The 51896-nt window shown below is 68.9% G+C and carries 39 protein-coding genes and 1 tRNA gene (1 of these 40 cut by a window edge); 21 read left to right on the plus strand and 19 right to left on the minus strand.

The features are described from left to right. Positions 1-97, plus strand: the end of a protein-coding gene (locus LR948_RS09965) for an RluA family pseudouridine synthase (protein ID WP_232753863.1). Its footprint begins 560 nt before the window's first position; 97 of the gene's 657 nt are visible here — the last part of the coding sequence; its start codon lies off the left edge, out of view; it ends in the stop codon at positions 95-97. Positions 98-490: 393 nt separating this feature from the next. Here the strand turns inward: LR948_RS09965 and truB are convergent, their stop codons facing one another. From truB to LR948_RS10005, 8 genes are all read right to left on the minus strand, one after another. After that, a complete protein-coding gene (gene truB, locus LR948_RS09970; protein WP_232753864.1) occupies positions 491-1396 on the minus strand; it encodes a tRNA pseudouridine(55) synthase TruB in 906 nt (301 codons plus the stop codon). Between the two features lie 93 nt (positions 1397-1489). Further along, complete coding sequence (locus tag LR948_RS09975) at positions 1490-1681, minus strand: Trm112 family protein (protein WP_232753865.1); 192 nt, start codon at positions 1679-1681, stop codon at positions 1490-1492. After that, entirely contained in the window at positions 1678-2322 is a 645-nt protein-coding gene (locus LR948_RS09980; protein WP_232753866.1) for an LON peptidase substrate-binding domain-containing protein, read from the minus strand. Before LR948_RS09980 ends, LR948_RS09975 begins: the two co-directional genes overlap by 4 nt. 27 nt (positions 2323-2349) lie before the next feature. Beyond that, positions 2350-3261, minus strand: a complete 912-nt coding sequence (trxA, locus tag LR948_RS09985) for a thioredoxin (protein ID WP_232753867.1) — start codon at positions 3259-3261, stop codon at positions 2350-2352. 93 nt (positions 3262-3354) lie between these two features. Beyond that, positions 3355-4143: an exodeoxyribonuclease III gene (locus tag LR948_RS09990; RefSeq protein ID WP_232753868.1), complete on the minus strand. Its 789-nt coding sequence runs from the start codon at positions 4141-4143 to the stop codon at positions 3355-3357. 239 nt (positions 4144-4382) lie between these two features. Then, positions 4383-5408: a succinylglutamate desuccinylase/aspartoacylase family protein gene (locus tag LR948_RS09995; RefSeq protein WP_232753869.1), complete on the minus strand. Its 1026-nt coding sequence runs from the start codon at positions 5406-5408 to the stop codon at positions 4383-4385. Positions 5409-5477: 69 nt separating this feature from the next. Then, complete coding sequence (locus LR948_RS10000) at positions 5478-6752, minus strand: multidrug effflux MFS transporter (RefSeq protein WP_232753870.1); 1275 nt, start codon at positions 6750-6752, stop codon at positions 5478-5480. Between the two features lie 161 nt (positions 6753-6913). After that, on the minus strand, positions 6914-7567 hold the full coding sequence (locus LR948_RS10005; RefSeq protein WP_232753871.1) for a peroxiredoxin: 654 nt from the start codon (positions 7565-7567) through the stop codon (positions 6914-6916). Between the two features lie 144 nt (positions 7568-7711). On the opposite strand from LR948_RS10005, the gene LR948_RS10010 reads away from it, so the two are divergent. Further along, positions 7712-9157, plus strand: a complete 1446-nt coding sequence (locus LR948_RS10010; protein ID WP_232753872.1) for an aldehyde dehydrogenase family protein — start codon at positions 7712-7714, stop codon at positions 9155-9157. Positions 9158-9269: 112 nt separating this feature from the next. Here LR948_RS10010 and LR948_RS10015 read toward each other — a convergent pair whose 3' ends face one another. Beyond that, positions 9270-9944, minus strand: coding sequence for a GntR family transcriptional regulator (locus tag LR948_RS10015; protein WP_232753873.1), 675 nt, complete (start codon positions 9942-9944; stop codon positions 9270-9272). 256 nt (positions 9945-10200) lie between these two features. Further along, positions 10201-10905 carry a M48 family metallopeptidase gene (locus LR948_RS10020; RefSeq protein ID WP_232753874.1) on the minus strand — a complete coding sequence of 235 codons (705 nt, stop codon included), beginning with the start codon at positions 10903-10905 and terminating at the stop codon, positions 10201-10203. 116 nt (positions 10906-11021) lie between these two features. Here LR948_RS10020 and LR948_RS10025 point away from each other — a divergent pair, with 116 nt between their 5' ends. The 5 genes from LR948_RS10025 to LR948_RS10045 all read left to right on the plus strand — a co-directional run bounded on the left by LR948_RS10025 (position 11022) and on the right by LR948_RS10045 (position 18864). Beyond that, the gene (locus tag LR948_RS10025; RefSeq protein ID WP_232753875.1) at positions 11022-11345 is read left to right on the plus strand and encodes a TIGR02300 family protein; all 324 of its coding nucleotides are present in this window, start codon (positions 11022-11024) and stop codon (positions 11343-11345) included. A 101-nt stretch (positions 11346-11446) separates the two neighbouring features. After that, positions 11447-11522 (plus strand) — tRNA-Ala (locus LR948_RS10030). A gap of 1217 nt (positions 11523-12739) precedes the next feature. Beyond that, a complete protein-coding gene (locus LR948_RS10035; RefSeq protein WP_232753876.1) occupies positions 12740-15187 on the plus strand; it encodes a mechanosensitive ion channel domain-containing protein in 2448 nt (815 codons plus the stop codon). Positions 15188-15381: 194 nt separating this feature from the next. Next, positions 15382-18273 (plus strand): error-prone DNA polymerase, encoded by a 2892-nt coding sequence (locus tag LR948_RS10040; RefSeq protein ID WP_232753877.1) that lies wholly within the window; start codon positions 15382-15384, stop codon positions 18271-18273. Positions 18274-18489: 216 nt separating this feature from the next. After that, positions 18490-18864 carry an antibiotic biosynthesis monooxygenase gene (locus tag LR948_RS10045; protein WP_232753878.1) on the plus strand — a complete coding sequence of 125 codons (375 nt, stop codon included), beginning with the start codon at positions 18490-18492 and terminating at the stop codon, positions 18862-18864. A gap of 38 nt (positions 18865-18902) precedes the next feature. Here the strand turns inward: LR948_RS10045 and LR948_RS10050 are convergent, their stop codons facing one another. Next, positions 18903-19706 carry an undecaprenyl-diphosphate phosphatase gene (locus tag LR948_RS10050; protein ID WP_232753879.1) on the minus strand — a complete coding sequence of 268 codons (804 nt, stop codon included), beginning with the start codon at positions 19704-19706 and terminating at the stop codon, positions 18903-18905. 225 nt (positions 19707-19931) lie between these two features. On the opposite strand from LR948_RS10050, the gene LR948_RS10055 reads away from it, so the two are divergent. From LR948_RS10055 to queG, 6 genes are all read left to right on the plus strand, one after another. Continuing rightward, on the plus strand, positions 19932-21368 hold the full coding sequence (locus tag LR948_RS10055; protein ID WP_232753880.1) for an NAD(P)-dependent oxidoreductase: 1437 nt from the start codon (positions 19932-19934) through the stop codon (positions 21366-21368). Then, on the plus strand, positions 21365-21823 hold the full coding sequence (locus LR948_RS10060) for a GFA family protein (protein ID WP_232753881.1): 459 nt from the start codon (positions 21365-21367) through the stop codon (positions 21821-21823). The genes LR948_RS10055 and LR948_RS10060 overlap by 4 nt, the downstream gene beginning before the upstream one ends. Next, on the plus strand, positions 21820-26358 hold the full coding sequence (gene gltB / locus LR948_RS10065; RefSeq protein ID WP_232753882.1) for a glutamate synthase large subunit: 4539 nt from the start codon (positions 21820-21822) through the stop codon (positions 26356-26358). Before LR948_RS10060 ends, gltB begins: the two co-directional genes overlap by 4 nt. Before the next feature lie 171 nt (positions 26359-26529). After that, positions 26530-27255 carry a monofunctional biosynthetic peptidoglycan transglycosylase gene (mtgA, locus tag LR948_RS10070; RefSeq protein ID WP_232753883.1) on the plus strand — a complete coding sequence of 242 codons (726 nt, stop codon included), beginning with the start codon at positions 26530-26532 and terminating at the stop codon, positions 27253-27255. A gap of 100 nt (positions 27256-27355) precedes the next feature. Next, positions 27356-28021: a glutathione S-transferase family protein gene (locus LR948_RS10075; RefSeq protein WP_232753884.1), complete on the plus strand. Its 666-nt coding sequence runs from the start codon at positions 27356-27358 to the stop codon at positions 28019-28021. A gap of 504 nt (positions 28022-28525) precedes the next feature. Then, positions 28526-29566 carry a tRNA epoxyqueuosine(34) reductase QueG gene (gene queG, locus LR948_RS10080; protein WP_232753885.1) on the plus strand — a complete coding sequence of 347 codons (1041 nt, stop codon included), beginning with the start codon at positions 28526-28528 and terminating at the stop codon, positions 29564-29566. A gap of 197 nt (positions 29567-29763) precedes the next feature. Here the strand turns inward: queG and LR948_RS10085 are convergent, their stop codons facing one another. Continuing rightward, a complete protein-coding gene (locus LR948_RS10085) occupies positions 29764-30252 on the minus strand; it encodes a hypothetical protein (RefSeq protein WP_232753886.1) in 489 nt (162 codons plus the stop codon). Between the two features lie 309 nt (positions 30253-30561). Between LR948_RS10085 and msrB the strand changes: the two genes are divergently transcribed. From msrB to radC, 3 genes are all read left to right on the plus strand, one after another. Beyond that, complete coding sequence (gene msrB, locus LR948_RS10090) at positions 30562-31011, plus strand: peptide-methionine (R)-S-oxide reductase MsrB (RefSeq protein ID WP_232753887.1); 450 nt, start codon at positions 30562-30564, stop codon at positions 31009-31011. After that, positions 31008-31520, plus strand: coding sequence for a peptide-methionine (S)-S-oxide reductase MsrA (gene msrA, locus LR948_RS10095; protein WP_232753888.1), 513 nt, complete (start codon positions 31008-31010; stop codon positions 31518-31520). Before msrB ends, msrA begins: the two co-directional genes overlap by 4 nt. A gap of 191 nt (positions 31521-31711) precedes the next feature. Continuing rightward, a complete protein-coding gene (gene radC / locus LR948_RS10100; RefSeq protein ID WP_232753889.1) occupies positions 31712-32461 on the plus strand; it encodes a DNA repair protein RadC in 750 nt (249 codons plus the stop codon). On the opposite strand, the gene LR948_RS10105 is transcribed toward radC, so the two are convergent. The 3 genes from LR948_RS10105 to secA form a co-directional block, all read right to left on the minus strand. Beyond that, positions 32458-33990 carry a phosphate ABC transporter substrate-binding/OmpA family protein gene (locus LR948_RS10105; protein WP_232753890.1) on the minus strand — a complete coding sequence of 511 codons (1533 nt, stop codon included), beginning with the start codon at positions 33988-33990 and terminating at the stop codon, positions 32458-32460. The genes radC and LR948_RS10105 overlap by 4 nt on opposite strands. A gap of 133 nt (positions 33991-34123) precedes the next feature. Beyond that, on the minus strand, positions 34124-35398 hold the full coding sequence (locus tag LR948_RS10110) for a translocase (protein ID WP_232753891.1): 1275 nt from the start codon (positions 35396-35398) through the stop codon (positions 34124-34126). 1081 nt (positions 35399-36479) lie between these two features. Beyond that, positions 36480-39215, minus strand: coding sequence for a preprotein translocase subunit SecA (gene secA / locus LR948_RS10115; protein ID WP_232753892.1), 2736 nt, complete (start codon positions 39213-39215; stop codon positions 36480-36482). A gap of 171 nt (positions 39216-39386) precedes the next feature. Between secA and LR948_RS10120 the strand changes: the two genes are divergently transcribed. The 4 genes from LR948_RS10120 to LR948_RS10135 all read left to right on the plus strand — a co-directional run bounded on the left by LR948_RS10120 (position 39387) and on the right by LR948_RS10135 (position 43205). Beyond that, positions 39387-40289 (plus strand): peptidylprolyl isomerase, encoded by a 903-nt coding sequence (locus tag LR948_RS10120; RefSeq protein WP_232753893.1) that lies wholly within the window; start codon positions 39387-39389, stop codon positions 40287-40289. 1 nt (position 40290) lies between these two features. Further along, a complete protein-coding gene (gene argJ / locus LR948_RS10125) occupies positions 40291-41526 on the plus strand; it encodes a bifunctional glutamate N-acetyltransferase/amino-acid acetyltransferase ArgJ (protein ID WP_232753894.1) in 1236 nt (411 codons plus the stop codon). A 70-nt stretch (positions 41527-41596) separates the two neighbouring features. After that, the gene (mutT, locus tag LR948_RS10130) at positions 41597-41995 is read left to right on the plus strand and encodes an 8-oxo-dGTP diphosphatase MutT (RefSeq protein ID WP_232753895.1); all 399 of its coding nucleotides are present in this window, start codon (positions 41597-41599) and stop codon (positions 41993-41995) included. 391 nt (positions 41996-42386) lie between these two features. Next, positions 42387-43205, plus strand: coding sequence for a hypothetical protein (locus LR948_RS10135; RefSeq protein WP_232753906.1), 819 nt, complete (start codon positions 42387-42389; stop codon positions 43203-43205). A 75-nt stretch (positions 43206-43280) separates the two neighbouring features. Here the strand turns inward: LR948_RS10135 and infB are convergent, their stop codons facing one another. Genes infB through rimP form a run of 4 tightly spaced genes read right to left on the minus strand, consistent with a single transcriptional unit; the run spans position 43281 to position 48674 of the window. After that, positions 43281-45794, minus strand: coding sequence for a translation initiation factor IF-2 (infB, locus tag LR948_RS10140; RefSeq protein WP_232753896.1), 2514 nt, complete (start codon positions 45792-45794; stop codon positions 43281-43283). Then, positions 45791-46438 (minus strand): RNA-binding protein, encoded by a 648-nt coding sequence (locus LR948_RS10145; protein WP_232753897.1) that lies wholly within the window; start codon positions 46436-46438, stop codon positions 45791-45793. Before LR948_RS10145 ends, infB begins: the two co-directional genes overlap by 4 nt. A 7-nt stretch (positions 46439-46445) precedes the next feature. Further along, positions 46446-48098, minus strand: coding sequence for a transcription termination factor NusA (gene nusA / locus LR948_RS10150; RefSeq protein WP_232753898.1), 1653 nt, complete (start codon positions 48096-48098; stop codon positions 46446-46448). 6 nt (positions 48099-48104) lie between these two features. Then, positions 48105-48674, minus strand: coding sequence for a ribosome maturation factor RimP (gene rimP, locus LR948_RS10155; protein ID WP_232753899.1), 570 nt, complete (start codon positions 48672-48674; stop codon positions 48105-48107). A 1104-nt stretch (positions 48675-49778) separates the two neighbouring features. Here rimP and LR948_RS10160 point away from each other — a divergent pair. Then, complete coding sequence (locus LR948_RS10160; protein ID WP_232753900.1) at positions 49779-51158, plus strand: NAD-dependent succinate-semialdehyde dehydrogenase; 1380 nt, start codon at positions 49779-49781, stop codon at positions 51156-51158. The last annotated feature ends 738 nt before the right edge of the window (positions 51159-51896 follow it).

Raw genomic sequence — 51896 nt, forward strand, 5'->3', positions numbered from 1 at the left:
CGAGCACCCCCGGATGATGCTGCACGCAGAGGAGCTGCGCCTGCGCCACCCCGACGGCGGGCGCGGCATGCAGTTCCGCGCCAAGCCGCCGTTCTAGGGCGCTTTTGAGGTGCTGCGCTGGCTGTGAGGCCGGGGGGCCAGCCCCCCGGACCCCCCGAGGTAATTTTGCCAAGCTGAAGGGCGGGGCGGGGGGGCTGGTTGTGGGTCTTGGCGCGCCGGTTTGGAGCGTGGGTTTCGTGGCGCCTGCGGGACCGGGGGCCCGCCCCCGGACCCCCGAGGTATTTTTGCCAAGCTGAAGAGCGGGGCGGGGCGCTGGTTGAGGGGCGCGGCGCGCTGTTCTGGCGGGTGGGTCTCGTGGGGCCTGCGGGACCGGGAGCCAGCCCCCCGGACCCCGAAGAGTGTTCGCCAAGGTGAGGAGCGGAAGCGGGCGCGCGGTTTCACACGCGGGCCGCTTCGCCCCTACCGCACGCATCCGCGCGCGTCTTCGCCCCTAGCGCGCGAAGACGCGCGCGGGGTGCAACTGACCCGCCTTGAACCGGCCGACGGCCACGGCGCGGCCTTCGCAGGAGGCCCAGCATTCCTCGCCGTAGTCGATGTCCTGGGCGAGCACCATGCCGGGGTTGCCGTTGCGGATCTTCTGGGCTTCCTCGGGGCTGCAACGGGTCTCGGGCAGCTCGGTCAGGCCGTGCTCCAGCGGCAGCAGATGGGCGTCGAGCGCGGGATCCTTGGCCAGCCGTTCGACCTCTTCGAGGCTCAGGCCCTGGGCGGCCTCGAAGGGGCCCGACCAGGTGCGGCGCAGTTCGCGGACATGGCCGAGGCAGCCCAGCCGCTCGCCGAGGTCGCGCGCCACGCTGCGCACGTAGCCGCCCTTGCCGCAGACCATCTCGAGGGTGACGTGATCGGCGTCGGGACGGTCGATCAGGGTCAGCTCCTCGACCCAGAGCGGGCGGGCGGCGATCTCCATCTCCTCGCCGTCGCGGGCGCGCTTGTAGGCGCGTTCGCCGTCGATCTTCACCGCCGAGAACTGCGGCGGAACCTGCATGATCTCGCCCACGAAACCGTTGAGCGCCTCCTTGATCTCGGCGTCCTCGGGGCGCGCCTCGGAGGTGGCGATCACCTCGCCCTCGGCATCGTCGGTGTTGGTGGCCGCACCCAGGCGCACGGTGAAGCGATAGGCCTTCAGCGCGTCGGTGACATAGGGCACGGTCTTGGTCGCCTCGCCCAGGGCCACGGCCAGGACGCCCGTCGCCTCGGGATCGAGCGTGCCCGCATGGCCCGCCTTCTTCGCGGTGAGCGCCCAGCGCACCTTGTTGACCACCGCGGTCGAGGTGACCCCCGCGGGTTTGTCGATCACCAGCCAGCCGGAAATGTCACGACCCTTGCGCGCGCGTCCCATGAGACCTCCTTCGGAACAGAGGCGCGGGGCGTAGCCCAGGGCCGCGGGGCTGTCAATTCCGCTTGGGGAAAGGGGGGGGGGCGGGAGCGGCGCTCAGGCCGGGTCGTCGAGCACCCGCGCCTCGGCGCGCAGCATGACCGGAATGCCGTCGCGGATCGGATAGGCGAGATTGGCGGTCTCGCTGACCAGCTCCTGGCGCTCGGCGTCGTAGCGCAGGGTGCCCTGGCTTTCGGGGCAGATCAGCCCGTCGAGCATGCGGCGGTCGAACCCGGGGCCCTCGGTCATTGCATCAGGTCTCCGTGATCGTCGCCCGAGCGCAGCGCGTATTCCAGAAGCGTCACCAGCGTCTCGCGCCGGGTCGAGAGGCAGGGCGCCTCGAGCAGGGCCTGCTTCTCCTCGGGGTCGAAGTCGAGCAGCATGGCCAGGGAGTTGATCAGCAGCTCGTCGTCGGCCTCTTTCAGGCTCTCCCAGTCGGCGGAGAGCTCGCGGGCCGAGAAGAACCGGTCGAGGATCGACAGGAAGCGGCGGCGGTCGAAGCTGCCGTCCTCCTCGGTGGCGCCGCGGTCGGCCTCGAAGCCGGCCCAGTCGACCCGGGCGCGGCGGTAGGGGGTGAAACCGTCCACTTCCTCGATCAGCCGGTAGCGCGAGATGCCGGTGAGGGTGACCATGTAGCGCCCGTCTTCGGTCTCGGAGAACTGCGTCACCCGGCCGGCGCAGCCGATCCGGTGCAGGGCCTTGTCGTTGCCCGGCACCGGGTTCGGCTGGACCATGCCGATGAGCCGCGCGTCGGTCTTCAGCATGTCGTCGAACATCTGCAGGTAGCGCGGCTCGAAGAGGTGCAACGGCAGATGCGCCCGCGGCAGCAGGAGCGCGCCGGGCAACGGGAAGAGCGCGATTGTCTCGGGTAGATCCGCGAGCCTTGACATGAGGGTTCAGCTAGCGTCCCGGGCGCCTCAGGCAAATATCATCGAGGTGAGTTTCCGGCGGCCGTTCAGAACGATCGGATCGCTGGGCTTGAGCGCGTCGAAGATGGTGAAGAGCTGCTGCTTCGCGGCGCCCTCGTTCCATTCGCGGTCGCGGCGGAACAGCTCGAGAAGCTGGTCCACCGCCTCTTCGGTGCGCCCGCCCGCGTGCAGCGCCTGGGCGAGGTCGAAGCGCGCCTGGTGATCGGCGGGATCCGCGGCGACCTTGGCCTCGAGCTCGGCGATCGGCCCGGCCTGTTCGGCCTGGCGCGCCAGTTCGATCTGGGCGCGGGCGGCCTCGAGCTCGGCGGCCTCGGAAATCTCGGCCGGGGCGCCGTTCAGGATCGCCTCGGCCTGGTCGGGATCCCCCGCCGCCAGCGCGATGCGCGCCAGCCCGCCGTAGGCCGCGGCGTTGTTCGGGTCCTCGCCGATCACCGCCTGGAAGATCTGCTGGGCGTCCTCGAGCTGGCCGGCCTCGATCATCTCGTCGGCCGCGGCGAGCGCGTCATCTAGCCCGCCCGAAGTGTCGCCGCCGCCCATCTTGGCGAGCTGTTCGACGAACTGCTTCACCTGGCTTTCGGGCACCGCGCCCTGGAAGCCGTCGACCGGCTGGCCCTTGTGGAAGGCATAGACCGTCGGAATCGACTGGATGCGCAGCTGGCCGGCGATCTGCTGAGCCTCGTCGACATTGACCTTGGCCATCTTGACCGCGCCGCGCTGCGCGCGCACCGCCGCCTCGATCTGCGGGCCGAGGGTCTTGCAGGGGCCGCACCAGGGCGCCCAGAAGTCGACGATGACCGGCACCTCCTGGCTGGCCTCGATGACCTCTTTCATGAAGTCCTGTTCGGCGACGTCCTTGATGATGTCGGCGTCGTTCTGGGCGGTCGTTCCGAGCTCGATCATGGGGCGTTGCTCCCTCTTCGTCGGCGGTGAATCCAATGGCAGCTAGATGGCGCTCGCGGCGCCGTGATGCAAGGGCGGGTCTGCGCGCGTCTCTCAGAGGTCGAAGCTGGCGAAGACCGGCGCGTGGTCCGAGGGCTGCTCCCAGCCGCGCACCGGGCGCAGGATGCGGCTGCCATGGGCGGCCCCGGCGATGTCCGGCGTGGCCCAGATGTGGTCGAGCCTCCGGCCCTTGTCGGCGGCGTCCCAGTCGGGCGAGCGGTAGGACCACCAGGAGTAGAGCTGCCCCTCGGGGATGTCGGCGCGGGTGACGTCGACCCAGCCGCCGGCCTCCTGGGCGGCGCCCAGGTGCTCGACCTCGACGGGAGTGTGCGAGACCACCTTGACCATCTTCTTGTGGGACCAGACGTCGTCTTCGCGGGGGGCGATGTTCAGATCGCCCACCAGGATCGCGCGCTCGGGGCGCTCCGCGTGGAACCAGTCGCGCATCTCGGTGAGGTAGTCGAGCTTCTGGCCGAACTTCTCGTTCACCGCGCGGTCGGGTTTGTCGCCGCCCGCGGGGACGTAGAAATTGTGGATGGTTGTGCCGTCCTCGAGCCGCCCGGCGACGTGGCGAGCGTGGCCGAGGGCGGCGAAATCCTTGTCCCCGGCATCCTCGATCGGCAGTTTCGACAGGATCGCGACGCCGTTGTAGCCCTTCTGCCCGCGGGCGACCATGTGCCGGTAGCCGAGCTCGCGGAAGCGCTCCATGGGGATCTTCTCGACCGGGCTCTTGCACTCTTGCAGGCAGAGGATGTCGGGGGCCTCCTCGGTCAGGAGCCGCGCGACGAGGCCCTCGCGCAAGCGCACGGAGTTGATGTTCCAGGTGGCGAGCGTGAAGGGCATAGGGTCTCTCTCCTGTCGGGCGGGCCCGGTCTGGCGCATCGCCGGGGCCATGGCAAGGGGCGGGGGGCGGTGTGGTCTGCCTGCGGCCAGCGGTTGGGCCGCGGTCGGGGGCGGTGTTGGATTGTCCGGCGGGGGGTGTTCGCCGCGCAGCGTGTGGCGTGTTGTCGGTCGGATCAGGCGCTGCGGCTGGCGGCGTGCCGTCGGCCGGGGCGCGGCGGCCCTTTGCGCCCCACGCGGTGTCAGATGATCTCGTCCTCGTCGTAGAGCGCCGGCACGTCGAGGTGGTCGGCCATGGCGTCGGGCTCCACCGGGCGGGCCGGGGTGGCGACGTGGAAGCAGGCGTCGCCCTCGTTCACCACCGGCAGGTTGGTGCGCCCGATCACCACGCCGCTGGCGGGCGCCGGGATCTCGGCGTCGACATGGCCGAAGGGGTCCGAGATGATGCCGATGGTCTCGCCGTCCTCGACCCAGTCGCCCGCCGCCTTCAGCGTCCTGAGAAGCCCGCCCGAGGGCGCCCGCGCCCAGGTCGAGGCCTTGCAGAAGACCGAGGCGCCGCGCGCCTTCGGCACCCCGCGGGCCGAGATCATGCCCAGGTGGTTCAGCACCCGCAGGATGCCCGCGACGCCCGCCCGCGCGGCGGTCTCGTCAAAGCGCAGCCCTTCGCCCGCCTCATAGAGGAGGACGTCGACCCCGGCCTCGTCGGCGGCCTCGCGGAGCGAGCCCTCGCGCACCCGGGAGGTCATGGTGACCGGCGCGGCGAAAGCCTGGCCCAGCTCGGCCAGCCGGGGGTCGTTGGGGGTCAGGCGGATCTGCGGCAGGTTGGTGCGCCCGACGGCGGCGGAATGCAGGTCGATGCCGACGTCGCAGCGGGTGACGATCTCCGTCAGGAAGATGTCTGCGAGCCGCGCGGCCAGCGAGCCCTCGGCATGGCCCGGGAAGGAGCGGTTCAGGTCGCGGCGGTCGGGCAGGTAGCGCGACTGGTTCAGGAAGCCGAAGGTATTGACCACCGGCACCGCGATCAGCGTGCCCGCGAGCCGCGACAGCGGCTGGGCGCGCAACAGGCGGCGGACGATCTCCACGCCGATCACCTCGTCGCCGTGGATCGCGGCGGAGACGAAGACCGTGGGGCCGGGGCGGCGGCCGTGGATCACCTCGGCCGAGAGCGTCACCGGCGTGTGGTCGGAGAGGACCGAGACCGGCAGGTTCACCGTGGCGCGGCTGCCGGGGGCGACGCGGGTCTCGCCGATGACGAAGTCCTGGGTCATGCTGCTCTCGCTTGCTTGGGCGGCTCGCGCCCCGCGATACGCTGCGGGACGGGCCTGGGCAACCGCCGCTCAGGCGCGGCGGCGCTGGTAGAGGCCCCAGCCTTCGGCATAGGCGGCCAGCGTCAGCGCGATCACGCCCAGGACCGCGAAGCCCGCGAACATCGGCAGCACCGTGCCGTCATAGAGAAGCCCCAGGCAGGCGCCGATGATGCCGCCGCCCAGCGTCTGGATCGTGCCCAGCACCGCCGAGGCGGTGCCCGCGACCTGGCCCAGCTCTTCCATGGCGAGCGCGTTGAAGTTCGCCGGGATGAAGCCGAAGAAGCAGAACTGCGGGATCAAGAGCACCAGGAACAGCGCGAAAGGCGTGGCGCCGCCCCAGCTCCAGGCCAGGACGAAGTGCAGCGCGCCCAGCGCGGCGAAGCCGGTCAGCGCGCCGTGGCTCAGCCGGCGGGTGCCGAAGATCCGCACCAGCCGCGAGTTGGCGAAGCTCGAGACCGCCATGAAACAGGCGACCAGCGCGAAGTAGACCGTGAACTCCGGCCCGATCTCGTAGACCTCGGTGTAGATCTGCTCGGCCTGGCTGACGAAGGAGAAAAGCACCCCGAAGAAGGCGCCGGTGGCCAGCGTGTAGCCGAAGGCGCGGCGGTTGGTGAAGATCAGGCGGAAGGCCTCGAAGACGCGGCGGCCGGTCAGCTCGCGGCGGTCCTCCTCGCGCAGGGTCTCGGGCAGGCGGAACCAGGTCCAGACCAGCGCCGCGAAGCCGAAGAGGAACATCGCCAGCGCCAGCACCCGCCAGCTGCCGAAAAGCAGGATGCCCGAGCCGAGGTTGGGCGCCAGGACCGGCATGACCATGAAGACCATCATCACCAGCGACATGACCGAGGCCATGGCCTCGCCCTTGAAGCGGTCGCGCACCACCGAAAGCGCCACCACCCGCGTCGAGGCCGCCCCGAGCCCCTGCACGAAGCGCAGCGCCAGAAGCGCGCCGAAGGTGGGCGCGAAGGCGGCCAGAACCGCGGCGACGCAGTAGATCCCGAGGCCCGTGAACAAGACGGGGCGTCGCCCGAAGCGGTCCGAGAGCGGGCCGTAGATCATCTGCGCCCCGCCGAAGCCCACCACATAGGCGCCGATCACCAGCTGGCGGGCGTTCTCGCTCTCGACGTTCAGCGCCGCGCCGATCTCGGAGAGGCCGGGGATGTAGATGTCGATCGCGGCGGCGTTCAGCGCCATGAGGAAGGCGACCATGGCCACGAACTCCCAGTAGGGAATCCGCTCCGCCGCCGAGGTCGGGCGGCGGTTGTGCGGGGTGGTCGCGGCCGAGGGCGAAACAGCGGGATGGGGCATCAGGGACAAACCAAAGGTCGGATCAGAAAAGCAAAGGGCCCGGCGTGGCATCCACACCGGGCCCGTCTGCCTTATCTATGCCGAACCTCAGCGGTTCAATGCCGCGAAGAGCGCGCCTGCGCAGACCGGCCCCGGTCTGAGCGCACATCCGGCGCGCAGGATCACTCGGGCAGCTTGGCCATCCGCAGGTAGGGCAGCACGGTCTGATACTGGCCGAAGCGCTCGCGGGCGTCCTCGTCGCTGACGGTCGCGGGGATCACCACGTCCTCGCCCACCGACCAGTTGGCCGGGGTCGCGACGGTATGGGTCGCGGCGGTCTGCAACCCGTCGAGGGCGCGCAGCACCTCGGCGAAGTTGCGGCCGACGTTCATCGGGTAGGTCATCGACAGCTTCAGCTGCTTGTCCGGCCCGATGATGAAGACCGCGCGCACGGTGGCGGTGTCGTTGGGGGTGCGGCCGTCGGGCAGATAGGCCTCGGCGGGCAGCATGCCGAAGGCCTTGGAGACCTCGAGCCCGCTGTCGGCGATGATCGGGAAGGCGGGGTCGGCGCCGCCGGCCTTCTCGATGTCCTTCTTCCAGGACTTGTGCTCCTCGACGCCGTCGACGGAGACGCCGATCACCTTGACGCCGCGCTTGTCCCATTCGTCCTTGAGCTGGGCCACGGCGCCGAACTCGGTGGTGCAGACGGGGGTGAAGTCCTTGGGGTGCGAGAAGAGGATCGCCCAGCTGTCGCCGACCCACTCGTGCAGGCTGAAGGAGCCGAGGTCGGTCTCGACGGTGAGATCGGGGATCGTTTCGTTGATGCGCAGGGACATGAGGACCTCCTATCGGGGTGTGACGCCTTCTACCTAATGGGAAGCGCGGGCCATTGCATCCCCTCGGGCGCGGTATCATTCTCATGCGGAAGATGATCAAATTTCGCGCCGCCCCCGGGGGCGGCCCGAGCCGGGGGAAAGACCATGATCGACAAGCGCGAGTTCTACATCGACGGGGCCTGGATGGCGCCGAAAGAGGGGCGCGACCACGCGGTGGTCGACCCCGCCACCGAAGAGCCCTTTGCCACCATCTCGCTGGGCGGCCAGGCCGACACCGATGCCGCCGTGGCCGCCGCGCGGGCGGCGCTGCCGGGCTGGATGGCGACCCCGCCGGCCGAGCGCATCGCCGCGGTCGAGCGGCTCGCCGCCGCCTACCAGGAGCGCACCGAGGACCTCGCCCAGGCGATGAGCCGCGAGATGGGCGCCCCGATCGACCTGGCGCGCAAGAGCCAGGCCATGGCCGGGGCCTTCCACCTGAAGAACTTCATCCGCGCCGCCAAGGACTTCGCCTGGGAGGCGCCGCTCGGCGATCACGCGCCGAACGACCGGATCATCCACGAGGCGGTGGGCGTCTGCGCGCTGATCACGCCCTGGAACTGGCCGATGAACCAGATCACCCTGAAGGTCGGCGCGGCGGCGGTCGCGGGCAACACCATGGTGCTGAAGCCCTCCGAGGAAAGCCCGCTCTCGGCGATGATCTTCGCCGAATGCATCGAGGCGGCGGGCTTCCCCGAGGGTGTCTTCAACCTGGTCAACGGCGACGGCGCGGGCGTGGGCTCGCAGCTCTCGGCGCATCCCGATGTCGACATGGTCAGCTTCACAGGCTCGACCCGCGCCGGGCGGCTCATTTCCATCGCCGCGGCGGACACGCTGAAGCGCGTGCACCTCGAGCTCGGCGGCAAGGGCGCGAACCTGATCTTCTCCGATGCCGACGACAAGGCGGTGAAGCGCGGCGTGTTGCACATGATGCAGAACACCGGCCAGAGCTGTAACGCGCCCTCGCGGATGATGGTCGAGGCGGGCATCTACGACCGTGTCGTCGAAGAGGCCGCCGAGGTCGCGGGCAAGGTCACGGTCGGGCCCTCCTCCGAGGAGGGGCGGCACATCGGCCCGGTGGTGAACCGCACCCAGTGGGACAAGATCCAGGGCCTGATCCAGACCGGCATCGACGAGGGCGCGCGGCTGGTCGCCGGGGGCCCCGGCCTGCCCGAGGGCGTGAACAAGGGCTACTACGTGCGCCCGACGGTCTTCGCCGATGTCACCCCTGAAATGACCATCGCCCAGGAGGAGATCTTCGGTCCGGTCCTGTCGATCATGCGCTTCGAGGACGAGGCCGAGGCGCTGCGGATCGCCAATGACACGCCCTACGGGCTGACCAACTACGTGCAGACCCAGGACGGCGCGCGGCGCAACCGGCTGGCGCGCGGGCTGCGCTCGGGCATGGTCGAGATGAACGGCGAAAGCCGCGGGCCCGGTTCGCCCTTCGGCGGCATGAAGATGTCCGGCAACGGCCGCGAGGGCGGGCCCTGGGGCATCCATGACTTCGTGGAGGTGAAGGCCGTGGCCGGCTGGGATCCCGAGGCGGCCTGAGCCGTTGCAGCAGTCGAAATGAAGAACCCCCGGCAACACCGCCGGGGGTTTTTTGTTTTGCGAGAGGCGCGCAGGCCCCGCTCGGCGGGTTCACGTCTGGACAGCCGCCCGCTCAGGCGACCAGCATCTTCAGCCCCTGCGTCACGTCCGAGCGCACCGCGAGCCGCAGCGAGGGCTCGTCGCCCGCCTTCAGCGCCGCGATGATCAACCGGTGGTATTGCGGCGCCTCGGTGCGCCTGAGCCGCGCGTAAAGCGCCCGCATCGTCGGCCCGAGCTGCAGCCAGACGGTCTCGGCCATGGCCAGCATGGCCGGCGCCTGGGCGCGCAGGTAGAGCGTGCGGTGAAACTCGAGGTTGGTGCGGATGTAGCCCACCGCGTCGCGGTTCGAGACCACGTCCGAGATCGCGCTGTTGATGGTCTGGAGCCGGTCGATCAGCGCGATATGCGCGCGGGGCAGGGCGCGGGAGGCGAGCTCGACCTCGATCAGCGCGCGCAGGGCGGCCAGCTCCTCGATCCGCTCCGAGGTCAGCTCGGGCGTGCCGATCCGCCCCGAGGCCGACATCGAGAGCGCGCCTTCCGCGACCAGCCGGTTCACCGCCTCGCGGGCGGGCGTCATGGAGACGCCGAACTCGCGCCCGATGCCGCGCAGGGTCAGGGGCTCGCCCGGGGCCATCTGGCCGAACATGATGCGCGAGCGCAGCCCGCGGTAGACGCGGTCATGCGCCGAAGGCGCGGCCTCGGCGACGCGGGGGGCGGTCACGGGCCCGGGGCGGGGTGTCGATAACATGGGCCAGATGTGTGATCACAAATGCCGCCGCGGTCAATCGGGAAAGCGTCTGGCGGGGTGGTGAAGGGCAGGTGCAAAGAGGAGGAGCGGGGAGCGTATTGTGCCGCTCCCCTTGGGAGCGCGTGGCCTGTGCGCTACGGACGGCCCTCCGCGTTAAGCTACCGAAGCTACCGAAGCTACCGGGCCCCGGCGTGTCTCAGCCGCCCCGTCAGTGCAACGCACTCCGCGCCGCCTCGCCAGGACGGCCACCCGACCTTCACTCCGCGTCCCCCGCCTCGAAGCGGTAGCGGTGCAGACCCGTCCCGTGCCGGCGCAGCCAATCGCGCGGGGCCGACCAATCGCCGTAGAGCCGCGTGACCAGCGCCCAGAAGCGCCGCGAATGGTTCATCTCCTGCAGATGCGCCACCTCGTGGGCGGCCACGTAGTCCAGCACCTCGGGCGGCGCGAGGATCAGCCGCCAGGAATAGGACAGCGCCCCCTCCGAGGAGCAGGACCCCCAGCGCGAGCGCGTGTCCCTCAGCGTGATCCGGCTGTAGTCCCGCCCGAGGCTGCGCGCGTGCCGGTCCGAGGCCTCGGCCAGCCGCTCGCGCGCCAGGGTCTTCAGGAAGCCCAGCGCGCGCGGAGCGATTCGCGCCTCGGGTCCGGGCACCAGCAGCGCGCCCTCGTGCAAAGTGACCCGCCGCCCGGTGCCGGGAGTGATGAGACGCGGGCGTCCCTCGATCGGCAGTTCGGCCCCGGGGCCGATCGCCACGGGCGCCTCCTGCTGGGCCAGGTGGCCGCGCAGCCAGCCCTCCTTTTCGCGCAGGAAGGCCAGCCCCTCGCGCTCGGGCACGCGCGCGGGCAGGGTCAGCGTCACCCGCCCGTCGATGCCCGACATCCTGAGCGAGATCCGCCGCGCGCGCTTGGAGCGGCGCAGCGTGACCGCGATGGGCGGGTTGCCGGCAAGTTCGATCACACCCATATGGGCCTCTGACAGATGCAGCGGGGCGCGCGTGTCAAAGCCTTTGACACCGCCCGGGCCTTATGGCAGGTGCCCCGAATTGTCCGCAAGAACGACGAGATTGAAAGGGACTTCGCATGGCGAAGGAAGAATGGGGCGTCAAACGGGTCTGCCCGACGACCGGCAAGCGGTTCTACGACCTGAACCAGGATCCGGTGATCAGCCCTTACACGGGTGAGGTCGTCGAGGTCGAGACCGGCAAGCGCAGCATGATCGCCGCGGATTCCGCCGATGGTGCGAGCCGCAAGTCCAAGTCGAAGAAATCCGAAGAGACCGAGTCGACCGAGGACGATGATGTCGATGTCGACCTGGGCGACGACGACGTTCTGGACGACGACGAGGACGACGACAACGTCTCGCTGGACGAGATCGCGGACGTCTCCGAGAACGACGACGACTGATCCGGGCGGGCCTTGGCGAAAAGGGAAATTTTCCCCTTGAACCCCCAGGGCCCACTCGATATCTGACGCGACACACGGCCTCGAGGGGCCGCGTCAGGAACGGGGCCTTAGCTCAGCTGGGAGAGCGCCTGCATGGCATGCAGGAGGTCAGGGGTTCGATCCCCCTAGGCTCCACCAACCTCCTCTTGCGGGAGGGATGGGAACCGCCCTTGGGGGCGGTTTTTTGTTTTTGGGGTTGGTGGTTTGGAGCGCGAATGGCGCGGGGTCGTAGTGCGGCGCACCGCTCCGCTCAGTTCCGGGATCAACGCGTAATCTTTCGCCGTCTCCCACCTCTCCACGACCTCCCACCGTCAGCCACCCAAAGCCCCTCCTTTGCGCCCGAACAGCACCGAAGGTGCCACGCAGAGGCCCAAGCGGCCTCTTGTGTCCGAAGGGCACCTAAGCGGCCACGCTGAGTCCAAAGCCCCTCCTTGCGTCCGAACAGTTCCGAAGGTGGCCCGCAGGGGCCCAAGCGACGTCTTGCGTCCGAAGGGCACCGAAGATGCCACGCTGGGTCCAAAGCCGCTTCTTGCGCCCGAATAGCACCGAAGGTGCCGGGCGCGCGCCGGACCGGCCCCTTGGGCCGGCGCTCCTTGGAGTGGTGCGCTTAGCTTGTCGTTTGTCCTGACCTTGCTGGGATAAAGCGCATAGCTCAGAGGGCAGCAGCGCCGGCCCCCGGTCCGGCGCGCGCCCTCTGGTGCGCAGGGTTGAGAGGGCAGAGGGGCGGTGCGTTTCGGCGACGGGGTGGGGGCTGCCGTCCCGGGGGTGTGGGGCGCCGGGAGAGTGGAGCGATTGGCCCGCATTGCTGAGCGCAGTGTGGTCATCGGTTCCGAACCAGCCGCCTCTGCTTTTGAGCCCACCGTTCCCGCTCGGAATCACCCGATCCCGCTTCCAACCACCCGAGCCGCTCCGATGCACCGGCCTTCACGCCACGCGAGCCCGCGTCGACGCGCTGGCCTTCACGCCACCCCAGCCCGCTCCGATGCGCCGGCCGTCACGGCACGCCACGCCGCTCCAATCCGCCGGCCTTCACGCCACCCCAGCCCGCTCCGATCTGCCGACCTTCGCTCCACGCCACCCCAGGCGCTCCGAGCCAAGGGACCGGCTCCAAACGACGCACCCCACACCGAAATCCCACTGCTCTCAACCCAATCCCCGACGCCACCACAGGCGTTCCAAGCCAAGGGACCACACCCAAATCCCACCGCCCGCAACCCACTCCCCCGTGAACACCCCGGGAACACAACCGACTACTTGGTTGTTATGGGCCAAACCTTGCGCGATACCATCCCCTCGGCGGCCCCGGCCTTCGGGGCCGTTTTGCCGTCGTAAGGACCAGTAACGAGGGACCGTCGATGACCCGAAGCATCTTTGCCACGCTCGCCCGCCGGGTGCTGCCGCTGCAGCTCCTGGCGCTGAGCTTCCTGGCCTTTGTCGTGGCCGTCACCCCCGCCGAGGCGCCTGCGCAGGACGGCGCCGCCTCCGGCCAGACCGCCGAGGGCGCCGAAACCGAAGGAGCCGAAGGAGCCGCCGCCGAGGCGCCCTTTGCCATCGAGGCGCTCCTGCAGGTGCTGACCGACGAGGAGGCCCGCCAGACCCTGATCGCCGAGCTCGAGCGCATCGTCTCGGGCGAGGCCAGCCTCGAGACCGGGACGGAAACCGCCGCCGCGGAGACCACCGAGGAAGCGGCCCCCAGCGCCTCGATCGGCGCCCGGGTGGCCGAGTTCACCCAGGACGCCGCCCAGGGCATCGCCGGCAACGTGCTGGGGCTCTACGAGCGCGTCACCAGCGGCGAGACGGTGCTCGACGGGCTCTCGGGAGACGAGATCGCGGTGCTGCTGGAAGCCTTCCAGGCGCTGATCCTGGTCATCGTCGTCACGGTTGCGGTCTACCTGCTGCTCCGGCGGATGCTGGTGCCGCTCTACTCGCGGATGGGCCAGCGCGCCGAAGAGGCCAATGCGCTCCGCACGGTCTTCATCTTCATCGAGTCGCTGCTTCTGGACATCCTGACGGTCATCGCGGCCTGGGGCATCGGCTATGTCATCGCCGTCACGCTCCTGGGCGACGCGGGCCAGGTCGGCTTCCGCCAGGCGCTCTATCTCAACGCCTTCCTGCTGGTCGAACTGGTCAAGGTCGCGGTCCGGGCGATCATCTCGCCGGCCAGCGGCGGTCTGCGGCTCGTCAATGTCGCCAACCGCGCGGCGGTCTCGCTCAACCGGCATGTGAACCTCGTGGTCAGCGTGCTGGGCTACGGGCAGCTCCTGATCGTGCCGATCGTGAACCGCAACGCCTCGCTGGCGGCGGGCACGGCGGTCTCGGCGATCCTGTCGATCGTGGTGCTGGCCTATCTCGTGGTGGTGGTGATCCGCAGCCGCGACGGCGTGGCCAACTGGATCGCGCGCCGGATCATGGCGCAGGACGCCGCCCCCGAGGAAGACGAGGACCCGCGCGCGCCGAAGCAGCGGCTGGGCGGCACGCTCGGCACGCTGACGCGCACCTGGCACTGGTTCGTGCTGGCCTACCTGGCCTTCATGGTCGCGGTGGTGCTGTCGCAGCCCAACGAGGTGGTCTTCGACTACATCCTGGGCTCGGCCAAGGTCTTCGCCGCGGTGCTCGTGGGCTCGGTCATCGTCGGTGCCATCGGCGGCTGGCTGCGCGAGGGCATCCACCTGCCCTCGGACCTGAGCAGCCGCCTGCCGCTTCTCGAGGACCGGCTGAACCGCATCGTGCCGAAGCTGCTGATCGGGCTGCGCGTCGTCGTCGCCCTCGCGGTGGTGCTCTACGCGGTGGACGCCATCGGGCTTCTGAACATCGGCGGCTGGCTGTCGAGCGACCTGGGCATCGAGGCTTCGGGGCGTCTTGTCTCGGTGGTGCTGATCCTGGCCGTGGCGGGGCTGATCTGGCTCGCCATGAACTCCTGGGTCGACTACCGGCTCAGCCCGGACACCGGCAAGGTGCCGACCTCGCGCGAGACGACGCTGCTGACGCTGATGCGCAACGCGGCCACCATCGTGCTGATCGTGCTGACGCTGATGTTCGCCCTGGCCGAGATCGGCATCAACATCGGGCCGCTCTTGGCCTCGGCCGGTGTCCTTGGCCTGGCCATCGGTTTCGGTGCGCAGAAGATGGTGCAGGACATCATCACCGGCGTCTTCATCCAGTTCGAGAACGCGATGAACGTCGGCGACGTGGTGACCGTGGGCGGGACCACCGGCGTGGTCGAGAAGCTGACCGTGCGCTCGGTCAGCCTGCGCGACCTGCAGGGGACCTATCACATCATCCCCTTCTCCTCGGTCGACATGGTGTCGAACTTCATGCGCGATTTCTCCTACTTCGTCTGCGACATGGGCATCGCCTACCGCGAGGACATCGAAGAGGCGAAACAGGCGATGTTCGACGGCTTCGCCGAGCTGCGCGAGGATCCCGACCAGAACGCGCTGATCCTCGGCGACCTGGAGTGGTTCGGCCTGAACTCCTTCGGCGACAGCGCCGTGGTGCTGCGGGCGCGGATCAAGACCGTGCCGGGCAGCCAGTGGGGCGTCGGCCGGGCCTACAACGGCATCCTCAAGCGGATCTTCGACGAGCGCGGGATCGAGATTCCCTTCCCGCACCAGACGATCTTCTTCGGCGAGGCCAAGGACGGGCGCACCCAGGCGCTGCGCCTGCGCAAGGCCGGCGACGAGGAGATCGAGGGCAGCGTTCAGGAAGAGCCGACCCCGGCCGAGAGCGCGGAGAGCGGCAAGCGTCCGACCCAGGACGCGCCGCCGGACGAGGAAGGCCCGGAGGGCGAACCGGGCCGCTGAGCCGGTCACAGGCTCTTGCCCGTGGAGAGATCAGGCGCCGCCCCTCGGGGCGGCGTCTGGCGTTTGAGGGGGTGGGCAATCGGTGCGGTGCCCCTCGCGCGACGTGCCGGCAGGGGGCCGCACCCGCGGGGCTGTGACTTCCATATAGAACAAAATAGGAACATAATGCCCTGTCGAAAGTGAGTCGCCCCCCGATGTCCGTCGAACTGAGCATCACCTCGAACTTCACCTTCCTGACCGGCGCCTCCCACCCGGAGGAATACATGGAGCGCGCCGCCCTCGAAGGGCTGGAGGCCATCGCCCTGGCCGATGAGAACTCGGTCGCGGGCATCGTGCGCGCCTTCCAGCGCCGCCGCGAGATCGCCCGCATCCAGGCCGAACGCGCCGAGGCCGAGGCGCGCGACGGCCCGATCGGCCCGCCCGCGCCGCCGGGCGCGCCCGCCGCGCCCTCGCTGTCGCTGACAAACCTGCCGCGGCTCATTCCCGCCGCCCGGCTGGTCTTCTCGGACGGGGTGGAGCTGACCGCGCTGGCCGCCAGCCGCGCGGGCTGGGCGCGGCTCTGCCGGCTGATCTCGAAGGGGCGGCTCCGGGCGGTGAAGGGCGCCTGCGAGCTGCGCCTGACCGACCTGATGGAGGGCGCCGAGGGGCTCGAGCTCTTGCTCTCGGGGCCCGAGCCCGCCGAGGAGCCGCGCTGGCGCCCGCTGGCCCGCCGGCTCGCCGCGCGCTTTCCCGACCGGCTGCACCTGGTCCTGGCGCCGCGCTACGACGGGCGCGACGCGGCGCGTTTCGACCGGCTGGCGGGGCTCGCGGCGGAGCTGGCGCTGCCGACCCTGGCCAGCGCCCGGCCGATCATGCACCACGGCCGCCGCCGCAAGCTCGCCGATGTGCTGACCGCGGTGCGCCAGGGCGTGCGGGTCGACGACCTGGGCCGCATGGCGCTGGCCAACGGCGAGCAGCGCCTGCGCTCGGAGCCCGAGATGCGCCGGCTGCTGGGCGCCCATGGGCCCGCGCTCGACCGCGCGGCGGAGCTGGCCCGGCGCTGCGACTTCGACCTCGGCACGCTGCGCTACGAATATCCCTCGGAGATCGCCGAGGGCGAGACCGCCGACGCGCGGCTGGCGCGGCTGGCGCGCGCGGGCCTGGCCTGGCGCTACCCCGGCGGCGCGCCCCAGCGGGTGCGTGACCTTCTCGAGCACGAGCTGGCGCTGATCCGGCAGTTGGCCTATGCGCCCTATTTCCTGACCGTGCGCGACATCGTGGCCTTCGCCCGCTCGCGCGACATCCTCTGCCAGGGGCGCGGCTCGGCGGCCAATTCGGTGGTCTGCTACTGCCTCGGCGTGACCTCGGTCAGCCCCGAGATCGGCACCATGGTCTTCGAGCGCTTCGTCTCCGAGGCCCGCGACGAGCCGCCCGACATCGACGTCGACTTCGAGCACGAGCGCCGCGAGGAGGTGATCCAGCACATCTACGAGCGCTACGGCCGCCACCGCGCGGGCCTTTGCGCCACGGTGATCCACTACCGCGGCAAGCGCGCCATCCGCGAGGTCGGCGCCGCCATGGGGCTCAGCCAGGACACCATCGGGGCGCTCTCCTCGCAGCTCTGGGGGTTCTTCTCGACCAGCGGCATGGAGGAGGCGCGGATGCGCGAGATCGGGCTCGACCCGGCGGATCCGCGGCTGCGGCTGACGCTCGAGCTGATCCAGGAGATCATCGGCTTCCCCCGCCACCTCAGCCAGCACGTCGGCGGTTTCGTGATCACCGAGGGACGGCTCGACGAGCTGGTCCCGGTGGAGAACGCCAGCATGGAGGACCGCACGGTTATCTGCTGGGACAAGGACGACATCGACGCGCTGGGCATCCTCAAGGTCGACGTGCTGTCGCTGGGCATGCTGACCTGCATCCGCAAGGCCTTCGACCTGGTGGCGCGGCACCACGGCGCCCGGCACAGCCTGGCGACCCTGCCGCCCGAGGACCCCAAGGTCTATGATATGCTCTGCCGGGCCGATTCCGTCGGGGTCTTCCAGGTCGAGAGCCGGGCGCAGATGAACTTCCTGCCGCGGATGAAGCCGCGCTGCTTCTACGACCTGGTGATCGAAGTGGCGATCATCCGCCCCGGGCCGATCCAGGGCGACATGGTGCATCCCTACATCCGCCGCCGCAACGGCGAGGAGCAGGTGAGCTTTCCCTCGGACGCCCTGGGCGAGGTGCTGGGCAAGACCCTGGGGGTGCCGCTCTTCCAGGAGCAGGCCATGCAGATCGCCATCATCGGCGCGGGCTTCACGCCTTCGGAGGCCGACCGCCTGCGCCGGGCGCTCGCCACCTTCAAGAAGCTCGGCCACGTGGGCGACTTCCGCGAGCGCTTCCTGCGCGGCATGGCGCGGAACGGCTACGCGCGGGAGTTCGCGGAGCGCTGCTTCAGCCAGATCGAGGGCTTCGGCTCCTACGGCTTTCCCGAAAGCCATGCGGCGAGCTTCGCGCTCCTGGTCTATGCCTCGGCCTGGCTGAAGTGCCACCACCCCGGGATCTTCGCCTGCGCGCTGCTGAACGCCCAGCCCATGGGTTTCTACGCCCCCGCCCAGATCGTCCGCGACGCCCGCGAACACGGCGTCGAGGTGCGCCCGGTGGCGATCAACGAGAGCTACTGGGACAACGTCATGGAGCCCGACGGCCAGGGCGGGCTGGCGCTGCGGCTGGGGTTCCGCCAGATCAAGGGCCTGGCCGAGGAGGACGCGGTCTGGCTGACCGCCGCGCGCGGCAACGGCTACCGCTCGGTGCGCGACGTCTGGCGCCGGGCCGGGCTGGGCGCGCGGGTGCTGACCCGGCTCGCCGAGGCGGATGTCTTCGCCGGGCTGGCGCTCAGCCGCCGCGACGCGCTCTGGGAGGCGCGGGCGCTGTCCGAGACCGGCGAGCTGCCGCTTTTTGCCGGCGACATGGAGGGCGAGGCGATCCGCGAGCCCGCCGCGGTCCTGCCCGCGATGACCGAGGGCGAGGAGGTGGTCGAGGATTACGTCGCCATGCGCCTCACCCTGCGCCGCCACCCGGTGGCGCTCCTGCGCCATATCCTGACGCCGGGGCGGGCGGCGTGAGTTTGGCGCGGGGGGATCGCCCGGGCCCGGCATCGAGCCGGCCCCGGCCGACCGAGAGGCGCTGCCTCTCGGGCTCTCCGGAGTATTTCCGGCCCGGTCATGCAGGAAGCGGGGTGGGGTGCGGGGTGGTGTTTGTGGCGCGTCATGCCCGATGGGGGAGGGGCGTTTTGCCCGGGGCGCGGTTGCGGTAGGAGGGCGCGCGAGGAGGAGGACGCCATGATCGCCATCATTTTCGAAGTCATCCCGGCCGAGGGGCGCCGGGCGGAGTATCTCGACATCGCGGCCGAGATGCGGCCCATGGTCGAGGAGGTGGAGGGCTTCCTCTCGGTCGAGCGCTTCCAGAGCCTGACCAACCCCGAGAAGCTTCTGTCGATCTCCTTTTTCGAGGACGAGGCGGCGGTGGCGCGCTGGCGCCGGCTGGCGGCGCATCGCGGCGCCCAGGGCAAGGGGCGCGCGGGGGTCTTCTCGGACTACCGGCTGCGGGTGGCGCATGTGCTGCGCGACTACGGGATGTTCGACCGGGACGAGGCGCCGGAGGACAGCCGGGAGGTCTTCGCGGCGGAGGGCCCGGAGGGCTCGGCGGCGCGGTGAGGCTCGGGCCGGGCCTTGGCCGCGCCCGGCGGGCCGCGTCAGCTGTAGGCGTAGACCAGGAGGCCCGCGCCGAGGATCACCCGGTAGATCACGTAGGGGGTAAAGCTCAGCGTGTTCAGAAGCCGCATCATCAGCGCCAGGGCCGCCAGCGCGGCGAGGAAGGCCAGGAGCGCCGCGAGCCCCGCGTCGCCCCAGGGGAAGGCGCCGGGGGCGACCAGGGCCTCGATCCCCAGAAGCCCGCCCGAGGCCAGGATCGTCGGGATCGACATCAGCATCGCCAGCCGCGCCGCGTCGTGGCGGGCGTAGCCGAGCTGCCGGGCGCCGGTGATGGTGATGCCCGCCCGCGAGGTGCCGGGGATCAGCGCCAGCACCTGCCAGAGGCCCAGGATCACCGCGTGGCGCAGGGTCCAGGCCTCGGCGGCGCGGGTCTCGGGGCCGGTGCGGTCGGCCCAGTAGAGCACCAGCCCGAAGCCCAGCATCGCCCAGCCGATCACCGCGACCGAGCGCAGCGCCGCGTCGAGCCCGGTGGCATGCAGCACCAGGCCCACCAGCATCACCGGCAGGGTGGCGACCAGCAGGCAGAGCGCCAGGAAGGCACCGCGGGTGTCGATCCGCCCGCGCAGGAGCCGGAGCGTGCCCGCGAGCGCCACCCGCACATCGGCCCAGAAATAGAGGATCACCGCCCCGAGCGTGCCGACATGCACCGCGACGTCGAGCGCGAGCCCCTGATCCTCGGCCCCGGTGAGGCCGGGCAGGAGGATCAGATGGCCCGAGGAGGAGATCGGCAGGAACTCGGTGATGCCCTGAATCAGGGCCAGAATGACAAGGTGAAACAGCGACATGGGGCGGAAATCCAAGAAGAAATAGGTCGTGAGATCCTGCTACCGCGCGGGGATCGTCCAAGGAAGCCGGAAAATATGTCGCAAAACGGACCTAATTTTGTGCCGCAAGGCCAGGCGCTTTTGCGGATGCGACGAAACTTTTGCGATATAGGTCAGCATGTGTTACTTTTCTTTTCCCGAGGCTGGCTATATGAGACCGCCAAGAGGGAATCCGAGGATATTGTCATGGCGAAGCAGCCGATGCTGAAATTCGTGTCCGTGGGGCGGGACATGCCCCAGAAGCGCACCGCCGAGGAGCGCGCCCGCGACTTTCAGGAGATCTACGCGGAATTTGCCGAGCGGAAGGCCGAGGAACAGGCCGGGCGCTGTTCGCAGTGCGGCGTGCCCTACTGCCAGTCGCATTGCCCGCTGCACAACAACATCCCCGACTGGCTCCGGCTGACCGCCGAGGGCCGCCTGCAGGAGGCCTACGAGATCTCCCAGGCCACCAATACCTTCCCCGAGATCTGCGGCCGCATCTGCCCGCAGGACCGGCTCTGCGAAGGCAATTGCGTGATCGAACAGTCGGGCCACGGCACCGTGACCATCGGCGCGGTGGAAAAGCACATCACCGACACCGCCTGGGAAGAGGGCTGGGTGCAGCCGATCGCGCCCGCCTCTGAGCGGCCCGAGAGCGTCGGCATCATCGGCGCGGGCCCGGGCGGCCTCGCGGCGGCGGACGTGCTGCGCCGCGCCGGCGTGCAGGTCACCGTCTACGACCGCCACGACCGCGCGGGCGGGCTGATGACCTATGGCATCCCGGGCTTCAAGCTCGAGAAGGAAGTGGTCATGCGCCGCAACGTGCAGCTCGAAGAGGGCGGCGTGACCTTCCAGCTCAACTGCGCGGTGGGCGAGGACATCACCTTCGCCGAGATCCGCGAGAAACATGACGCGGTGATCATCGCGACCGGCGTCTACAAGAGCCGCGAGCTGCAGGGGCCGGGCGCCGGCGCGCCGGGCATCGTGCGCGCCATCGACTTCCTGACCGCCTCGAACCGGGCGGTGAACTTCGGCGACGACGTGCCGGAGTTCGAGAGCGGCGAGCTCAATGCCAAGGGCAAGCGCGTGGTGGTCATCGGCGGCGGCGACACCGCCATGGACTGCGTGCGCACCTCGATCCGGCAGGGCGCGACCAGCGTGAAGTGCCTCTACCGCCGCGACCGGCAGAACATGCCCGGCTCGCAGCGCGAGGTCGCCAACGCCGAGGAAGAGGGCGTCCAGTTCGAATGGCTGACCGCGCCCAAGGGCTTCAAGGGCGAGCCGGTCAGTGCCGTGGTGGTGCAGAAGATGCGCCTCGGCGCGCCCGATGCCACCGGCCGCCAGAGCCCCGAGATCATCGAGGGCTCGGACTACGACGAGCCCGCCGACCTGGTGATCAAGGCGCTGGGCTTCGAGGCCGAGGCGCTGCCGACCCTCTGGGACACGCCCGAGCTGGAGGTGACCCGCTGGGGCACCGTGAAGGCCGAGTTCACCACCGGCGCGACCGCGCTGCCCGGCGTCTATGCCGTGGGCGACATCGTGCGCGGCGCGAGCCTGGTGGTCTGGGCGATCCGCGACGGCCGCGACTGCGCCGAGGCGGTGCTGCGCCAGTTCGACGGCGCCGCGGCGGTGGCGGCCGAGTGAGCATCGAGGCCCAGGCCGGCACGACGTCCACCGCGCTGGTCGGGCGGTGCCTCTGCGGCGCGGTGACGATCCGCGTGGCAGAGCATGACCCGGAGCTGCGGGTCTGCCACTGCGCCATGTGCCGCCGCTGGACCGGCAGCCTCTACGCGATGTTCGCCGCCGGCCCCGAGGGGCTCGAGATCGACGGGCCGGTGACGCGCTACCGCAGCTCGGCCTTCTCGGAGCGGGCCTTCTGCGGGAGCTGCGGCAGCCATCTCTGGCTGCGCGACGACGGCGACGAGGCTTATGAACTGATGCCGGGGCTTTTCGAGGCGGCGCGCGCCTTCCCCCTGGTGTCCGAGATTTACACGGACCGCGCCATCGCCGCCCTGCGGCTGCCCGGCGAGCACACCCGCCACACGCGGTCCGAATACGAAGCATGTAACCCCTTCGTGTCAGAGGAGGATCTGCCATGACCAAATACGACGCAAACTGGGCCGCCGAAATGGAGGCCAAGCGCAAGTGGCTGGCCGAGAACGGTCTCTATTCCGAGGCCGAGGAACATTCCTCCTGCGGGGTGGGGCTGGTTGTCTCGCTCGACGGGACGCCCTCGCGGAAGGTGGTGGAATCCGGCATCTCGGCGCTCAAGGCGATCTGGCACCGGGGTGCCGTGGACGCCGACGGCAAGACCGGCGACGGCGCGGGCATCCACGTGCAGATCCCCGTCTCCTTCTTCTACGACCAGATCGAGCGCACCGGCCACACGCCGCGCAAGGACCAGCTCATGGCCGTCGGCCAGGTCTTCCTGCCGCGCACCGATTTCGGCGCCCAGGAAACCTGCCGGACCATCGTGGAGACCGAGGTCCTGCGCATGGGCTACTACATCTACGGCTGGCGCCACGTGCCGGTGAACGTCGACTGCCTGGGCGAGAAGGCCAATGCCACCCGCCCGGAGATCGAGCAGATCCTGATCTCCAACGCCCGCGGCGTGGACGAGGAGACCTTCGAGCGCGAGCTCTACGTCATCCGCCGCCGCATCGAGAAGGCCGCGGCGGCCGCCGGGGTGAACCAGCTCTACATCGCCTCGCTGTCCTGCCGGTCGATCATCTACAAGGGCATGATGCTCGCCCAGGACGTGGCCGAGTTCTATCCCGACCTCCAGGACGACCGCTTCGAAAGCGCCTTCGCGATCTACCACCAGCGTTATTCGACCAACACCTTCCCGCAGTGGTGGCTGGCCCAGCCCTTCCGCATGCTCGCCCATAACGGCGAGATCAACACGCTGAAGGGCAACACCAACTGGATGAAGAGCCACGAGATCCGCATGGCCTCGGCGACCTTCGGAGAGATGGCGGGCGACATCAAACCGATCATCGCCAACGGCGCCTCGGATTCGGCCGCGCTCGACGCGGTCTTCGAGGTGCTGGTGCGCGCGGGCCGCAACGCGCCCATGGCCAAGACCATGCTGGTGCCGGAGAGCTGGTCCAAGCAGGCCGAGGAGCTGCCCCAGGCCTGGCGCGACATGTATTCCTACTGCAACTCGGTCATGGAGCCCTGGGACGGCCCGGCGGCGCTCGCCATGACCGACGGCCGCTGGGTCTGCGGCGGGCTCGACCGCAACGGCCTGCGCCCGATGCGCTACGTGGTGACTGGCGACGACCTGCTGATCGCGGGCTCCGAGGCGGGCATGGTGCCCACCGACGAGGCCACCGTGAAGGAGAAGGGCGCGCTTGGCCCCGGCCAGATGATCGCCGTGGACATGGCCGAGAAGAAGCTCTTCCACGACGTCGAGATCAAGAACAAGCTCGCCGCCGCCCAGCCCTTCGGCGATTGGGTCGGCAAGATCACCGAGCTCGACGAGCCGCTGAGCGGCGTGCAGGAGACGCCGCTGTTTGACGCAGGCGAGCTGCGCCGCCGCCAGATCGCCGCGGGCTACACCATCGAGGAGATCGAACAGATCCTCGTGCCCATGGCCGAGGACGGCAAGGAAAGCGTGGCTTCGATGGGCGACGACACGCCCTCGGCGGTGCTGTCCAAGCGCTACCGCCCGCTGTCGCATTACTTCCGGCAGAACTTCAGCCAGGTGACCAACCCGCCGATCGACAGCCTGCGCGAGTTCCGCGTGATGTCGCTGAAGACGCGCTTCGGCAACCTCAAGAACGTGCTCGACGAAAGCTCGTCGCAGACCGAGATCCTGGTGCTCGACACGCCCTTCGTCGGCAATGCCCAGTTCGAGGAGCTGAAGACGCATTTCAACGCCGAGATGGTCGAGATCGACTGCACCTTCCCGACCGGCGGTGGGCGCGACACCCTGAAGGAGAACCTCGAGCGCATCCGCGCCGAGGCCGAGGACGCGGTGCGCTCGGGCGCGGGGCATATCACCCTGACCGATCACCGCGCCGACGAGGACAAGGTCGCCATGCCGATGATCCTCGCGACCAGCGCCGTGCACAGCCATCTGACCCGCAAGGGCCTGCGCACCTTCTGCTCGCTGAACGTGCGCTCGGCGGAATGCATCGACCCGCATTACTTCGCGGTGCTGATCGGCGCCGGCGCGACGGTGGTGAACCCCTATCTCGCCGAGGACACGATCGCCGACCGCATCCGCCGCGAGCTGCTCGACGGCACGCTGACCGAGGCGATGCGCCGCTACCGCGACGCCATCGACCTGGGCGTGCTGAAGATCATGTCGAAGATGGGCATCTCGGTGGTCTCTTCCTACCGGGGCGGGCTCAACTTCGAGGCGGTGGGCCTCAGCCGCGCCATGTGCGCCGAGTATTTCCCCGGCATGATCAGCCGGATCTCGGGCATCGGCGTCTCGGGCATCCAGAAGAAGGTCGAGGAAATCCACGCGCTGGGCTTCCGCGGCGGCCGCGACGTCATGCCGATCGGCGGTTTCTACAAGGCCCGCAAATCCGGCGAGACCCACGCCTGGGGCGCGCAGACCATGCACCTCATGCAGGCGGCCTGCGACCGGGCCTCCTACGAGCTTTGGTCGCAGTTCTCCAAGGCGATGCGGGCCAACCCGCCGATCCACCTGCGCGACCTTCTGGACATCAAGCCGCTCGGCAAGCCGGTGCCCATCGAGGAGGTGGAAAGCATCACCTCGATCCGCAAGCGCTTCGTGACGCCGGGCATGTCGCTGGGGGCGCTGTCGCCCGAGGCGCACCGGACGCTCTCGATCGCGATGAACCGCATCGGCGCGAAGTCCGACAGCGGTGAGGGCGGCGAGGATCCCAAGGATTTCACCCCCGACACCAATGGCGACAACCGCTCGGCCAAGATCAAGCAGGTGGCCTCTGGCCGCTTCGGGGTCACGGCGGAATACCTGCTGAACTGCGAGGAGCTCGAGATCAAGGTGGCCCAGGGCGCCAAGCCCGGCGAGGGCGGCCAGCTTCCGGGCATGAAGGTCACCCAGCTGATCGCCAAGCTGCGCCATTCGACGCCCGGCGTGACGCTGATCTCGCCGCCGCCGCACCACGACATCTACTCGATCGAGGACCTGGCGCAGCTGATCTACGACCTCAAGCAGATCAACCCGCGCGCCAAGGTGACGGTGAAGCTGGTGGCCTCCTCCGGGGTCGGCACGATCGCCGCGGGCGTGGCCAAGGCCAAGGCCGACGTGATCCTGATCTCGGGTCACAACGGCGGCACCGGCGCCTCGCCGGCGACCTCGATCAAATACGCGGGCCTGCCCTGGGAGATGGGCCTGACCGAGGCGCACCAGGTGCTGTCGATGAACAACCTGCGCAGCCGCGTCACCCTGCGGACCGACGGCGGTCTGCGCACGGGCCGCGACATCGTCATGGCGGCAATGATGGGCGCCGAGGAATACGGCATCGGCACCGCCGCGCTGATTGCCATGGGCTGCATCATGGTCCGCCAGTGCCAGTCGAACACCTGCCCGGTGGGCGTCTGCACCCAGGACGATGACCTGCGCGAGAAGTTCACCGGCAATGCCGACAAGGTGGTGAACCTCATCACCTTCTACGCCCAGGAGGTGCGCGAGCTTCTGGCCCAGATCGGCGCGCGGTCGCTCGACGAGGTGATCGGCCGGGCCGACCTTCTGAGCCAGGTGAGCCGCGGGTCGGACCACCTCGACGACCTGGACCTGAACCCGCTTCTGATCCGGGTCGACGGCGCCGACGACGTGATCTTCGACCGCAACGGCCCGCGCAACGAGGTCGACGACACGCTCGACGCCGAGATCGTGAAGGACGCCGCGCGCTTCCTGAACGACGGCGAGAAGATGCAGCTCTCCTACGCGGTGCAGAACACGCATCGGACCGTGGGCACGCGCACCTCGAGCCACATCGTCGAGCGCTTCGGCATGCGCAATTCGCTGCAGCCGAACCACCTGACGGTGAAGCTGACCGGTTCGGCCGGGCAGTCGCTGGGGGCCTTCGCGGCGCCGGGGCTGAAGATCGAGGTCTCGGGCGATGCCAACGACTATGTCGGCAAGGGGCTCTCGGGCGGCACCGTGGTGGTGCGTCCGCCCATGGCCTCGCCCCTGGTGGCCGCCGACAACACGATCATCGGCAACACCGTGCTTTACGGCGCGACGGCGGGCTACCTCTTCGCCGCGGGCCGGGCGGGCGAGCGCTTCGCCGTGCGGAACTCCGGCGCGCATGTGGTGGTCGAGGGCTGCGGCTCGAACGGCTGCGAATACATGACCGGCGGGGTCGCGGTGATCCTGGGCTCGATCGGCGCCAACTTCGGCGCGGGCATGACCGGCGGCATGGCTTATCTCTACGATCCCGAGGGCCGCGCGCCCGAGCTGATCAACATGGAGAGCCTGGTCGCCTGCCCGGTAAACACCGCCCATTGGGAGGCCGAGCTGAAAGGGCTGATCCAGCGACACCAGGAAGAGACCGGCAGCCGCAAGGCCGCCGAGATCCTGCAGCACTGGGACGAGGAGAAGGCCCGCTTCCTGCAGGTCTGCCCGAAGGAAATGCTGGACAAGATCGAGCATCCGCTGGGCATCGAGGACCACGCCGTCCCGGCGGAGTGATCCGCGGGCGCGCCCTTGCGGGCGTGCGGTGAATTCAGCAAAGGGCCGCCTCGCTTTGGGGCGGCCCTTTTCGCTGGCGGGCCGGTTTCTGCCCGGCGACCCGAGGTCCTGGCCCGCGGTCCCGCGCCTTTTGCTTTGCCGCCCCCCGGCCCGCCCGGCTATGAGAGAGCCATGGCCAAGAAATCGAGCAAACCCAAAACCAAGACCAAGCCCGCCCGCCTGCGCCCCGGCCGGCTATTGCTGCGCTGGGGCCTGCGCGGGGTGCTCGCCCTGGCGGTGATCCTGGCGCTCGCCGTGGGGCTCTATCGAATCGTGCCGCCGCCGACGACGCCCTACATCATCGCCGAGGCCCGACGGCTCGACGGCGTGGCCCGCGACTGGGTCCCGGCCGAGCGCATCGCCCCGGTCATGCTGCGCGCCGCGGTCGCCGCCGAGGACGCGAATTTCTGCCGCCACTGGGGCTTCGACATGACCGCGATCCGGGACGCCATCGAGGAGGGCGGCAACCGCGGCGCCTCGACCATTTCCCAGCAGGTAGTGAAGAACGTCTACCTCTGGCACGGACGGAGTTGGTCGCGGAAGGCGCTCGAGGCGGTGATCACCCCGGCGATCGAGGCGGTCTGGCCCAAGCGCCGCATCCTCGAGGTCTATCTGAACATCGCCGAGTTCGACGAGGGCGTCTTCGGCGTCGAGGCCGCCGCCCGGCATTACTTCAGCGTCAGCGCCGCCGATCTGAGCCCGACCCAGGCCGCGCGGCTCGCCGCGATCCTGCCCGACCCCAAGGGCCGCTCCGCCGCCGACCCCTCGGGCGCGGTGCGCCGGCGCGCGGCCTCGATCCTCGACGGGGCCGCCACCATCGAGCGCGACGGCCGCGCGGCCTGTTTCGGGGCGGCGTAACCCCGCCCCGCGGTGCCTTGCGGGGCCTTGGATGGTTGAACAGCTTGGCCCGCAGGCGCTAGAGACAAGACGGATTTCAGGAAGCGTTTCGGACCCCTTCATGGCAAAGCTCTACCACGTGCCGCTGTCGCCCTTCTGCCGCAAGGTGCGGCTCAGCCTCGCCGAGAAACGGATCGAGGTCGAGCTGATCGAAGAGCGCTACTGGGAGAAGGATCCCGATTTCCTGCGCCGGAACCCGGCGGCCAAGGTGCCGATCCTGAAGATCGACGGCAAGACCATGGCCGAGAGCGCGGCGATCTGCGAGTGGATCGAGGAGAAGCACCCCGAGCCCGCGCTACTGCCCCGCGGTGCGGACGCGCGCTACGAGGTGCGCCGGCTGGTCGGCTGGTTCGACGACAAGTTCCACAACGAGGTCACCTCCAAGCTGCTCTACGAGCGGGTGAACAAGAAGGTGATGAAGGCGGGCTTCCCGGACAGCTCCAACGTCAAGGCCGGGGCCAAGGCGATCAAGTATCATCTCGACTACATGGCCTGGCTGCTCGACCACCGCCGCTGGCTGGCGGGCGACGTGATGACACTGGCCGATTTTGCCGCCGCCGCGCATCTCTCGGCGCTGGATTACATCTCGGACGTCGACTGGAACCGGCAGGCGGCGGTGAAGGACTGGTACGCGAAGATCAAGTCGCGGCCCGCCTTCCGCTCGATCCTCGCCGACCAGCTGCCCGGCTTCCCGCAGCCGCCGCATTATGCCGACCTCGATTTCTGATCCTGGTCCCTGCGCGGTTTTGGCGTGGGGTTTTGGTGGTTGGGTCTGTCCTCCTGGCTATGGTTTTGGTTGCGCCCCACGCCTTCGGCGCGGGTCGCCCGAGCGGGGGCTCCGCCCCCGCACCCCCGGAGTATTTTTGGCCCGATCATGCCCGGGGGTGGGCGTGGATCTGGGGCGGCGTGACTTTGGGACTGCGCCGGATCGCCGTATCGATTTGGCCGAGCGCTTCTCCGCTGCTCTGGGCGCGCGCTTGTCCGCTGATTTGACAGCGCGCTTCTTCACCGCTCTGGTCGCGCGCCCATCAGATCACGCCACGGGGTGGGCATCGGATCGAACGGAACGCTCCTCCGATCACGCCAAGGGATACGCGTTGGATCGACCCGAGCGCACCTCCGATCACGCCAAGGGGTGCGTGTTGGATCGCCCCGAACGCTCCCCCGATCGCACCATTGGGTGCGCAGTGGATCGCCCCGAGCGCCTCCTCGATCACGCCAGAGGGACCGCATGGATCTGACGACCCGCCTCAAGGAAGAGGCCCGCGCGCAGGGCTTCACCCTTTGCCGGATCTGCGGACCCGACGACATTCCAGAGGTGCCCGAACGCCTGCGCGCCTTTCTCGCAGCAGGGCGGCATGGACAGATGTCCTGGCTCGAGGATCGTGCCTCCTGGCGCGGGGACCCGCGCGTCCTCTGGCCCGAGGCACAATCCATCATCATGTTGGGCGAGAGCTACACGCCCGGGCATGACCCGCTGGAGGTGCTGGGCCAACCCGACCGCGCGGCGATCTCGGTTTATGCTCAGAATCGAGACTACCATGACGTTGTTAAGAAACGGTTGAAGCGCCTGGGCCGCTGGCTGATCGAGGCCGCCGAGGGCGCGCCCGAGATCAAGGTCTTCGTCGACACCGCCCCGGTCGCGGAAAAGCCCTTAGGCCAGGCGGCGGGCCTGGGCTGGCAGGGCAAGCACACCAACCTGGTCAGCCGGGAGATGGGCTCTTGGTTCTTCATCGGCGCGATCTTCACCACGCTCGATCTGGACCGCGACGCTCCCGAGAGCGATCACTGCGGCAGTTGCCGCGCCTGCCTCGACGTCTGCCCGACGGATGCCTTCCCGGCACCCTACCAGCTCGATGCGCGGCGCTGCATTTCCTACCTCACGATCGAGCACAAGGGCCCGGTCGACGAGGCGCTGCGCCCCGGGCTCGGCAACCGGATCTACGGCTGCGACGATTGCCTCGCGGTTTGCCCCTGGAACAAATTCGCGGCCGAGGCCCAAGAGGCCAAATACCAGGCCCGCGACGACCTTCTGGCGCCGCCCTTGGCCGAGCTGGCCATGCTCGACGACGCCGGGTTCCGTGCGCGGTTTTCCGGCTCTCCGATAAAGCGGATCGGCCGCGACCGCTTCGTGCGGAACGTGGCTTATGCCATCGGGAACTCCGGCGATGCGGCGCTGCGCGAGGTGGCGCGCGCCTTGACGGAGGATGCCGACCCCACGGTGCGCGACGCGGCGCGCTGGGCCTTGGCGCGGCTGCCGGAAGAGGGGTGAACGTCGAGGGCAGTGCGCGCGTGTGGCTTGGAAGCAAAATTCGCGCCTCGCGTTGAGCCGCCTGGGAATGCGAGGCAGAGAGCGCACGCAAACCATTAAATTCACTGTGTCTTTGCGACTGGCTTGATGCCCGCCGTGGCCAAATGGGCCTTGGATGTCCGGCCCCCGCGCGGGGAAGACGCGGGGGCCGGTGCGCGTCAGGCGCGATCGTCGATCAGCAGCTCCACGGTGCCCGCGCTGCCCGCGAAGACGCCGATCACGTCCTCGGGAGCGTAGCCTTCGGCCTCCAGAGCGTCGCTGAGCGCGGCATTGCCGGCCACGGCATCCTGGATCTCGGTCAGCTCGCCCTCGGCATCAGCCAGCGCGAGGTCGAGGCGTTCCGCCTCGCCCGGGGCCGCGCCCGGAAAGTCGGAGATCGCCATGGTTTCGATCGCCGCGTCGGCGGGCAGGTCGGAGACCTCGGCCATGGGCGGCAGCCCGTCCTCATAGGCCGTCACCAGCGCGTCCAGCGTCTCGGGTGCGCCGCCAGCCGCGCGCGGGGCCTCCATGCCGAGCGGGCTCGTTTGGCTGCTGGCCTCGGGCGCCGACAGGCTGCTGTCGGGTGCGGTCTGGGCCTGCACCCCGGCGGCAAGCGCTGTGGAGGCAAGAAGGGCGGTGACGCCCAGGGTCTTGCTGCGGATGGTCATAGCAATACTCCTTTGCTCTGCTCGGCCCCGTTGCCGAGGATCGGCGCCGGGGCTGGGCAAGACATGGGCGCTTGGCCGAGGCCTGTCGCCACCTCGCTGCGCGACACCGCATTTTGAGCGCTGGCCCGCCCGCGGCGCGGGCTTGGGTGGTGCGACTCCTTGCCGGTTCCCGGGCTTGCCGCGTCGATGGCGCCCGGTCGCCGAGAGGGTTGGCATCTCACGGCGGGCTGGCGCCGAAGATCCCCCCCGTTGCGTTCGCGCTGCAGGGCCCCATCTTGAACCCAAAGGACCACTGACCAGGAGGGGCCCATGGCCGACTACCGCAAAGACCCCGACATCGTCGCGGCGCTCGACCCCGAGAGCTACCGTGTCACCCAGGAGAACGGCACCGAGCGGCCGGGCACGGGGCGCTATCTGCAGAACAAGGAGCCGGGCATCTACGTCGACATCGTTTCCGGTGAACCGCTCTTTGCCTCCTCTTCCAAGTATGAGTCGGGCTGCGGTTGGCCCAGCTTCGTGAAACCGATCGAGCCCGCGAATATTGCGGAACTGCGTGATACCACCCACGGCATGATCCGGACCGAGGTGCGCTCCAAGCACGGCGACAGCCATCTGGGCCATGTATTTCCGGACGGTCCGGCCGACCGAGGCGGGCTGCGCTACTGCATCAATTCGGCGGCCTTGCGGTTCGTGCATCGCGACGACATGGAGGCTGAGGGCTACGGCCAATATCTTGACCAGGTGGAGGAAAGAGCATGAGCGAACATCAACGCGCGGTCCTGGCCGGAGGCTGCTTCTGGGGCATGCAGGACCTCATCCGCAAGCTCGACGGCGTCGAGGGCACCCGGGTCGGCTATACCGGCGGCGACGTCCCGAATGCGACCTACCGCAATCACGGCACCCATGCCGAGGGCATCGAGATCATCTTCGACCCTGCGCGCATCTCCTACCGGCGGCTCCTGGAGGTCTTCTTCCAGATCCACGATCCGACCACGCTCAATCGTCAGGGCAATGACATCGGTCTCTCCTATCGGTCGGCGATCTACTATGTCGACGAGGCGCAGAAACAGACGGCGCTCGACACGATCGCGGATGTCGAGGCGTCCGGCCTCTGGCCGGGCAAGGTGGTCACCGAGGTCGAACCTGTCGGCGACTTCTGGGAAGCCGAGCCGGAGCACCAGGACTACCTGGAGCGGATCCCGAACGGCTACACCTGCCACTTCCCGCGTCCCGACTGGGTTCTGCCGCGGCGCGACGCGGCGGAGTGACCCGAGCTTTCCCCGCGGCCTGGTCAGGGCCGCGGGGGCGCGTTTTGGGGAAACGAGCGCTTGGGGGACCCTGAATGCCGGGTCTGCCGCTAGAATTCCCCGAAAGGTGTGAAGAAAGGGTTAAGAGGCTGCAAAAATATTCTGCAGCGCCGTTAATCCCGCTTTAACCCGCCGCGCGGCAGCCTGCGGGTATGTTCATACGCGGATTTTCAGAAGCGCAGGGCCAGCTGTTCGACACCCCGTCGCGGGATGCGGGCGGCCCGGTTTTGCCCTCTTACCTGCGCGACCACCGGCAACGGTTGCGCGACCGCTTCCTCTCGGGCGGGGCCGAGGCGGTGCCGGATTACGAGCTTCTTGAGCTGGTCCTATTCCGGGCGATTCCGCGCCGCGATGTGAAACCTCTTGCGCGCCGCCTGATCGAGACGTTCGGAGACTACGGCCAGGTCCTGGCGGCCCCCGCGACCCGCCTGGCCGAGGTCGAGGGCGTCGGCCCCGCCGTGATCTGCGAGCTCAAGGTCATCGAGGCCGCAGCGCAGCGCCTGGCCCGCGCGCGGGTGATCAACCGGCCGGTGGTCTCGAGCTGGCAGGCGCTTTTGGACTATTGCCGGACCGCGCTCGCCAACCGCGAGGTCGAGGAGTTTCGCCTGCTGTTCCTCGACCGCAAGAACGTATTGATCGCCGACGAAGCCCAGGCGCGCGGCACGGTCGACCATGTGCCGGTCTACCCGCGTGAGGTGATCAAACGCGCGCTGGAGCTGAACGCCTCGGCCCTGATCCTGGTGCACAACCATCCATCCGGCGACGCCGCGCCGTCCGAGGCCGACATCGCGATGACACAGCAGGTTGCCGCGGTGGCCGAGGTCATGGGCGTGGTCCTGCATGACCACCTGGTGATCGGCAAGAAGGGGGCGCTCAGCTTCCGGGCGGAGGGGCTGATCTAATGCAGCCAGACCTCGACCCGCCGATTCGCACCACGGCCCCATTGGGTGTCGTCGCAGGCCATGGGCATGGCCTCGCCGAAGGCTTCGGTGGCGATCTCGATCCGTTCCAGCTCGGCGGCATCCGCCTCGGCCAGCACCGCGTCGCGGACCGCCTCGGCGCGCTTGCGCGCGATGGCAAGGTTGGCGGCAGCCGGGCCGGCGCCATCGGAAAAGCCCGCAAAAAGCAGACGGCGGTTGTCGAAGACCCCGGCCTCGATGTCGGCGGCGAGGTTTTGCACGTTGGCGCGGCTTTGCGCGTCGAGACGCGCAGACCCGGGCTCAAAACGAAAGGATGTGGTCAATCGATTGAGCGGAGCAAGTTCCGCCTGAAGCCGCTTCAAGGCAGAAAGGCCTTCGGGCCCTTCAGCCACAGCTATTGCATTTGCGAGACGCGCGCCCTGGTCCGAGATCGGCACTTCCTCGGGGGCCTGGTCGGTGAAGCCGACTCGCCGGATCACGTTCTGGGCCGGGGCCGAGGCGGTATAGGCGATGAAATCCCGTCCGATCTTCGGCAGGCGCCTGGCCGGCAGATACAGGAAGAGCGGCGCGGTCAGGGGCCAGTCCTCGGTCTTGATGGTGCGCCGCCCGGCGTCGAGGGTGAAGCCGCAAGGGCCGGTCAGGGCGAGGCGCTTGGCGAGACCCGTCTCGGAATGGCTGGCGATACCGAGACCGAACGGATCGACGGCCAGGGCGGCGGCCAGCGCATCTTGGCTCTCGTGGCGGATGACCGCGCCATCGGAAGCCTCGGGCAGAGGGCGACCAAGGCGCGCCTCGATCGATTGGGCCAGCCCCGATCGGGGTGCGGGCAGATGCAACACGACCGGCGCGTCCGGTCCGCCAAGTGCCGTCCAATTGGCGATCTTGCCGGACAGGACCGCGCTCAGGCCCGACAGCGAAATCTGATCGACCGGGTTGCCCGGGGCGACCACGGGCACCATGGCGTCGAGCGCGAGCACGCGGGACCATTTCGCCTGGGTCAGATCGCCCAGGCCTGCCTCGCGCGCCTGGGCCGCTTCGCGCGGGGTGATCTCGCGCAGCGCCATGACCATGTCGGCTTCATCCGCCAGAAGATCCGCGAAGCCCTCGTCCGTGTAGGTGCTGTAGATGCGGAAACGTGCGGCGGGGGCGCCGCTGGTCTCGTCGATGAGGCGGTAGAGGGTCACACGGGGCCCCAGGGCCGCGCGCTCCGTGCGGTAGCCTTCGCGCAGGGCGAATCCTTCGATCAGGGCGGGCAGCAACACGCGGCCAATGGTGGCGGAGCCGGAGAAACGCAGCTCGGCGACGAAGTTCGTGAGGGATGGGCAAGCGATCCCGTCGCAGGAGACGCCGGAGGCATCGACGGTCAACTCGCCGTATTCCGAGCGGATTCGGTAGTATTCGCCGTCAAAGCCCAGAAGCGTGCCGGACAGCGAGACGCCGCCGTCCTGCGAGCGCAGGGTCACATCTTCGGCGCTGGCTTGAGACACGGCCAGCAGCAGGGCCGCGGCCATCAGGGCGGCGCGGGTAGCGCATCGGGCGGCAAGTCTGCGGATGAGAAAAATGGTGCCCCCCAAGGTCGCCAGGATTTGCCCGCGCGACTTTTCCCGGAGGACCGCGGAATTTCAATAGGCGCCGATGGCGGGATCAGCGGGCCGCGACCTCGATGTCGCGAACCAGCGCGTCGAGTACCAGGAAATCGCCGACAGCATCGCAGGCCGGAACGGACAGCCGCAGGTCACGGACCGAGAGCTCCGCCCCGACGCGGCGTTCCAGGGTCTGGGCTTCCACATCGGCGCTGCAGTTGTTGGTGGTGACCTCGGCCTCGACGGAAATGGCCACATCGGCGGGCTCGCGCACCATGCCGGCGGGGAAGGAATAGATCTCGGCGAGAAGTGGCTCGGGGGCTCCCGCATCGCCCAGCCGGACGAGGAAACCGCCTTCGCCGCGGGCGGCGGTGGCGACCTCGCCGGGCGCGCCGCTCCAGATGTGGCCGGGGGCGAAATATTCGGCCCCGCCTTCACGGGCGTGCAGGCCCAGGCCCGCATCGCCGCGCCACTGCAGGGCGACGCGGTCGTAGAAGCTCAGGGAGGAGACCTCGGTCTGCGCGACGGCCCCGGCGCCACCCGCGAAGGAGAAGATGAAGACCGCGGTCTCGGACAGCGCGGGCACCTCGAGCGACAGGCTGCCGTCGGGCTTGGTGGTGGCGGTGAACATGAGGCCGCTGTGGTGCAGGGTGACGCGTTCGGCGCCGTGGCAGGGAGCCTCGAGTGTGAGGGAGACCATGGCGGCGGCGCTGGTCTCGGCGCGGGCCTGGATGGCGCATTCGGCGCCGTCCCTGGTGCCATTGCCGGTCGCGGAGGCGGCGCCGACGGTGGCGCTTCGCTCGGAGCCAAGCGCGGGCGACGCCGCGCTGTCGCGGGGCAGGAGGCGGCCTTCGAAGTTGGGCTGCGCGTTGGAGGCGAGTGTGGTCTCGCCGGCTGCGGTCGCGCTTGTGGCGGTGGGGTCTGGCTGGGCGCCCTTGGCGGTGAAGCCCGCGTTGGCGCCGGTTGCGGCGGGGGCGCCGAGAGCAACGAGCGTGTCGGGGGATGCCTTGAGTGTGTCCTGGGATGCTTGAAGCGGGCCGCCTGACGCGTTGACCCCACGGTCGGATGCCGCGAGCGAGTTGCCAGGCGCGCCGGGGGCCACGAGCGAGGCCCCTGCAGTTCCGCCGCCGCCAGAGCCGGTGAGCAGCGAGGAGCCGGATGTGCCAAAACCGGTCGCGGAGGCGCCGGCGGGGGCGGCGGTGTCGGTGATGCCGCTGACCGCGATGGGGTCGGAGGAGGTGCCGAGGCCGGGAAGGCCGAATTGCATCACGTAGCCGATGGCGAAGGCCGAGGCGACAGTGCCGGCTGCGAGCGCATAGGTTTTTGAAAGGGCCATGGAAGCCTCCGTCACGCGGGTTGTGTCAGGCAAAATCCTGGTGGGCAAAGGTGTCAACCTTGGGGCGCAGGCTGGGTGAGGCTTGGGCGTTTCCGGGGCGGCGACAATGGCGTGGAGGTTGGAAACGATGGCGGGGAGGAATGTCTAATTGGGGCTTGATTGGGCTCTAGCCCTGGCAAAGCGTGGGATGGGCAGGCGGTTGGCTGGGTGCCCGCTTGGGCGGCGTGACGGAGTTCTGGGCGCGCTCGGGTGGCCGCTGAAATCGGGGTGTCGACCCGGCCGGGCGCCCTTCAGGGCTTCCATTCTTCGAGTCGCTCGACCCCAAGCTGCTCGTCCCAAGCGCCGCGCCAGCTTGTCGAAACAGGGTTTGAGTTGCGGCCCCCTTGTTGGATCAACGTCCGGATGCATTTTCGGAGACCGGAGACCGGAGACCGGAGACCGGAGACCGGAGACCGGAGACCGGAGACCGGAGACCGGAGACCGGAGACCGGAGACCGGAGACCGGAGACCGGAGACCGGAGACCGGAGACCGGAGACCGAAGCCTGCGGTCTTATGTCGATAGCCTGCCGAGCGCCCTGTGCCACGGGACTTGCCTGCCTCGGGGCCATCCCTCGGGTCAACTGTCGTGCAAGAGATCAGCCCTTGGACGAGCTCTCTGCGATCCCAGCCCCCGGACCATGCCCTGCCGGTGAGGTCAAACCTCGGGCCAATCACGCCTTGAGAGCCCAACCTTTGTCCCTAGTCGACGCCAAAGGACCGCAAGGGACGGGCAGCAATACTAGCGCCTCCCAGTACTCAGCCCTCAGAGCAGACGCTGAGCATTGAGCCCCTTCAGACCAGCCGCTGAGTGCTGAGTCTCTTCAGGCCAGCCGCAGAGTGTTGAGTCCCTTCAGACCAGCCGCTGAGTCCGAGCCCCCCTCAGGCCAATCCCGGAGCGCCCGGCATCCAGACCAGCCGCCGAGCCCGAGCCCGTCAGGCCAGTCCCGGAGCACCCAGCCGCCAGACCAGCCACCGAGCACCCAGCTCACAGACCGGCCCCGAGACCAATCCCCCAAGCCAGCCCCGCCAAACACCCAGCCCTCAGGCCAGCCGCCCGTGGCAGTGCTTGAACTTCTGCCCGGAGCCGCAGGGGCAGGGGGCGTTGCGGCCGGGGTTGCCCCAGGTGCTCTCGTCGGTCTCGTCGAAGCCCTCGACCAGCGGTTCGCGGGCGGCGACGGCGGGGCCGGCGGCCTCGCTTTCGGGGTTGGTCGCACCCGCCGGCGCCTGGGCCGCGGCGGCCTGGGCCTGGGACTGCTGGCGGCGCAGCTGTTCGACCAGCTGCTGGCGCTGCTCCTCGCTCATCGGCTGGATCTGGCAGAGCTTTTGGGTCACATCCGCGCGCAGGCTCTCGAGCATCGACTCGAAGAGCTGGAAGGCCTCGGTCTTGTATTCGTTCAGCGGGTCGCGCTGGGCGTAGCCGCGGAACCCCACCACCGAGCGCAGATGCTCCAGCGTCAGGAGATGCTCGCGCCACTTGGCGTCTATGGTCTGCAGCAGCACCTGCTTCTCGATCTGGCGCAGCGCGTCGGAGCCGAAGGCCTCGGCCTTCTCGGCCATGAGCTTGTCGGAGGCCTCGGCGATGCGCTCGCGCAGGATTTCCTGGTCGACGCCGTCCTCCTCGGCCCAGTCGGCGACCGGCAGGGCGATGTTGAGCGAGGATTTGATCGCGGCGTCGAGCCCCTCGACGTTCCACTGGTCGGCGTAGCTCTTGGGCGGGGCATAGGTGTCGACGAGATCGTCGATGACCTCCTCGCGCATGTCCTCGGTGACCTCGGTCAGGTCATCGGCTTCCATGATCTCGCGGCGCTGGCCGAAGATCACCTTGCGCTGGTCGTTCATCACGTCGTCGAACTTCAACAGCTGCTTGCGGATGTCGAAGTTGCGGCCCTCGACCTTGGACTGGGCGCGTTCCAGCGACTTGTTCACCCAAGGGTGCACGATCGCCTCGCCTTCCTTCATGCCCAGCGAGGACAGCACCTTGTCGAGCCGCTCGGAGCCGAAGATCCGCATCAGGTCGTCGTCGAGCGACAGGAAGAAGGAAGAGCGCCCCGGGTCGCCCTGGCGGCCCGACCGGCCGCGCAGCTGGTTGTCGATGCGGCGGCTCTCGTGGCGCTCGGTGGCCAGCACAAACAGACCGCCGGCCTCCTTCACCCGGGCCTCGGCCTCGGATTGCGCCGCCTCGATGCGGGCGCGGATTTCCTCGGGGTTGCCGTTGGGCTCGGCGTCGAGCGCCTGCTGCACCTTCATCTCGAAGTTGCCGCCCAGTTTGATGTCGGTGCCGCGGCCGGCCATGTTGGTGGCGATGGTCACCGCGCCGGGCAGGCCGGCGTCGCCGACGATCTGGGCTTCCTGCTCGTGCTGGCGGGCGTTCAGCACGTTGTGCTTCAGCCCGGCCTTCTCGAGCAGCGAAGACAGCATCTCGGACTTGTCGATCGAGGTGGTGCCGACGAGGACCGGCTGGCCCTTCTCGTGGGCGAGGCGGATCTCCTCGACGATGGCGGCGAATTTCTCCTCGGCGGTGCGATAGACCTTGTCGTCCTCGTCGACGCGCGCGATCGGCTTGTTGGTCGGCACTTCGACCACGCCCAGGCCGTAGATCTCGGCAAATTCCTCGGCCTCGGTGGAGGCCGTGCCGGTCATGCCCGAGAGCTTTTCGTAAAGCCGGAAGTAGTTCTGGAAGGTGACCGAGGCGAGGGTCACGTTCTCGGGCTGGATCTGGCAGCCCTCCTTGGCCTCGATGGCCTGGTGCAGACCCTCGGAGAGACGCCGCCCGGGCATCATCCGGCCGGTGAACTCGTCGATCAGCACGACCTCGCCGTCGCGGACGATGTATTCCTTGTCCTTCTGGTAGAGCTTGTGCGCGCGCAGGCCCTGGCTCAGATGGTGCACCACGGTGGTGCTTTCGGGGTCGTAAAGCGTCTGGCCCTCGGGCAGGAGGCCCGCCTCGACCAGCCGGCTTTCCAGGAACTCGTTGCCCGCGTCGGTGAAGGAGACGCTGCGGGTCTTCTCGTCGAGCTCGAAGTGTTCCTCGGTCAGCTCGGGGATCAGCACGTCGATGCCCTGGTAGAGGTTCGAGCGGTCATCCGCGGGGCCCGAGATGATCAGCGGCGTGCGCGCTTCGTCGATCAGGATCGAGTCCACCTCGTCGACGATCGCGAAGTAATGGCCGCGCTGATACATCTGGTTCAGCTCGGACTTCATGTTGTCGCGCAGGTAGTCGAAGCCCAGCTCGTTGTTCGTGGCGTAGGTGATGTCGCACTGGTAGGCGTCGCGCTTCTCGTCCTCGGGCTGGCGCGGGTAGACCACGCCGGTGGTCAGGCCGAGCGCCCCGTAGACCTTGCCCATCCAGTCCGCGTCGCGGCGGGCGAGGTAGTCGTTCACGGTGACGATATGCACGCCCTTGCCGGTCAGCGCGTTGAGATAGGCCGGGAAGGTCGCGACCAGGGTCTTGCCCTCGCCGGTCTTCATTTCCGAGATGTTGCCCTGGTGCAGGAAGATCCCGCCCATGAGCTGCACGTCGAAGGCGCGCAGGCCCAGCGTGCGCTTGGCCGCCTCGCGGCAGTTGGCGAAGGCCTCGGGCAGGATCGCGTCGAGGCTCTCGCCCTCGCTGATGCGGCTTTTCAGCTCTTCGGTCTTGGCCTTGAGGCCGGCGTCGTCCAGGGCCTCGAACTCGGGCTCGAGCGCGTTGATCCTCTCGACCGCAGGGCGGGTCGCCTTGATCTTCCGGTCGTTCGGCGTTCCGAAGACCTTTTTCGCGAGTGTTCCGAACCCCAGCATACGCTCTCTTCCGCCTGTCACCATCTCGTGTGCCGGCATCTGCTTGCCCGTCCTGCACCGAGCCCATAGACAAACGGGGGAAAGACCGGCTGCACAGAGCCACGAGGCGATGTAAGGGTCGGCCAACAGAGTGTCAACGCTGCCCGCCCGTGGTGGCAGAAAGAGGTCCCTATGCCCCGACTGAGCCTGAAACTCACCGCTGCCGCGCTGGCGCTCTGCGCCGCGGGTCCGGCATGGTCGCAAGAGGACGGCGCAGCCAGTGAAACCCCGGCCGAGAGCGGCGCCGCCGCGCTGCCCGACGGCGGTCTGTCGACCGTGGTCGCCTCGGTCAACGGCACCGAGATCACGTTGGGTCACATGCTGATGGTGCGCGCGGGTCTGCCCGAGCAGTACCAGCAGCTGCCGGCCAATGTGCTCTTCGAAGGCATCCTCGACCAGCTCGTGCAGCAGGAGGTTCTGGCCCAGTCCGACGCCGCCCGCGAGACCGAGGGCGCGCGCATCACGCTCGAGAACGAGCGCCGGGCGCTCCTGGCCTCCGAGGCGGTCGCGGCGCTGTCGCAGGACGCGGTTTCCGACGAGGACCTGCGCGCCGCCTATGACGAGCGTTTCGCCGAATTCGAAGGCGAGACCCAGTACAACGCCGCGCATATCCTGGTCGAGACCGAGGAAGAGGCCCAGGCGGTCAAGGACGAGCTCGACGGCGGCGCAGATTTCGCGACGCTGGCGCAGGAACGCTCCACCGGGCCCTCGGGCTCGAACGGCGGCGATCTCGGCTGGTTCTCCGCCGGGCAGATGGTCGCCCCCTTCCAGGAAGCGGTCGAGACGCTCGAGCCCGGCGCGGTCTCCGGCCCCGTCGAGACCCAGTTCGGCTGGCATATCGTCAAGCTGAACGAGACCCGCCAGCAGGAGGCGCCGAGCTTCGAGGAAGCCCGCCCGCAGCTCCAGCAGCAGCTCAGCCAGCAGGCCGTGGAAGCCGCGATCCAGGGCCTCGTCGACGAGGCCGAGGTCGCCCGTCCGGGTGCCGATCTCGACCCCTCCGTCCTTGACCGGACGGACCTCCTGACGGAGGGCTGACATGGCCAAGATCACCGGCCGCTCGCCGCTTGCCCCCGAGGCCTTTCCGGCGCTGCCGGTGATCAAGGGCGTCCGCTTCGCCACCACGGCGGCGGGCGTCCGCTACGCCGGGCGCGTGGACGTCATGCTGGCGCATCTCGCCCCCGGCTCGACGCTCGCCGGCGTCTTCACCCGCTCGGCCACCCGCGCCGCGCCGGTGCTGGATGGTCAGGCCAAGATCGGCCTCGACCCCAAAGAGGGCGACGGTGCCGCGATCCTGGTCAATTCCGGCAATGCCAATGCCTTCACCGGCCGCGCCGGCATCGAGGCGGTCCGCGCCGTGACCGAGGCGGTCTCGGGCGCTATGGACCTGCCCGAGGCGCGGGTCTTCATGTCCTCGACCGGGGTCATCGGCGAGCCGCTGCCGCACGCCCGGATCACCGCCAAGATCGAGGAACTGGTCTGCGGGCTCTCCGAGGAGGGCATCGCCGAGGCCGCCGAGGCGATCCGCACCACCGACACCTTCCCAAAAGGCGCCTCGGCCGAGATCGAGATCGACGGCCGCCCGGTGCGCATCGCCGGCATCGCCAAGGGCTCGGGCATGATTGCGCCCGACATGGCGACCATGCTGGTCTATATCTTCACCGACGCCGCGATCGACCGCGAGGACCTTCAGGCGCTGGTCTCGGGCATCAACGCGCGGACCTTCAACAACATCACCGTGGACAGCGACACCTCGACCTCGGACACGCTTTTGATGGGCGCGACCGGGGCCTCGGGCGTGCGCGTGGACCGCGGCACCGGAGCTTTCGCCGAGGCGCTCGAGGGCGTCTTCCTCGACCTCGCGCATCAGGTCGTGCGGGACGGCGAGGGGGCGACGAAATTTGTCACCGTCTCGGTCACCGGGGCGGCCTCGGAGGCGGATGCCCGCACCCATGCGCTGGCCATCGCCAATTCGCCCTTGGTGAAGACCGCCATCGCCGGCGAGGACCCGAACTGGGGCCGGGTGGTCATGGCGATCGGCAAGTCCGGCGCCGCCGCCGACCGCGACCTCCTGTCGATCCGCTTCGGCGAGGTGCGCGTCGCCGAGAAGGGCTGGGTCAGCCCCGACTACCGCGAGGAGATGGGCGCCGCCGTGATGAAGGAGCCGGAAATCGAGATCGGCGTGGACCTGGGCCTCGGCGAGGGAAGCGCCACGGTCTGGACCTGCGACCTGACCCACGGCTACATCTCGATCAACGCCGATTACCGGTCGTGAGCGTGGCGCTTCGCGATACGGCCCCGGCGCTGCCGGTGGGACTGGGCTTGGGCAAAGGCCGGGGGCGCGCATGAAGACCGTGCTTGTCTCCGCCGTCGCCCTGATCGACCCCGAGGGCCGGGTGCTCCTGGCCCAGCGGCCCGAGGGCAAGTCCATGGCCGGTCTCTGGGAGTTTCCCGGCGGCAAGGTCGAGCCGGGCGAGACCCCCGAGGCCGCGCTGATCCGCGAGCTGCACGAGGAGCTGGGCATCGACACCTGGGAAAGCTGCCTCGCGCCGCTGACCTTCGCCTCGCACAGCTACGAGAGCTTCCACCTGCTGATGCCGCTCTTCGCCTGCCGCAAGTGGCAGGGCATCCCGACCCCGCGCGAGGGGCAGGTGCTGAAATGGGCCCATGCGCGGGATCTTTCGAACTATCCGATGCCGCCCGCCGACGTGCCGATCATCCCGATCCTGCGCGACTGGCTCTGAGCGCGGACGGTCGGGGCGATCCCGGTTTCCGGGAGTGCGAAGGCGCATTTGCGTATTTGGGGTGATTCTTTTTCGGGAAAGGCCGGATTTGGCCGCCGGTCGCGAAAGCGAATTTTTCTTTTACGCCGCATCAGTGGGTTAGGCGGTTTCTTCGCCGAACTCTCGCGGAATCTCACGTCACATTTGGAACTTTTTTCGCGTTTTTGCGTGCACGCATCCCGGTGCCTGAACCCGGTCAAATCACCAATTTGTTGAGCCGCTGATTCCGTCGACTCGCCAATAGCTTGCATGGATTGTGGCGAAGGTTGGGCGAAATTGCCCAAAAATCGTAATTCTGCCTCGCCCTCATTCTCCCGCGCCCCGGAGGCGCGTGCATTGAATGGAGGCTTTCATGAACTTCACTCGAATTTCTTCTCTGGCACTGGCCGCGGCCCTCGCGGCGACGCCCGCGCTCGCCACGGATATCTCGGCCTCGGTGGGCCTCGGCGGGGATGACGGCATCTCGGCCGATGTCGACGCCTCGATCGGCGGCGGCTCCGGCGTGGACGCCGATGCCGATGTCTCGGTCGGCGGCAGTTCGGGCGCGGATGCGGATGCCGATGTCTCCGTGGGCGGAGGCTCGGGCGTGGATGCGGACGCCGATGTCTCGGTCGGCGGCGGCTCGGGCGTGGATGCGGATGCCGACGTCTCGGTCGGCGGATCGAGCGGCGGCGGCTCCGGTGGCGGCTCTGGCGGGGGATCCGGTGGGGGCTCGGGTGGTTCCGGCGGCTCCGGTGGCGGTTCTGGCGGCGGCTCCGGTGGTGGCACCGGGGGCTCTGGTGGCGGCTCCGGCGGGGGCACGGGGGGCTCCGGCGGTGGCACCGGCACGGGCGGCACGGACGACGGCACCGGCCCCGGCGGACAGACCGACCAGTCGGCCGCGGCCAATGCCAACAGCGGCGCGGGCGCCTTCGGGGGCGGCGGAGACGAGCCGCCGACGCGGCAGATCCTCGGCACCCAGCTCTTCTCCTCGGACGGGGAGCGGATCGGCACCGTGGTCTCGCTTCAGGAGCGCACCGAAGAGGGCCTCCTGATCCGGGTCGAGCTGAACCCCGGGCTCGGGGTCGATCGCAACAGCGTGCTGTTCCGCATGGGCCGCAACGCGCAATGGGGCCGCGACATCACGCTCGACATGACCGCCTTCCGCTTCCTGCGGGCGATCCAGTCGTAACCGCCCGACAAAGAAAAACCCCGGCCGGTCGCAGGGACCGGCCGGGGCTTTGACTGTCGCATCCCGAAAGGGACGTCAGAGCGAGCGCTCGACCTCTTCGCGGGTGAAGATCTCGATCACGTCGTTCTTGCGGATGTCGTCGTAGTTCTCGAAGGCCATGCCGCACTCCTGGCCGGATTGCACCTCGGCAACCTCGTCCTTGAAGCGCTTCAGCGTCTTCAGCGTGCCCTCGTGGATCACCACGTCGTCGCGCAGGAGGCGCACCCCTGCGGACCGGCGGGCGATGCCCTCGGTCACGAGGCAGCCGGCGACAGTGCCGACACCCGAGACGCGGAAGGTCTCGAGGATCTGCGCGTAGCCGATGAAGTTCTCGCGGATCTCGTTCGACAAGAGGCCCGAGGCCGCCGCCTTCACGTCGTCCACGAGGTCGTAGATCACGCTGTAGTAGCGCAGCTCCACGCCCTTCTGGTTGGCGCTGTTGCGGGCCGAGGTATTGGCCCGGACGTTGAAGCCCAGGATCGGCGCGTTCGAGGCTTCCGCGAGACCCACGTCGGTCTCGGTGATGGCGCCCACACCGTAGTGCAGCACGCGCACGCGCACCTCGTCGTTGCCGACCTTCTCGAGCGCCTGGACGATGGCCTCGGCAGAGCCCTGCACGTCGGCCTTCACCAGCACCGGCAGCTCGGAGACGTTCTCGTCGTCCTTGGCCTTCTGCATCAGCGCCTCGAGGGTGGTCGCGGCACCGGCTGCGGCGCGCTTGTCCTTCGAGACCTGCTGGCGGTACTCGGCGATCTCGCGGGCCTGCGCCTCGGTCGAGACGACGTTCAACACGTCGCCCGCCTCGGGCGTGCCGTTGAGGCCCAGGACCTCGACCGGAACCGAGGGCCCGGCTTCCTTCACGCGCTTGCCCTGATCGTTCTCCATGGCGCGCACCTTGCCCCACTGCTCGCCGACGACGAAGATGTCGCCTTGGCGCAGGGTGCCGGTCTGCACGAGCACGGTGGCCACGGGGCCGCGGCCCACGTCGAGCTGTGCCTCGATCACCGCGCCCATGGCGGGACGATCGGGGTTGGCGTTCAGCTCGAGCAGTTCGGACTGCAGCGCGATGGCCTCGAGCAGGTTGTCGAGCCCGGCGCCGGAGATCGCGGAGACCTCCACGTCCTGCACCTCGCCCGACATCTCCTCGACGATGACCTCGTGCTGAAGCAGATCGGTGCGGACCTTGGTCGGGTTCGCCTCGGGCTTGTCGCACTTGTTGATCGCCACGATCATCGGGACGTTGGCCGCCTTGGCGTGATTGATCGCCTCCACGGTCTGCGGCATCACCGCGTCATCCGCGGCCACGACCAGCACCACGATGTCGGTCACCTGCGCGCCACGCGAGCGCATCGAGGTGAAGGCCGCGTGGCCCGGGGTGTCGAGGAAGGTCAGCGTGCGGCCCGTCGAGGGATCGTCCACCTGGTAGGCACCGATGTGCTGGGTGATGCCGCCGGCCTCGCCCGACACGACCTTGGTCTTCCGAATCGCGTCCAGAAGCGAGGTCTTGCCGTGGTCGACGTGACCCATGATCGTGATGATCGGGGCGCGCGGCTGCAGGTCCTCGGGCTTGTCGTCGGTCTGTTCGAGCACCTGTTCGACGTCCGAGTCGGAGACCCGGGTGACGCTGTGGCCGAACTCTTCGATGATGAGCTCCGCGGTATCGGCGTCGATCGACTGGTTCTGCGTCGCCATGACGCCGTTCTGCATCAGCGCCTTGACCACGTCGCCCACGCGCTCGGACATGCGGTTCGCCAGTTCGGCGACGGTGATCGCCTCGGGCAGCTGCACGTCGCGCATGACCTTCTCGCGCGGCTGGGGCTGGCCCATCGCCTTCTGGCGGGCCCGCTCCTGCTTGCGCTTCATCGCGGCCATGGACTTCTGACGGCCGCCTTCGCCACCGGCCAGCGCCTGGTTGACGGTCAGCTTGCCGGAGCGGCGGCCGCCGTCACGCGCCTTGGGCGCGCGGCCACGGTCGTCGTCGCGGCCCGCGGGACGGCGCGTTTCCTTGCCCTGGGGCTTGCCGCCGCCACGGTTGGGCTGGGCCGCCTCGGCTGCCGCCGGGGCCTGGGGCGCGGATTTCGCACGTTCGGCCGCCTCGGCGTCCTCGCGCTTCTTGCGCTCCTCGTCCTCGGCCTTCTGGCGGGCCCGTTCCTCGGCCTCGCGCTGTTCGCGCTCTTTCTGTTCCTTCTCGGCGCGCAGGCGCTCGCGCTCTTCGGCGCGGGCCTTTTCCTCGGCCTCGCGCTTGGCGGTCTCTTCCGCCTCGCGTGCCTTGGCGGCCTGCAGCGCCTTCAGGCGGCGCTCCATTTCCGCGTCGGAGATGCCGGCAGGACGCTTCGCCGAAGCGGCGGCCTTCTGCGCGGCCGTTTTCTCGCCGCCGCCGGAGGATTTCGACGCAGAGGCGCCGCCGCCGGATTTCGGCACCACGACGCGCTTGCGCTTGGTCTCCACCACGACGTTCTTGGTGCGTCCGTGGCTGAAGCTCTGCTTCACAGATCCCGAACGGGGACCGCCGCGTACACCCAAAGTCTTCTTGCCGTCGTTTTCGCTCATGAAGCTCTCTTATCCTTTCCGGCGGCCCCTGCCGCCGCGTCCTGCGCCACGCCCATGGCGCGCATACCCTTCAAACGTCGGGCATCCTCTACAACACGATTCGTGAGACCGCCAGCGCCCAGCGCGGCGTGTATCACTTTATCACGGCCGAAGGCCCGACCCAGTTCGGAGGCAGCGAGCCATCCGATATAGGTCCCGTAGTGCGGGGTCGAGAGTTTCGACTTGCCCCGCTGAGAGCCGTCCTCGGCCTGGATCAGGACCTCGGCTTCTTCCTTTTGAAGCAGGTCCTTGACCTTTTCGTAGCCGGCGACCGCCAGGCCCGATTTCCGCGCCAGGCTGACCAGGTTGATCACCCGGTCGGCCAGGAGAGACTCGACCTGATCGGCCAGATCCGCGGGCACGGATACCTTGGCCTTGGCGGCGCGGGCAAAGAGATTCTTGCCCGTCGCCTTCTCGATCGCCGCGCGGCTGGCCGTCACCCAGATGCCGCGGCCCGGCAGTTTGCCGGCGATATCCGGCACGATCTGGGCCTCGGGACCGACCACGAAGCGGATCAGCCCTTCGGCGGGGCGCACCTCGCCCGAGGCGATGCAGCGCCGGTCCGGCCCGGTCTCACGGTCCTTTATGCGGCCTCCGCGCGTCACGTGTGGCTCATGCCTCCTCGGTCACTTGCGGGTCGTCGCCGGCCTCGCCGTCGTCACCGCCCTCGGCGTCCTCGCCTTCGGCGGTCTCGTCTTCCTCGAGCTCGGTCGGGTCGACCCAGCCGAGCAGGACGCGCGCGGTCATCACCATGTTCTGCGCTTCCTCGAGGCTCACCTCGAAGGGCTCCAGCAGGCCGTCGTCCTTGACGCGCTGGCCGTCGACGGTGGTCCAGCCCCCGGCCAGCTCCCAGTCGGCGCAGGTGGCGAAATCCTCGAGCGTCTTGATGTCGTCCTTGGCGAGCGCCTCGACCATCTGGGGTGTCAGGCCCTCGAATTCAATGAGGCTCTCCTCGGCACCGAGCGCCTTGGCGCGCTCCAGCGCCTCGGCGGCCTGCGCCTCGAGCACGTCGCGGGCACGGGCCTGCAGCTCCTCGGCGGTCTCCTCGTCGACGCCGTCGATCACCGTCAGCTCGTCGAGGTCGACATAGGCCACCTCCTCGAGGTTGGTGAAGCCTTCCGAGACCAGGAGCTGGGCGAAGAACTCGTCGAGGTCCAGCGTGTCCACGAAGAGCTTGGTGCGCTCCTCGAATTCCTTCTGGCGGCGCGCCGATTCCTCTTCCTCGGTCATGATGTCGATGTCGAGGGCGGTCAGCTGCGAGGCGAGGCGCACGTTCTGGCCGCGCCGGCCGATGGCCAGGCTGAGCTGCTCGTCGGGCACCACGACCTCGATGCGCTCGGCGTCCTCGTCGAGGACCACCTTGGAGACCTCGGCGGGCTGCAGCGCGTTGACGAGGAAGGTCGGGACATCCTCGTTCCACGGGATGATGTCGATCTTCTCGCCCTGCAGCTCGTTCACCACGGCCTGCACGCGGGAGCCCCGCATGCCGACGCAGGCGCCGACCGGGTCGATCGAACCGTCATAGGAGATCACGGCGATCTTGGCGCGGCTGCCCGGGTCGCGGGCCACGGCCTTGATCTCGATGATGCCGTCGTAGATTTCCGGCACTTCCATCTTGAAGAGCTCGGCCATGAACTCGGGCGCGGTGCGCGACAGGAAGATCTGCGGGCCGCGGGTCTCGCGGCGCACGTCCTTGATGTAGCAGCGGATGCGGTCGTTCGGGCGGTAGGCCTCGCGGCCGATCTTCTCGTTGCGGCGCAGGATGCCCTCGCCGCGGCCGATGTCGACGATGACGTTGCCGTATTCCTCGCGCTTGACGACACCGTTGATGATGGTGCCGGCGCGATCCTTGAACTCCTCGAACTGGCGGTCGCGCTCGGCCTCGCGGACCTTCTGCAGGATCACCTGCTTGGCCGATTGCGCGGCGATCCGGCCCAGTTCGACCGGCGGGACTTCCTCGACGAACTGGTCGCCGATCTTGGGGTCCTCGAGATACTGCTTGGCCTGTTCGACGGTGAACTCGGCCTGGTAGTTCTCGAGCTCTTCCTCCTCGACCACGGTGCGCACGCGGGTGAAGGTCGCCCGGCCGGTGCGGCGGTCGATCTTGACGCGGATGTCCATCTCGGCGCCGTAGCGCGACTTCGCGGCCCGGGCGAGGCTTTCCTCCATCGCCTCGACCACGAGCGCGGGGTCGATCATCTTCTCGCGCGCCACCGCTTCGGCGGTCTGCAGAAGCTCGAGCTGGTTGGCGGATGTGATGGCCATCTCTTGTTACTCCTCGCTTTGGCCGTCCTCGGCCTCGATATCGTCGTATTGGGTTTCGTCGAGGCCTTGCGCCTTGCGGGCCTTCAGCATCTCGCGGATCAGCTCGTCGGTCAGCACCAGCTTGGCGTCGGCGAGCCAGTCGAACTCGAGCCCCACGGTGCCCTCGTCGATATTGACCAGCACCTCGGAGCCCTCGACCCCGGCCAGGACGCCCTTGAAGCGCTTGCGGCCGTCGATCAGCTCATGGGTCTCGAGCTTGGCCTCGTAGCCCTCGAAGGTCTCGAAGTCCTTCAGACGGGTCAGCGGCCGGTCGATGCCGGGCGAGGAGACCTCGAGCGTATAGGCATCGAGGATCGGGTCCTCGACGTCGAAGACCGCCGAGAGCGCGGTCGAGATCTCGGCGCATTCGTCGACCTCGATGCCGCCCTCGGCGCGTTCGGCCATGACCTGCAGGAGCGGGGACTTGCCCCCCTGCAGGCGCACGCGGACAAGTTCGAATCCCATGTCCTCGATCACCGGGCGGGCGATCTCGGCGATGCGCTGGTCCATGGATGTCTTTGCGATCAGGTCGGTCATGTGACCCCAAGGCTGTGCGGTTGTCTGTGGCGGAAACAAAAAAACGGGCCCGCGGCCCGTCACTTGGTTCCGGTGGAGCACCGGGTGTGGACCCCAGCGCGCCGCTGTTGAAAGGCATATACGCAGCGCGGCGTGAGTCTGCAAGTGCTTTGCGCGTGGCGGGAGGGGGAGGTGTGAGGCTGGAGGTGCGTTGCGATTGGGGACTTCACCCCGTCTCTGGTCCGGGTTTCATGCGACCTTCCGGGCGCGTGGACTTCACCCCGCACCCACGCAGGCTCCCACCGACTCCTCACGCCAATAACCCCGCGCACTCCCTTGCGCCCGAACAGCACCGAAGGTGCCGGGCGCGCGCCGGACCGGCCCTATGGGCCGGCGCTCCTTGGGCTGGCGTGATTAGCTCACGGCGAGCAATGACCTTGCTGGGATAAAGCGCATAGCCCGGATGTCAGCAGCGCCGGCCCCCGGTCCGGCGCGCGCCCTCTGGCGTGAGGGGTGTCGATGGGGGCGGTCGCTCTTTGGTGAGTGAGGGGAGAAATCGGCAGCAGCGTCTGCGGCTTCATTGAAGGCACCGGGTCTAAAACTCTCACTGACATTCGTGGTCCCGCTTCCCGTCCCTCGCCCCTCTCGCACCCCCTTGCGCCCGAATAGCATCGAAGATGCCGGGCGCGCGCCGGACCGGCCCCTTGGGCCGGCGCTCCTTGGGATGGCGTGCCTAGCTCACAGTGCGCCCTGACCTTGCTGCCATAAAGTGCGCAGCCCAGAGATCAGCAGCGCCGGCCCCCGGTCCGGCGCGCCCTCTGATGTGAGGGGTGGAGATGTTGGCGGGCACTCTTGGGTGAGGGCGGGGGCGCCTTGGTGAGGGCCAGGGGGCGCCCGGCCCCACCTCGTGCCAGTCCACCGGGGGGTGCCGACGCACCGGGAGGGTCTTGCCGTGCCTCATCCGCCTCACCGCCCACCCGGGCGGTGCAATCCAGCCGGAGCCACGTCCGCCGTCCCCCCCACCCATCACCCTTCAGTCACGTCAGCGCGATGGGCATGGAAACATCCCGCCGGGTCCGCGTTCCTGCCTCTCCTTCGAACGACGCAACAAGAGCAGAGGACGCCATGAGCCGCGACATCGTGACCATCAACCCCGCCACCGAGGAAGAGATCGCCAGCTACGCCTATATGTCCGACGCCGAGGTCGAGACCGCGGTCGCGGCCTGCCACGAGGCCTTTCTCGACTGGCGCACGCGGCCGCTCGCCGACCGCGCCGAGATCGTCAACGCCATCGCCCAGGCGCTGCGCGACAACAAGGAGGACTTCGCCCGGCTCATGACCCGCGAGATGGGCAAGCTCCTGCAGGCGAGCCGCGACGAGATCGACGCCTGCGCGGCGATCTGCGACTTCACCGCCCAGCACGGCCCCGAGGAGCTCGCCGACGAGACCCGCGACATCCCGCAGGGCACCGGCCTCGTGCGCTACGCGCCGCTTGGCGTGATCTACGGCATCCAGCCCTGGAACTTCCCCTGCTACCAGGTGATCCGCTACGCCATCGCCAACCTCATGGCGGGCAACGGGGTGCTTCTGAAGCATGCCGAGAACACCACCGGCTCGGGCCTCTTCCTGCGCGACCTGATGGAGAAGGCGGGGCTGCCGAAGCATCTCTTCACCGTGCTCCTGATCGACCACGACCAGTCCGACCGGGTGATCGAGAACGACCTGGTGCGCGGCGTGACGCTGACCGGCTCGGACGTGGCGGGCCGCAAGGTCGGCCAGAAGGCCGCCGAGCAGATCAAGAAATCGGTGCTGGAGCTGGGTTCGAACGACGCCTACCTGGTGCTCGACGAGGCCGACCTCGATCTCGCGGTGAAGACCTGCGTGGTGGGCCGGACCTACAACAACGGCCAGACCTGCGTGAACGCCAAGCGCTTCATCGTGACCGAGAAGAACTACGACGCCTTTGTCGAGAAGTTCGCCGAGAAGATGGGCCGGCTCGAGATGGGCGACCCGACCGAGGAGGGCACGCGGCTTGGTCCGCTCGCCCGCGAGGACCTGCGCGACACGCTGGCCTCCCAGGTCGACAAGAGCGTCGAGAAGGGCGCCCGCGTGCTGGTCGGCGGCGAGACCCCCGAGGGCAAGGGCGCCTTCTACCCTGCCACCGTGCTGGTCGACGTGAAGCCCGGCCAGCCGGCCTATGACGACGAGCTCTTCGGCCCGGTCGCCTCGGTCATCAAGGCGCGCGACGACGAGGACGCCATGCGGATCGCCAACGACAGCCGTTACGGCCTTGGCGGCGGCATCTTCTGCAAGGATGAGGCGCATGCCCGCGAGCTGGCCGCGACGCATTTCGACACCGGCATGGTCTGCGTGAACGGCTTCAACGCCGCGGTGCCGAACATGCCCTTCGGTGGGGTGAAGAACTCCGGCTACGGCCGCGAGCACGGCGGCTTCGGGATGAAGGAATTCGTCAATATCAAGTCGGTCTACGTGCACCAGCAGTGAGGCTGGATTTGCCGCTCCCGGGGCTCCGGGGGCGGCTTTTTTGTGAGTGACGGGTGCTTTGAAGTGATGATCTGTTTGTGCCGATGTCCCGGCAGGACCTGCTGCGAGGAGGCGGCTGAGTAAGAAGTGCGAGCCGAGCGTATTGCGCGGATGCGGGTGTGTTGGTGGCGCGAGCCAGGCGTTTCGCGCGGACGCGGGTCTGTCAGAAGTCGGGCCGTCGGGGCTGCACGGTCGGACTTGCACGCGGCACAACCGGGTTCAATTCAGGCGCAGCACGCGAGCGCCCCCGTCCTCGGCCCCGACCGCGCTGTCGCCAAAAAGGCACGCCACCCTGCGGCTCCGCGCCAACTCCCAAAAAACAAAATCACACCCAACACCCACCCAAAACACTCCCCTCCAAACCGCCGCTTCTTGCGCCCGAATAGCACCGTAGGTGCCGGGCGCGCGCCGGACCGGCCCGATGGGCCGGCGCTCCTTGGGATCGCGTGCTTAGTTCGCCCCTAGTCCTGACCTTGCTGCCATAAAGCGCCTCGCTCAGAGGGCAGCAGCGCCGGCCCCCGGTCCGGCGCGCGCCCTCTGGTGTGCTGGAGGAGAGGGCGAAGGGGCGTGTGGCCGCGGTCAGAGCGCAACCCTTGCCTTTGGCTTGCACGCTCGACCGCCGCGACACCAGCTTTCACGGGAGACGGGAGACGGGAGACGGGAGACGGGAGACGGGAGACGGGAGACGGGAGACGGGAG

Origin of the sequence: Roseivivax sp. GX 12232, from assembly GCF_021272185.1 — a bacterium.
Classification (GTDB): domain Bacteria; phylum Pseudomonadota; class Alphaproteobacteria; order Rhodobacterales; family Rhodobacteraceae; genus Roseivivax.

Coding starts and splice junctions, on each gene's coding strand:
- truB (WP_232753864.1), bottom strand. CDS start 1,396: ATGGGACGCGCGCGCAAGGGTCGTGACATTTCCGGCTGGCTGGTGATC.
- LR948_RS09975 (WP_232753865.1), bottom strand. CDS start 1,681: ATGACCGAGGGCCCCGGGTTCGACCGCCGCATGCTCGACGGGCTGATC.
- LR948_RS09980 (WP_232753866.1), bottom strand. CDS start 2,322: ATGTCAAGGCTCGCGGATCTACCCGAGACAATCGCGCTCTTCCCGTTG.
- trxA (WP_232753867.1), bottom strand. CDS start 3,261: ATGATCGAGCTCGGAACGACCGCCCAGAACGACGCCGACATCATCAAG.
- LR948_RS09990 (WP_232753868.1), bottom strand. CDS start 4,143: ATGCCCTTCACGCTCGCCACCTGGAACATCAACTCCGTGCGCTTGCGC.
- LR948_RS09995 (WP_232753869.1), bottom strand. CDS start 5,408: ATGACCCAGGACTTCGTCATCGGCGAGACCCGCGTCGCCCCCGGCAGC.
- LR948_RS10000 (WP_232753870.1), bottom strand. CDS start 6,752: ATGCCCCATCCCGCTGTTTCGCCCTCGGCCGCGACCACCCCGCACAAC.
- LR948_RS10005 (WP_232753871.1), bottom strand. CDS start 7,567: ATGTCCCTGCGCATCAACGAAACGATCCCCGATCTCACCGTCGAGACC.
- LR948_RS10010 (WP_232753872.1), top strand. CDS start 7,712: ATGATCGACAAGCGCGAGTTCTACATCGACGGGGCCTGGATGGCGCCG.
- LR948_RS10015 (WP_232753873.1), bottom strand. CDS start 9,944: ATGTTATCGACACCCCGCCCCGGGCCCGTGACCGCCCCCCGCGTCGCC.
- LR948_RS10020 (WP_232753874.1), bottom strand. CDS start 10,905: ATGGGTGTGATCGAACTTGCCGGCAACCCGCCCATCGCGGTCACGCTG.
- LR948_RS10025 (WP_232753875.1), top strand. CDS start 11,022: ATGGCGAAGGAAGAATGGGGCGTCAAACGGGTCTGCCCGACGACCGGC.
- LR948_RS10035 (WP_232753876.1), top strand. CDS start 12,740: ATGACCCGAAGCATCTTTGCCACGCTCGCCCGCCGGGTGCTGCCGCTG.
- LR948_RS10040 (WP_232753877.1), top strand. CDS start 15,382: ATGTCCGTCGAACTGAGCATCACCTCGAACTTCACCTTCCTGACCGGC.
- LR948_RS10045 (WP_232753878.1), top strand. CDS start 18,490: ATGATCGCCATCATTTTCGAAGTCATCCCGGCCGAGGGGCGCCGGGCG.
- LR948_RS10050 (WP_232753879.1), bottom strand. CDS start 19,706: ATGTCGCTGTTTCACCTTGTCATTCTGGCCCTGATTCAGGGCATCACC.
- LR948_RS10055 (WP_232753880.1), top strand. CDS start 19,932: ATGGCGAAGCAGCCGATGCTGAAATTCGTGTCCGTGGGGCGGGACATG.
- gltB (WP_232753882.1), top strand. CDS start 21,820: ATGACCAAATACGACGCAAACTGGGCCGCCGAAATGGAGGCCAAGCGC.
- mtgA (WP_232753883.1), top strand. CDS start 26,530: ATGGCCAAGAAATCGAGCAAACCCAAAACCAAGACCAAGCCCGCCCGC.
- LR948_RS10075 (WP_232753884.1), top strand. CDS start 27,356: ATGGCAAAGCTCTACCACGTGCCGCTGTCGCCCTTCTGCCGCAAGGTG.
- queG (WP_232753885.1), top strand. CDS start 28,526: ATGGATCTGACGACCCGCCTCAAGGAAGAGGCCCGCGCGCAGGGCTTC.
- LR948_RS10085 (WP_232753886.1), bottom strand. CDS start 30,252: ATGACCATCCGCAGCAAGACCCTGGGCGTCACCGCCCTTCTTGCCTCC.
- msrB (WP_232753887.1), top strand. CDS start 30,562: ATGGCCGACTACCGCAAAGACCCCGACATCGTCGCGGCGCTCGACCCC.
- msrA (WP_232753888.1), top strand. CDS start 31,008: ATGAGCGAACATCAACGCGCGGTCCTGGCCGGAGGCTGCTTCTGGGGC.
- radC (WP_232753889.1), top strand. CDS start 31,712: ATGTTCATACGCGGATTTTCAGAAGCGCAGGGCCAGCTGTTCGACACC.
- LR948_RS10105 (WP_232753890.1), bottom strand. CDS start 33,990: ATGGCCGCGGCCCTGCTGCTGGCCGTGTCTCAAGCCAGCGCCGAAGAT.
- LR948_RS10110 (WP_232753891.1), bottom strand. CDS start 35,398: ATGGCCCTTTCAAAAACCTATGCGCTCGCAGCCGGCACTGTCGCCTCG.
- secA (WP_232753892.1), bottom strand. CDS start 39,215: ATGCTGGGGTTCGGAACACTCGCGAAAAAGGTCTTCGGAACGCCGAAC.
- LR948_RS10120 (WP_232753893.1), top strand. CDS start 39,387: ATGCCCCGACTGAGCCTGAAACTCACCGCTGCCGCGCTGGCGCTCTGC.
- argJ (WP_232753894.1), top strand. CDS start 40,291: ATGGCCAAGATCACCGGCCGCTCGCCGCTTGCCCCCGAGGCCTTTCCG.
- mutT (WP_232753895.1), top strand. CDS start 41,597: ATGAAGACCGTGCTTGTCTCCGCCGTCGCCCTGATCGACCCCGAGGGC.
- LR948_RS10135 (WP_232753906.1), top strand. CDS start 42,387: ATGAACTTCACTCGAATTTCTTCTCTGGCACTGGCCGCGGCCCTCGCG.
- infB (WP_232753896.1), bottom strand. CDS start 45,794: ATGAGCGAAAACGACGGCAAGAAGACTTTGGGTGTACGCGGCGGTCCC.
- nusA (WP_232753898.1), bottom strand. CDS start 48,098: ATGGCCATCACATCCGCCAACCAGCTCGAGCTTCTGCAGACCGCCGAA.
- rimP (WP_232753899.1), bottom strand. CDS start 48,674: ATGACCGACCTGATCGCAAAGACATCCATGGACCAGCGCATCGCCGAG.
- LR948_RS10160 (WP_232753900.1), top strand. CDS start 49,779: ATGAGCCGCGACATCGTGACCATCAACCCCGCCACCGAGGAAGAGATC.